At 62.4% G+C, this 56,914-nt stretch carries 48 protein-coding genes (1 of these 48 only partly in view); 7 read left to right on the top strand and 41 right to left on the bottom strand.

What is annotated here, in order from left to right; all coding sequences use genetic code 11:
• Positions 1-780 precede the first annotated feature (780 nt).
• The 12 genes from MKZ91_RS25105 to MKZ91_RS25050 form a co-directional block, all read right to left on the bottom strand.
• Complete coding sequence (locus MKZ91_RS25105; RefSeq protein ID WP_336173744.1) at positions 781-1,083, bottom strand: DUF982 domain-containing protein; 303 nt, start codon at positions 1,081-1,083, stop codon at positions 781-783.
• Between the two features lie 521 nt (positions 1,084-1,604).
• Positions 1,605-1,937: a cupin domain-containing protein gene (locus MKZ91_RS25100; protein WP_336173743.1), complete on the bottom strand. Its 333-nt coding sequence runs from the start codon at positions 1,935-1,937 to the stop codon at positions 1,605-1,607.
• Positions 1,938-1,948: 11 nt separating this feature from the next.
• Positions 1,949-2,953 (bottom strand): quinone oxidoreductase family protein, encoded by a 1,005-nt coding sequence (locus MKZ91_RS25095; RefSeq protein ID WP_336173742.1) that lies wholly within the window; start codon positions 2,951-2,953, stop codon positions 1,949-1,951.
• 28 nt (positions 2,954-2,981) lie between these two features.
• Positions 2,982-3,860, bottom strand: coding sequence for a 3-keto-5-aminohexanoate cleavage protein (locus MKZ91_RS25090; RefSeq protein WP_336173741.1), 879 nt, complete (start codon positions 3,858-3,860; stop codon positions 2,982-2,984).
• Positions 3,860-4,621: an SDR family NAD(P)-dependent oxidoreductase gene (locus MKZ91_RS25085; RefSeq protein ID WP_336173740.1), complete on the bottom strand. Its 762-nt coding sequence runs from the start codon at positions 4,619-4,621 to the stop codon at positions 3,860-3,862. The genes MKZ91_RS25090 and MKZ91_RS25085 overlap by 1 nt, the downstream gene beginning before the upstream one ends.
• The gene (locus tag MKZ91_RS25080) at positions 4,618-5,544 is read right to left on the bottom strand and encodes a dioxygenase family protein (RefSeq protein ID WP_336173739.1); all 927 of its coding nucleotides are present in this window, start codon (positions 5,542-5,544) and stop codon (positions 4,618-4,620) included. Before MKZ91_RS25080 ends, MKZ91_RS25085 begins: the two co-directional genes overlap by 4 nt.
• 30 nt (positions 5,545-5,574) lie before the next feature.
• A complete protein-coding gene (locus tag MKZ91_RS25075; RefSeq protein WP_336173738.1) occupies positions 5,575-6,348 on the bottom strand; it encodes a glutathione S-transferase family protein in 774 nt (257 codons plus the stop codon).
• Positions 6,349-6,413: 65 nt separating this feature from the next.
• Positions 6,414-7,457, bottom strand: a complete 1,044-nt coding sequence (locus MKZ91_RS25070; protein ID WP_336173737.1) for a branched-chain amino acid ABC transporter permease — start codon at positions 7,455-7,457, stop codon at positions 6,414-6,416.
• Positions 7,457-8,335, bottom strand: a complete 879-nt coding sequence (locus MKZ91_RS25065) for a branched-chain amino acid ABC transporter permease (RefSeq protein ID WP_336173736.1) — start codon at positions 8,333-8,335, stop codon at positions 7,457-7,459. Before MKZ91_RS25065 ends, MKZ91_RS25070 begins: the two co-directional genes overlap by 1 nt.
• 10 nt (positions 8,336-8,345) lie before the next feature.
• A complete protein-coding gene (locus MKZ91_RS25060; protein ID WP_336173735.1) occupies positions 8,346-9,074 on the bottom strand; it encodes an ABC transporter ATP-binding protein in 729 nt (242 codons plus the stop codon).
• A complete protein-coding gene (locus MKZ91_RS25055; RefSeq protein WP_336173734.1) occupies positions 9,074-9,820 on the bottom strand; it encodes an ABC transporter ATP-binding protein in 747 nt (248 codons plus the stop codon). The genes MKZ91_RS25060 and MKZ91_RS25055 overlap by 1 nt, the downstream gene beginning before the upstream one ends.
• A gap of 75 nt (positions 9,821-9,895) precedes the next feature.
• Positions 9,896-11,173 carry an amino acid ABC transporter substrate-binding protein gene (locus tag MKZ91_RS25050; protein ID WP_336173733.1) on the bottom strand — a complete coding sequence of 426 codons (1,278 nt, stop codon included), beginning with the start codon at positions 11,171-11,173 and terminating at the stop codon, positions 9,896-9,898.
• Positions 11,174-11,483: 310 nt separating this feature from the next.
• Here MKZ91_RS25050 and MKZ91_RS25045 point away from each other — a divergent pair, with 310 nt between their 5' ends.
• Positions 11,484-12,515 carry a LacI family DNA-binding transcriptional regulator gene (locus MKZ91_RS25045; RefSeq protein ID WP_336173732.1) on the top strand — a complete coding sequence of 344 codons (1,032 nt, stop codon included), beginning with the start codon at positions 11,484-11,486 and terminating at the stop codon, positions 12,513-12,515.
• Between the two features lie 37 nt (positions 12,516-12,552).
• On the opposite strand, the gene MKZ91_RS25040 is transcribed toward MKZ91_RS25045, so the two are convergent.
• The 9 genes from MKZ91_RS25040 to MKZ91_RS25000 form a co-directional block, all read right to left on the bottom strand.
• The gene (locus MKZ91_RS25040) at positions 12,553-13,437 is read right to left on the bottom strand and encodes an intradiol ring-cleavage dioxygenase (RefSeq protein WP_336173731.1); all 885 of its coding nucleotides are present in this window, start codon (positions 13,435-13,437) and stop codon (positions 12,553-12,555) included.
• Between the two features lie 8 nt (positions 13,438-13,445).
• Positions 13,446-15,200: an FAD-dependent oxidoreductase gene (locus MKZ91_RS25035; RefSeq protein WP_336173730.1), complete on the bottom strand. Its 1,755-nt coding sequence runs from the start codon at positions 15,198-15,200 to the stop codon at positions 13,446-13,448.
• Positions 15,193-16,278, bottom strand: a complete 1,086-nt coding sequence (locus tag MKZ91_RS25030) for a branched-chain amino acid ABC transporter permease (protein ID WP_336173729.1) — start codon at positions 16,276-16,278, stop codon at positions 15,193-15,195. Before MKZ91_RS25030 ends, MKZ91_RS25035 begins: the two co-directional genes overlap by 8 nt.
• Before the next feature lie 10 nt (positions 16,279-16,288).
• The gene (locus tag MKZ91_RS25025; RefSeq protein WP_336173728.1) at positions 16,289-17,152 is read right to left on the bottom strand and encodes a branched-chain amino acid ABC transporter permease; all 864 of its coding nucleotides are present in this window, start codon (positions 17,150-17,152) and stop codon (positions 16,289-16,291) included.
• Complete coding sequence (locus MKZ91_RS25020) at positions 17,139-17,861, bottom strand: ABC transporter ATP-binding protein (protein WP_336173727.1); 723 nt, start codon at positions 17,859-17,861, stop codon at positions 17,139-17,141. Before MKZ91_RS25020 ends, MKZ91_RS25025 begins: the two co-directional genes overlap by 14 nt.
• On the bottom strand, positions 17,858-18,577 hold the full coding sequence (locus tag MKZ91_RS25015) for an ABC transporter ATP-binding protein (protein WP_336173726.1): 720 nt from the start codon (positions 18,575-18,577) through the stop codon (positions 17,858-17,860). The genes MKZ91_RS25020 and MKZ91_RS25015 overlap by 4 nt, the downstream gene beginning before the upstream one ends.
• Before the next feature lie 151 nt (positions 18,578-18,728).
• Entirely contained in the window at positions 18,729-20,009 is a 1,281-nt protein-coding gene (locus MKZ91_RS25010) for an ABC transporter substrate-binding protein (protein WP_336173725.1), read from the bottom strand.
• A gap of 39 nt (positions 20,010-20,048) precedes the next feature.
• A complete protein-coding gene (locus MKZ91_RS25005; RefSeq protein WP_336173724.1) occupies positions 20,049-21,110 on the bottom strand; it encodes a maleylacetate reductase in 1,062 nt (353 codons plus the stop codon).
• A complete protein-coding gene (locus tag MKZ91_RS25000; protein WP_336173723.1) occupies positions 21,107-21,979 on the bottom strand; it encodes a dioxygenase family protein in 873 nt (290 codons plus the stop codon). Before MKZ91_RS25000 ends, MKZ91_RS25005 begins: the two co-directional genes overlap by 4 nt.
• Positions 21,980-22,071: 92 nt before the next feature.
• Between MKZ91_RS25000 and MKZ91_RS24995 the strand changes: the two genes are divergently transcribed.
• Positions 22,072-23,022, top strand: coding sequence for a LysR family transcriptional regulator (locus MKZ91_RS24995; protein WP_336173722.1), 951 nt, complete (start codon positions 22,072-22,074; stop codon positions 23,020-23,022).
• 103 nt (positions 23,023-23,125) lie between these two features.
• The gene (locus tag MKZ91_RS24990) at positions 23,126-24,424 is read left to right on the top strand and encodes a S41 family peptidase (protein ID WP_336173721.1); all 1,299 of its coding nucleotides are present in this window, start codon (positions 23,126-23,128) and stop codon (positions 24,422-24,424) included.
• Between the two features lie 44 nt (positions 24,425-24,468).
• On the opposite strand, the gene MKZ91_RS24985 is transcribed toward MKZ91_RS24990, so the two are convergent.
• Both MKZ91_RS24985 and MKZ91_RS24980 read right to left on the bottom strand, forming a co-directional pair.
• Positions 24,469-25,941 carry a pyridoxal phosphate-dependent decarboxylase family protein gene (locus MKZ91_RS24985; protein WP_336173720.1) on the bottom strand — a complete coding sequence of 491 codons (1,473 nt, stop codon included), beginning with the start codon at positions 25,939-25,941 and terminating at the stop codon, positions 24,469-24,471.
• Between the two features lie 40 nt (positions 25,942-25,981).
• Positions 25,982-26,827, bottom strand: a complete 846-nt coding sequence (locus tag MKZ91_RS24980; protein WP_336173719.1) for a class I SAM-dependent methyltransferase — start codon at positions 26,825-26,827, stop codon at positions 25,982-25,984.
• 250 nt (positions 26,828-27,077) lie between these two features.
• Here MKZ91_RS24980 and MKZ91_RS24975 point away from each other — a divergent pair, with 250 nt between their 5' ends.
• Positions 27,078-28,886, top strand: a complete 1,809-nt coding sequence (locus MKZ91_RS24975; RefSeq protein ID WP_336173718.1) for an ABC transporter ATP-binding protein/permease — start codon at positions 27,078-27,080, stop codon at positions 28,884-28,886.
• Positions 28,887-29,010: 124 nt separating this feature from the next.
• Here the strand turns inward: MKZ91_RS24975 and MKZ91_RS24970 are convergent, their stop codons facing one another.
• A complete protein-coding gene (locus MKZ91_RS24970; RefSeq protein ID WP_336173717.1) occupies positions 29,011-29,838 on the bottom strand; it encodes a bifunctional allantoicase/(S)-ureidoglycine aminohydrolase in 828 nt (275 codons plus the stop codon).
• A gap of 72 nt (positions 29,839-29,910) precedes the next feature.
• On the bottom strand, positions 29,911-30,597 hold the full coding sequence (locus tag MKZ91_RS24965; RefSeq protein WP_336173716.1) for a GntR family transcriptional regulator: 687 nt from the start codon (positions 30,595-30,597) through the stop codon (positions 29,911-29,913).
• Between the two features lie 188 nt (positions 30,598-30,785).
• On the opposite strand from MKZ91_RS24965, the gene MKZ91_RS24960 reads away from it, so the two are divergent.
• Entirely contained in the window at positions 30,786-30,956 is a 171-nt protein-coding gene (locus tag MKZ91_RS24960) for a hypothetical protein (RefSeq protein WP_336173715.1), read from the top strand.
• Positions 30,957-30,959: 3 nt separating this feature from the next.
• Positions 30,960-31,694 carry an aspartate/glutamate racemase family protein gene (locus tag MKZ91_RS24955; RefSeq protein WP_336173714.1) on the top strand — a complete coding sequence of 245 codons (735 nt, stop codon included), beginning with the start codon at positions 30,960-30,962 and terminating at the stop codon, positions 31,692-31,694.
• Positions 31,695-31,764: 70 nt separating this feature from the next.
• Here MKZ91_RS24955 and MKZ91_RS24950 read toward each other — a convergent pair whose 3' ends face one another.
• The 11 genes from MKZ91_RS24950 to MKZ91_RS24900 form a co-directional block, all read right to left on the bottom strand.
• The gene (locus MKZ91_RS24950) at positions 31,765-32,412 is read right to left on the bottom strand and encodes a YceH family protein (RefSeq protein ID WP_336173713.1); all 648 of its coding nucleotides are present in this window, start codon (positions 32,410-32,412) and stop codon (positions 31,765-31,767) included.
• Between the two features lie 574 nt (positions 32,413-32,986).
• Complete coding sequence (locus MKZ91_RS24945; RefSeq protein ID WP_336173712.1) at positions 32,987-33,970, bottom strand: ABC transporter ATP-binding protein; 984 nt, start codon at positions 33,968-33,970, stop codon at positions 32,987-32,989.
• A complete protein-coding gene (locus tag MKZ91_RS24940) occupies positions 33,967-34,953 on the bottom strand; it encodes an ABC transporter ATP-binding protein (RefSeq protein ID WP_336173711.1) in 987 nt (328 codons plus the stop codon). The genes MKZ91_RS24945 and MKZ91_RS24940 overlap by 4 nt, the downstream gene beginning before the upstream one ends.
• Positions 34,950-36,434, bottom strand: a complete 1,485-nt coding sequence (locus MKZ91_RS24935) for an amidohydrolase family protein (protein ID WP_336173710.1) — start codon at positions 36,432-36,434, stop codon at positions 34,950-34,952. The genes MKZ91_RS24940 and MKZ91_RS24935 overlap by 4 nt, the downstream gene beginning before the upstream one ends.
• The gene (locus MKZ91_RS24930) at positions 36,431-37,624 is read right to left on the bottom strand and encodes an amidohydrolase family protein (protein ID WP_336173709.1); all 1,194 of its coding nucleotides are present in this window, start codon (positions 37,622-37,624) and stop codon (positions 36,431-36,433) included. Before MKZ91_RS24930 ends, MKZ91_RS24935 begins: the two co-directional genes overlap by 4 nt.
• 3 nt (positions 37,625-37,627) lie before the next feature.
• Positions 37,628-38,578 carry an ABC transporter permease gene (locus MKZ91_RS24925; protein ID WP_336173708.1) on the bottom strand — a complete coding sequence of 317 codons (951 nt, stop codon included), beginning with the start codon at positions 38,576-38,578 and terminating at the stop codon, positions 37,628-37,630.
• A gap of 10 nt (positions 38,579-38,588) precedes the next feature.
• Entirely contained in the window at positions 38,589-39,560 is a 972-nt protein-coding gene (locus MKZ91_RS24920; protein ID WP_336173707.1) for an ABC transporter permease, read from the bottom strand.
• Positions 39,561-39,618: 58 nt separating this feature from the next.
• Entirely contained in the window at positions 39,619-41,181 is a 1,563-nt protein-coding gene (locus tag MKZ91_RS24915; RefSeq protein ID WP_336173706.1) for an ABC transporter substrate-binding protein, read from the bottom strand.
• 329 nt (positions 41,182-41,510) lie between these two features.
• Positions 41,511-42,815 carry an HlyD family type I secretion periplasmic adaptor subunit gene (locus MKZ91_RS24910; protein WP_336173749.1) on the bottom strand — a complete coding sequence of 435 codons (1,305 nt, stop codon included), beginning with the start codon at positions 42,813-42,815 and terminating at the stop codon, positions 41,511-41,513.
• 5 nt (positions 42,816-42,820) lie between these two features.
• A complete protein-coding gene (locus MKZ91_RS24905; RefSeq protein ID WP_336173705.1) occupies positions 42,821-44,512 on the bottom strand; it encodes a type I secretion system permease/ATPase in 1,692 nt (563 codons plus the stop codon).
• Between the two features lie 156 nt (positions 44,513-44,668).
• Complete coding sequence (locus MKZ91_RS24900; protein ID WP_336173704.1) at positions 44,669-50,608, bottom strand: Ig-like domain-containing protein; 5,940 nt, start codon at positions 50,606-50,608, stop codon at positions 44,669-44,671.
• Positions 50,609-50,865: 257 nt separating this feature from the next.
• Here MKZ91_RS24900 and MKZ91_RS24895 point away from each other — a divergent pair, with 257 nt between their 5' ends.
• Positions 50,866-51,819, top strand: coding sequence for a LysR substrate-binding domain-containing protein (locus tag MKZ91_RS24895; RefSeq protein ID WP_336173703.1), 954 nt, complete (start codon positions 50,866-50,868; stop codon positions 51,817-51,819).
• Positions 51,820-51,885: 66 nt separating this feature from the next.
• Here the strand turns inward: MKZ91_RS24895 and MKZ91_RS24890 are convergent, their stop codons facing one another.
• The 5 genes in view from MKZ91_RS24890 to MKZ91_RS24870 are tightly spaced (at most 55 nt apart) and all read right to left on the bottom strand, a layout consistent with a single transcriptional unit that may run on beyond the window.
• Positions 51,886-52,911 (bottom strand): histone deacetylase family protein, encoded by a 1,026-nt coding sequence (locus tag MKZ91_RS24890; protein WP_336173702.1) that lies wholly within the window; start codon positions 52,909-52,911, stop codon positions 51,886-51,888.
• 30 nt (positions 52,912-52,941) lie between these two features.
• Entirely contained in the window at positions 52,942-53,451 is a 510-nt protein-coding gene (locus tag MKZ91_RS24885) for a GNAT family N-acetyltransferase (RefSeq protein WP_336173701.1), read from the bottom strand.
• A gap of 55 nt (positions 53,452-53,506) precedes the next feature.
• Positions 53,507-54,451, bottom strand: coding sequence for a 3-keto-5-aminohexanoate cleavage protein (locus tag MKZ91_RS24880; RefSeq protein WP_336173700.1), 945 nt, complete (start codon positions 54,449-54,451; stop codon positions 53,507-53,509).
• A 10-nt stretch (positions 54,452-54,461) separates the two neighbouring features.
• Positions 54,462-55,829 (bottom strand): aminotransferase family protein, encoded by a 1,368-nt coding sequence (locus MKZ91_RS24875; protein ID WP_336173699.1) that lies wholly within the window; start codon positions 55,827-55,829, stop codon positions 54,462-54,464.
• Positions 55,830-55,841: 12 nt separating this feature from the next.
• Positions 55,842-56,914 carry the 3' portion of a N,N-dimethylformamidase beta subunit family domain-containing protein gene (locus tag MKZ91_RS24870; RefSeq protein ID WP_336173698.1) on the bottom strand. 562 nt of this gene lie beyond the right edge of the window, so the window shows 1,073 of its 1,635 coding nt (coding positions 563-1,635); the start codon falls outside the window, past its right edge — the gene reads right to left on this strand; its stop codon occupies positions 55,842-55,844.

The raw sequence follows: 56,914 nt of genomic DNA, 5'->3' as shown, positions 1-56,914 counted from the left end.
CCGCTGATATCCCTCCGGCCCTTGTCGGAAAGCACGGCAATCAGCCGTCAGCTACACCACTCCCATGGACACGATCCAATTATCTGCGTGGGCTGCGGCAACCACGACGTAGACGATTGTGATCGACTGCCTCGACAGATCGACGATCTTCGCGTTGGCGAGCAGTGGCAAAATACACTTTGGAGGAAAGTCTGCGACGAAAATGGGACATCTGGTGCCAATCCGCCGACGAAGTAGGAGATTTTCTGCGTGCTATCGGATCGCGGCAAAACGAGCCTGCCTCCGAATCCGCTTTCCTCCCGTGGAGGCCATCGATAGCGCAGGGCACCAACCAGCAACGCGAAGACCGGTGATGCCGGACGACGGCTCGCATGGGGCGATATCCAGGAAACAAGGGAGACCTTGCGCTAGCCCCCTGGATGAAACCGTCCTCTCTTCACGCGCGGCCCAGGTGGTCGCGCGGCAGCCAGCTAAGGTCGCGCCCTTCGAGTGCGGCGTCACAACGACATTGTTTTGCGGAAACGAACCGTCAAGAACCCGATTGTCTCCGTGATGGCGCATCCAGGCATGAATGACAAGAACTACGCCCCGCACCTTCCGCCCGCACGGTAGCCCAGGCGCCGTAAAAGCGAACATGGACCTGACATGATCAACCCAAATGCCCGGACAAAGCGTGTGGCGGCTCCATCACAACGCTTAAGGGTGATGACGAATTGCCCCGGTGCGCGGGAGCGAATGCTCGAAAGCCCGGGGCACCAAGAAGTGCCCCGGCCAACCCTTCTAGGCAAGCGAGCGTTGACCGCCGGTACCTGTCTTTGCCCCGGGCGGCCTATCCGCGCCTGTCGACATGCCCGCGTCTCGACACGCGTCAATAAACGCTTCGCGCGCGATGGCGACTGGCGTTACTCGGTTTAGAGCACGGCGGCACGTCTGAACCGCCCGATTGTATTGTCTGCCGCGATAGATGGCCCAATCGCCTTCCAGGAAATCGAGCGCGTCGTTGACAGAAGCGAAGACCTGGCACGCCCCGTCCTTCATGTGAACGGTGACGGGCGTCATCCAAACCAACTCCGGGTTGAGCATGATGTCCTCCTTTCGCATTCAAGCCGGATGAAAAAGAAGTGAAGAAGATATCGGCGCAGGCAGAGCGGATTTCAAGGCTTCCAACCCGCTATATGTTCGATGTCGATTGTCGATCCGAGCGAACAGATCGCCGTCTGATCCCATCGACACACCGGGTTCACGGCGTCGGCGCGAGGTATCCTTTCCACCGCCTTGACAGCCGTACCGCAGCAATCCAGCCAGGTGGACTGGGCGCGAACGCAGGGAGGGCTCAAGATCTCAGATTTTTTAAGCGTTTGCCCTTCCTGCTGCAATACAACGAGATTGCCCCAAGGTGTCATCTCGCCCCAACCGGAGCGGCCCCCTATGAAGCGCGCGAAGGTCGCCACAGCACTGTGCGCTGCTGCATGTGCCGCAGCACCGTATCGAGCTGAAACGCGGCAGAACCCGGCGCAAGACAGTATCACCTGTCAGCGGGCAGCTGGGAGTGCGCTCTCCCAGTGCAAGAACAAGCGGTAAGCCCGCCATCCCTTGCCCCCCGGTCACGTCGGCATCGCAAGCAGGATCGACGCCGGCGCGTTCGTCCGGTTGATCAGCGCGCGTGCCTCCCCCGGCGCCAAGCGGCAACTGTCGAGCGGTCCGAGCGTCACGTTTTCATGAGGCGTTTCGATCGTCACCTCGCCGGCCACGACAATGTAAATCTTTTCGACCTCGGCAGCCTTGAGCGACGTCCTGCCGCCGGGCAGGAGGTGCGACAGGCCGATCCAGATCCGATCGGTATTTGTCGCCTCCTTGCCCTGCAGCCGCAGGCATCGCATGTCATAGTGCTCCGGCGCCTCGTAGGCTTTCGCAGCATCGTAGCGCGTAACCTGCATTCGCTCCTCCCTTAGGGCTTCAGCAGCACGCGATCCGACGTACCGCGCAGGACCGATGCATAGGCCTTGGCGGCATCGGCGAGGCCGTAGCAGGTCGCCGGATTGATCGGGAACGGCTTCAGCTTGCCTTCTTCGAACTTGGGCTTGAGCTTGTCGAAGATGCGCGCGCCCTCGACCGACGAAAGCGCCAGCGTGTCGATGCCGATATATTTGTGGCGGCCACGGAAGAAGTTGAAGATGTCGAACGGCACGGCGCGATCGAAGGTGGAGATGAAGATTTGGCGTGCCTGCTTCGCCATGGCCATGTTGGCAATCTCGAAATAGGGGCTGCCGACCGTATTGAAGACGATGTCGGCGCCGTGGCCGCCAGTCTTTTCCCTGACGATCGCGGCAACGTCGTCCTTGGCGCTGTTGAGCATCTCGACAGGGGCATTGGTGTGGGCAAGCAGCGACTGCTCGCTGTACTCGACTGCAAAGACACGCGCCCCCGCAAGCGTGGCGAGTTGAATTGCCGCCTGGCCGACCTTGCCGTTGCCGCCACAGACAAGCACGACGTCGGTCGGCTGCACCCCGCCAGCCTCGCGCAGCCCTTCATAGGCCGTGATGAACGGAACCCCGATCGAACCGGCTTCCTCCATGGTGAAATTGGAGGGCTTGGCGCGCACGGCCTTCTGATCCAGCACCATCCATTTGGCGTGGCTGCCATCCTGGGTGATGCCGAGTTCGCCGCCGCCGCCCCAGATCTCCATGCCGATCATCGAGGTCGGTCCCTCGCGCACGATGCCGCCGAAATCGCGCCCCGGCGTGCGCGGCCAGATGGCGTGCGGCATGTGGCCGAGTGACGCCTTGACGTCGCTGGGGTTGACCCCGGCGGCAACGATCTCGACGAGCACCTGGCCGGGACCGGGCCGCGGAATGGCAACATCGGCCAAACCGATCTTCAGGTTGTCGAGGTCAGGCGACTTCTCGCTGACGCGCAGCGCCTTGCCCACTTTGGTATCGACCTGAATGTTCATGTCTCATCTCCCTGGATTAATTGAAAAATCAAGCTCGCAGCCCGAGCATTTCGCGCGCACGAGACGGCTCGGCGATCTTGCCGCCGAGCTTCTCGATGAGGTCGCGCACACGTTCGACCAGTTCGCCATTGCCTTTGGCGAGCACGCCCTTGGCGATGTAGGAATTGTCTTCGAGGCCGACCCTCACGTGGCCGCCAAGCAGATAGGCCTGCATGGCCATCGGAAACGACATGCGGCCGACACCGAAGCCAGTCCAGACGGCATCGCTTGGCAGCATGCGTGCAGCCGTTGCCATCACGTCCGTCGTCGATGGAAAGCCGTATTTGACGCCAGTGACGATGGTGAACAGCGCTGGCGACTTCAGCACGCCGGCCTTGAGAAGATCCTGTGCCAGCTGAATGTGACCGGTATCGAAGACTTCGAGCTCGGGCTTCGAGCCTGAGCCATGGATGATTTCCGCCATGACTTTGACGCTGTCGGGCGTGTTGATCACCACCTCCGAGCCGAAGGTCATGGTATTGAGGTCGAGCGTGGCAATGTCGGGCTTCAACGCGACGATGTGTTCGACCCGCCGTTCCGGCCGCATCAGCGTGGTTCTTGGTCCGGCGATTGCCGGGTTGTCATCGCTTGGATGGTAGCGCCCGCCTGGACCGGTGGTGACGTTGAGGATCAAGGCGTTGTTCTTCGCCCGGATGCGCTCGACCACTTCCTGGTAGTATTTGAGCTCCATCGACGGCTTGCCGGTCTCCGGATCACGCACATGGATATGGGCGACTGCTGCGCCAGCTTCGGCTGCTTCCAGGCAGGCATTGGCGATTTCTTCCGGCGTGACCGGGAGGCCTGGGTGGTTCTCGCGTGTTGTCAGATTTCCGGTGACTGCGCAGGTGATGATGACGTTCTGCTGCATCACAAATGCCTCCCGCCGTCGACGACGATCCGGTCGCCGGTCGAAAATTTCAGATGTGTCGCGCAGGCAAGGATCGCCTCGGCCACGTCGACCGGCGAGGTGATGCGCCTGAGCGGCGTTGTCGCTGCGACCTTGTCATTGAATTCCTTGCCGCGGCCGGGCACGAACTGCGTGTCGACGGCACCCGGCGATACCGAGAGAACGCGCACGGCAGGCGCCATCGCCCTTGCGAGCGATTTCGTCATGATGTCCAGCCCGGCCTTGGCGCCGCAATAGGCGACGTTGGAGCCGACGCCGGTAAATCCGGCGATCGAGGAAACGTTGACGACAAGCCCCTCGCCCCGTTCCCTCAACGCCGGAGCGAAAGCGCGAATGGTCGCAAAGACGCCGCGCCAGTTGTTGATGAAGATCTCGTCGATCAGTTCGTCGGTCAGCGCCTCGAGATCACCGTGCGGGATCGCCTTGGTGATACCGGCACTGTTGACCAGAATGTCGGCGCCCCCCATCTCGGCAAGCACACGATCACGGAAGGCCGCAATGCTACCGCTGTCTTCGATCGCAACCGCGCCGGTCATGTGTCCCTCTCCCGCAAGGCTCTCTTTCAGCAGCCGCGCCAGCTCGGCGGATGAGCGATAACCGATCGCAACCCGCGCCCCGGCTTCGGCCAGGAGACGGCAGGCCTCGCGGCCGATGCCTCCGGACCCGCCGGTGACGACGGCGACCTTGCCGGCAAGAGGGAGATGCTCGTTCATCACAGTCATGACTTGGTTCCTGAGATTGGCGGGACTGGAAAGCACGGCTCACCTTCGGTCAGGCGGAACTGGTACTCGCAGGTGTAGAAAGGGAGCAGGACGTCGGGATGATCCGGATGAGGCTCGCGGTGCTCGACGAAATCGCCGACGATCTGCTGCTTTGCGCCGAACACGACATCGTCGGCGAGCGCCTCTGGCGTATCGGAAAAGATCTGTGTGATCAGGGTCTTGTGTCCGGGAGCAGAGACGATGAAGTGGATATGGGCCGGGCGCATCGGGCGGCGCCGCTGGGCGGCGAGCAGTTCGCCGACCGGGCCATCCGTCGGGACGGGATAGCCGGCGGGTTTCACGGAAACGAAGTGGAACGCGCCATCGGTGTCCGTGTGGAAGACCCCACGCAGGTTGAAGTCTTCCTGATCGGGGTCCTGATTCTCGTAAAGGCCAACGGGCGAAGCCTGCCAGACATCGAGCTTGGCACCGGCAACGGGCGCGCCATCGACACCCGTCACCTTGCCTCTGAAGAACAGTTTCGGCCCGGGCGTGTCGGACCGGGCGATGCAATCGCCGTGATCACATTTGGGTGCCTTTCCGCGGTAGAACGGGCCGAGCAGCGCCGACATCGTTTCTCCCTGCATGCCATCATTGTTGATGAGGTCGATCAGGGTCGAGGCGCCGAGAACGTCGGCGGCAAGCACGACCTCGTTGTTGGTCTCGTTGGTGTGGTGGCCGAGGGCCGCAATCCATTGCAGCGCCTTTTCGAATTCCGCCTCGGTCGGACGCGTTTCGATGACGAAGGCGTGCAGGTGTCGTGTCGCGGCCTCCATCAGTGTCCGCAAACGGAGATCGGGTGTCGCCGCCATCGCGGTGACGACGGCAGGCGTTACGTCTTCGAGGGTGGATATCAGCTTCGGTGCGACAGTTACGTGTTGCATGTCATGTCTCCTGGCTCTCGCAAGCTCGCCTCAGGCCGCTGTTGTCTTCAGGGTTTGCAGGTGTGGGTATTTTTCCGTCAGCAGCGAGCCGTGGTAATAGGTCTGCTGGAATGCGTCGGTGTTGCGGATGAGGTCGAGCCACCGGCCGACAGCGGATGCCGAGGCCCACATGTGGCCGAGATTGATATCGTCCATCCGCACGATGACGGGCATGATGGCGATGTCGGCGAGCGACAGCGCGTGTCCAAGGACGAAGGGGCCACCGCTTTCCTCAAGCCAGCGCGCGAACCGGTCGACACCGCGTTGCAGGCGGCCGAGCGCTTCGTCCATCTCCGTCTTGGGGAAACCGGTTCGACCCATCTTCAAGAGGAACTCGCGGCGAAGCGGCTTGCTTTCGCAGACCGCCAGGAACTCCTCCTCGGTCATGGCCTGATAGTGCGGCAGGAAGGCGAGATTGTAGGACGGGACCCGCACGGCCGGGGTCGGCACCTCGTCGATGTAGCGCATCATTGCGCGCATCGCGGCGACCTTCAGCGGATCGGACGGACGAAGCGGCGCCACATCCGGACGGATATCCTCGAGATATTCCATAATGACCGAGGAATCGAGCACGGATGCACCGTCGTGGACGAGTGCCGGCACCAGCCCGTTGGGATTGACCGCCAGATACTCCGGCTTCAATTGGTCGCCCCGGAAGAGATCGAGCTTATGCTCTTCAAAGGGGAGCCCCTTGGTATGGAGCGTGTAGCGAACCCTTTGGCTGCAGGTCGATTGCGGGGCGTTGTAAAGGACGTATTCAGACATGCCTTCCTCCTCCTGCCGGATATGCAGGCCAGTCATGCTTCGGTTGGATCATTGGAGACTGGAGATCAGTCCCAGTTCAGAACGCGCGGCAGCCTGCCGCGTCGTGCAAGCGTTCCCACCAGGCCGAGCGGGAAGAAGATCAGCCCGACCGCCATCACCAGCCCGGTGCCAAGGATGTTGAGCTCCGAGGCGCCCATGGTGGCGACGAAGAGTTCGTTGAGGATCACGATCAGCACGGCACCGATCACGGGCCCCGCGACCGTGCCCTTGCCCCCGAGGATCGACATCAGCACCAGGTTGACGGCGATCGGCATGATCAGGAAAATGTTGGGACGCAGATAGGTGAGGTACTCGCCCCAGACAGCGCCAGCCATGCCGACGAAGAAGGCCGAGAGCGTGAAGGCCATGACCTTGTAGAAGCGCGTATCGATGCCGGCACTTTCCGCCTTGATCTCGTCCTTGGAAATCGCCCTGAGGCCAAGGCCGAACTTCGAATGCTTGATGCGGTAGCTGGCCCAGACGCTGAAGGCGGCGATCGCCAACATCGCGTAGTAGTAGGGAACCTTGGCCCAGAGCACCGGCAGGCTGGTGACCGGCAGCGTGACACCATTGGCGCCGCCGACGAATTCCCAGTTGTCGAACAGGATGCGGGCGATCATCAACAGCGCGATCGACGAGATGATGAAGCTCGGCCCACGGACCTTCAGCGTGATCATGCCGATCACATAGCCGACGGCGGCGGCAACAAGGCCGGCGAGCGGCGCGGTGATGATCGTCGAGATGCCGAGACGAGCAAGGATCATGCCGGAGAAATAACCACCGATCGCGAAGAACACTGCATGGCCGAGCGAGATGTAGCCAGCAAAACCGCCGAGAATGTTCCAGCCCGACGCCATCGCCACGTAGCTCGCGGTAAACAGCACCATATGCAGCACGTAGTTGTAGTTGCCCGTAAACTGCAGCAGCGGCAGTGCAACGAGGACCGCCATCAAGGCGAGCGGGAACCAGGTGGCCCGGGTCTGGTCGGCCTTGCGGGCAAGCTTTTCGTTGTGGGCACGACGCGCGTCCAATACGGCGCTGGTGGTGGATTGCTGAAGCGTGACGGTCATCATGCCATCTCCGGTTTTTCGCCGAACAGCCCTTGCGGCCGGACGAGCAGTATGAGGAAAAGGGCGACGAAGAAGGTGAGCGTCGACCAGGTGGCGCCGACCCAGGCACCGACGAAGGCGGCAACGACCGACAGGAACAACGCAGCCACGACCGTGCCGAGAATGCTGCCCATGCCACCGAGCACGACGACCGACATCAGCATCGCGATCCACTCCCCGTGCTTGGCCGGAAAGAAGCTGAACACGAAGCTGACGAGCGAGCCGGCTGCACCCGCAAGACCGATGCCGATCGCAAAAGCAAGCACGCTGATGAAGTTGACGTTGACGCCGAGGAGTTCGGCCGCCTCGCGGTTCTGCGTCGTCGCGCGGATGGCATAGCCGAGGCGCGAGTACTTGAGAAACAGGGTCAGGCCGCCGATGATCACCAGGGAGACGATGCCAGCGTAGAGCTGCCCCTTGGGAATGAAGACATCGCCGATGAAAAAGGCATCCGTCGCATAGTCCGGCGAGACGATACGTTGCGTGTTGCTGAACAGGCCACCGAGCGCGCCTTCGACGATCATCGCGAGCGAAAAGGTCAAGAGCACGGTCATCTCGGAGTATTTGGCGCTCTTGGTCTCCTTCTCCAGCATCAGCCGGTAGAGCAGCACACCGATCGCCGCCATGATGACGGAGGCGACGGGCAGCATGACGATCGGATCGACACCGAGAAGCTTGAAGGCCCAGTAGGTGATGTAGGCACCGGCAATGATCAGCGAGGGGTGCGCGAGATTGACGATGCGCATGACGCCGAACACCAGCGACAGGCCGGAGCCCATGAGCGCGATAACGCCGCCGAGCGCCAGGCCCAGGATCAGGATTTGTAGTACTTCTGCCATCATAGCTCCTTCAGGCGGCCTTCTTGCCGCCGAGATAGAGTTCCTGGATGCGCGGATCGGCGAGGATGGTTTCAGCTGGTCCCTCAAACAGCGTGCGGCCGAGATCGAGCACCACGCCCCAATCGGAGTTCTTCAGGCCCATCAATGCGTTCTGTTCGACGAGCAGAACCGTGACGCCTTCAGCCGACATCATCTTCATGATGTCGAACATCTCCTGGATGACCTTCGGTGCGAGACCGAGCGACGGCTCGTCGAGCATGACGATTGCAGGCTTGATGATCAGCGTGCGTGCCATGGCAAGCGTCTGCTGCTGGCCGCCGGACATGGTGCCGGCGTGCTGGTCAGCGCGCTCGCGCAGGATCGGAAAGCGTTCGAGAATGCCGTCGATCCGACGCTCGAGCTCCTTCTGGTCATTGAGGATGAAGCCGCCCATGCGCAGGTTTTCGCGAACGGTCATCTTCGGGAAGAGCGCGCGCTCCTGAGGAACGAAACAGATGCCTTCGCGCAGGATCTGGTCCGGGCGCATGCCGTTCAGGCGCTTGCCCCTAAAGACCACGTCGCCCTTGCGGATCGACAGCATGCCGCAAATGGCTTTCATCAGCGTCGATTTGCCGGCGCCGTTCGGACCGATGATGCAATGAACCTTGCCGGGCGCGACTGTCAGATGCGCGCCATCGAGGATCGCCGGTCCGTCACCGTAGCCGGCGGTGATGTTGGTGACTTGCAGAAGTTCGCTCATCACGCCGCCTCCGCTTCCAGAACGCCGCCGAGATAGGCTTCGAGCACCTGCGGATCACGGCGAACGACATCCGGAGTACCCGAACAGATGACGCGCCCCTGCGCCATCACCACGACCTTGTGCGAAAGCCGCATGATCAGGTCCATGTTATGCTCGACGATGAGCACGGTCAGGCCCTTCTCGTTGAGAGCGCGGATGTGGCCGATGATCTCTTCGAGCAGCGAAGGATTGACGCCGCCTGCCGGCTCGTCGAGCAGGATGATCTTGGGATCCGACATCAGCAAAGCCGCCAGGTCCATCAGCTTCTTCTGGCCGTAGGAGAGATTGTGGCCGTCCTCATAGGCGATGCGGGTGATGCCCAGGAACTCCAGGATCGACATCGCCTTGTCTTTCTCCTCGGCGCTCATGGCGGGCCGGAACAACCCGGACCAGCCTTCGACGCGCGACTGCACGATGACGTTTTCGATGACGGTCATGTCGGCGAGATTGCGCGAGATCTGAAACGTTCGGCTCAAGCCGCGGGCGGTCACCTTGTGCGGCCGGAGCTGATCGATGCGTTCGCCATCCAGCCGGATCTCACCGGATGTCGGCGTCACGGTGCGGCTGATGCAGTTGAATGCCGTGGTTTTTCCCGCGCCGTTCGGGCCGATCAATGCGGTGATCGATCCCTTCTCGACAGTGAAGCTTGCGCCATCGACGGCTTTGATGCCGCCATAGTGCTTGCATAGGTTGCTGACTTCGAGCATGCGCTCGACCTCCGTTCCTTGACTTCTGCAGAATGTGTCAGGCGGCGTTGGCCGCCTGTACCGTGGCATGTCTGCTCAGAAACCGGCCTTGGGGTAGCTGAAGGGAACAACGCCCTCGAATTCGCCCTTCGGATAGACGAACTTGAGCTTGCCATCCTGCCACTGCGTCATGATGTGGGATTTGTCCTGCGCGAGACCGCGTTCATCCCAGGTGAAGCGGCCAAGGACCGTGCGCACCGGCGCGTCCTTGGTGCGCGCATGCAGCCATTCGCCCATCTTGGCATTGTCGGTCGAACCGGCGCCGGTGATCGCCTGTTCTATGCCCTGGCAGACGGCAAACGGAATGGCGCTGTCTTCGTCAGGCTCGACACCATAGGCGGCGGTGAACGCCTTGACGAAATCGCTGTTGTTGAACGGCTTGCCGGCGAGCGTGCTTTCGAAGGGCACGTCCTTGTGCCAGGTGGTGTGGATCATCACGCCGTTGGCTGCGTCGTTGCCGACGCCTTCGATGAACTCGGTCTGTGCACCCTGGCTCAGATAGACGAGCTTCGGCGTCGCACCGACGGTCTTCAGCGCGCGGGTGAGCTGCACGGCCTCTTCGGCAGACGCCGTCAGGCCGACGACCATTTCCGCGCCGGAGCGCTTGATCGAGTTGGCAAGGTTCAGCCAATCGTTGAAACCCTCTTCCGGCCATTTCTCCTGCATCAAGACCTTGATGCCGGCATTGGCAAGATAGCCCGGAGCAAGATCGGCGATCTCCTTGTCGGTCGCCGGATCCTTGACCTTTTCACCGAGCAGACCGGCGGCAATCGCATTGGCGAAGAAGTCGTCGGCAGACACGATTGCCGCGGTCTTCGGCGCGTCGCCAGCCGGGATCAGATCGTGCATCACCGCGGTGACATCCTTGCCGGTGTATTCGGCGGCGCTCACCTGGAAATAGAACAGGTTGCGATAGCCCTGTTCATAGATGCGCAGCGCTCCGCCGGAGGGAACTGCGTGCACCATGTTGTATTTCGACAGAATGGCGGCGACCGGGAAGGTCAGGCGACTGGAAAACGTGCCATATACGGCGTCGACCTTGTCGACATTGATGAAGCGTTCGTACTGGTTGATTGCGGTGGCGGGGTCCGAGCGATTGTCGCTGACGATCAGGTCGACCTGGCGGCCAAGGATGCCGCCCGCCTCATTGATCAGTTTCGTGCAGAGCTCGTAGCCGCGCTTGTGTTTTTCGCCACTGACCGACAGGCCGCCGGTGATCGGCAACGAAGCGCCGATGCGGATGTTTTCCGCGTGCGCGGCAGAGGCCGTAAACACCATCGCCGTCGTCGCCGCCAGAATCCTTGCTAGTGTCATTGATGTTCCTCCCATCAAATCGCCCATCCAGTTGGCCCTCATGCCGCACTGGTTTGCACTCCATTCTGTGCAATCGATTGCATAAATCGACGCAAAGCACGTCGATAAAGCGTTGCAGTCCGCTGATGATCTCCTCCACCATCAGCTTGGACAGCGACCCAACGGGGCCGCCTCGCGTCGGCCCCGTCACTTCTGCAATCGATTGCGTAATCCTTGTAGCATGGCTAATATACCCCGTCAAGGTCGCACTGCAATCGATTGCGTCAGCCACATAACGCAGTAAAATGGGATTCGACGACGGGGAGGATGCATGAAGAAAAAAAGAGTTACGCTCAAAGACATAGCACAGGAAACCGGTGTGCATGTCTCGACCGTTTCGCGGGCGCTTGATCCGGTCGAAAGGAGGTCGATTACCGAGGATGTCGCAAAGCGCATCCAGGCTGCCGCCGAGAAACTCGGGTACCGGCCGAATCGTATCGCCGCCGGCCTGCGCACCAACAGGACGATGACCGTCGGCGTGATGATCCCCGACATCACCAACCTCGTCTTCCCGCCGATCCTGCGCGGCATCGAAAGCGTGCTCGAACCGCTCGGCTATGCGTCGATCATCGTGAACACCGACAGTGAGCGCGACCGCGAGGTGCGCTTGCTCGACGTGCTGCGTGACCGTGGGGTCGACGGCATCATTCATGCCGCCGTCCTTCGCAGCGACCCGTCGATCGCGCGTGCCGCCCAGGACGGGCTGCCGGTCGTGACCCTCAATCGAAAGGTTGAGCAATCCGCTATTCCCAGCGTGGTCAACGATGAAGACGCCGGCATCTGTGAAATGCTGCGGCATCTGAGAGCACTCGGTCACACACGGATCGCCCATATCGCCGGCCCACAGGAACTTTCGACCGGGCAGCTGCGCCTCTCGGCATTCCGCAAGGCAGCCGAAGACCAGGCAATCCCGGTCGACGAAGGGTTGATCCGCATGGCGACCCGGTTCAACGAAGAAGATGGGGCGCGCTGCCTGATCGAGTTGCTCGATGGCGGGCACCCCTTCACGGCGGTGCTCTGCGCCAACGACCGCCTGGCCCTCGGCGCGATCGAAGCGCTGAGGGCCCGCGGCATCGATTGTCCCCGGCAGATCTCGGTGACCGGCTTCAACGATATGCCGCTGCTCGACCTCATCCGTCCGAAATTGACGACGGTTCGTATCCAGCAGTACGAAGCTGGAAGGACGGCGGCCAAACTGCTGATGCAACTGATCAATTCTTCAGACGACGAGGCAGTGCCGGTTGAAACGGTTCTGCCCGTCGAACTCGTCGTCAGGGAGAGCACGGCGCCGGCTGTCGCCTGACACCCTCTGAAATCGGAGCGCCCTCCCCGCAGACGCATTACTGTTTCGGCCGCGCCAGGACGAAGTCGTGGTTCACTTCCCAAAAACGACCGGCAAAACCATAGTCCTTTGAGCGCGCTGGATCTTCGACCCGATGGAAGTCTGCAAGCAGACTCTGCTTCACCCCGAAAACCGCGTCCGAGTGGATATAGGGGTCATCCGGATCGAAGATGTGGGTGATCAGCGTCTCATAGCCTTCCGCCTTGATGATGTAGTGCAGATGCGCCGGCCGGTAGGGATGCCGCCCGAGATCGGCAAGCAGCTTGCCGACCGGGCCGTCATGCGGGATCGGGTAGTATTTCGGCTTGACCGCGCGGAACCAGTAGTGTCCGTCCGCACCGGTGCGAAAGACGCCGCGCAGGTTGAAATCCGGCTGGATGCCCTTTTGCTGAACGTCATAGAAACCCTCGTCATTCGCCTGCCAGACATCGATCACCGCGTTTACGATCGGCCGGCCCTCGGTATCGAGAATGCGGCCGCCAACCACCATGTCCTCTCCCTTGTGGTCGAGGCAGATGTTGGCGCCCATCTCCAGTTCCGGCGCATCCTGGACGTGAAACGGCCCAAGCACCGTACTTTCCGAGGCGCCCGAAGGCTTGCGGTTGTTGATGGCATCGACCAGCATCGAGACGCCGAGTGTGTCGGAGAGCAGGATGAACTCCTGCCGCCACTCGTTGCACATCTGGCCAGTGCGCGTGAGGAACAGGATCGCTTCCATCCATTCCTCCTGCGTCGGCTCGATCTCCCGCACCGCCTCGTGCAGCTTGCGCGTGACCACTTCCATGATCTGCTTCAGCCGTTCATCCCTGGCGTTCCTGTTGCGGCCCGTAACCACCTCGATCGAGTTTTCCTCGGTGAAGAAACCTTTCTCATGCGCTTCCATGGATCGCCTCACCTTCCAAGCACTGATGTCATCACGCGGCGGAGATCCGCGACAGGGTCCGCCGAGAGCGTTTCGCTCCGCCAGCAGACATGATGATCGGGACGCACGAGTACGATACCGCTGTCGCGCACCTCGCTGAGATTGGCCCAGTCACCGGTAAAATCGTTCCAGCGCTGCCGCGCCCCGATCGCGACGGCGGCGATATCTATGCCGAGCTCCCGGCCAACAACCTTTGCCGCCTCGATCCAACCCTGCCCACCGATGCCGGTCAGGACGGTGAAGCGGCCGTGACCGGTCAGGTCGAGCGTCGAAACTTTTCGCCCGTCGTCGGAATAGAGCCAGGCATGTGGCAGGCGAGCACCAGGCCAGGTCGTCTGCTGGAAATGCAGCTCCGGGTCCTTGGTGAAGGGCGGTTCCGGCGCGTCGTCCGTAACCACGGCATGCGAGCGATAGCGTTGGTTCATTTCAACGCCGTGGGCGTCGAACTCGTAGACCTTGGCCGCAATCGCCTTGCGGATGGCGGAGCGCTGTTCTTCCGCTGCCGGCGTGTCACGGCAGCGCCCGTCCATGTTCTGCTGCATCTTCACAGGATCGATCGAATCGAGCAGTCCGAGCGCCTTGAAGATCGGACCGAATTCCTCGATCGACCTGTTGGCGCGGGTGACGATCTGCTTGGCGACAGGAGCGCGCTCGGCCGTGTAGGTGTCGAGCAGTTTTTCGCCGGCCTGGCCCTTCAGCACGAGGGTCAGTTTCCAGGCGAGATTGAAGGCATCCTGGATCGAGGTGTTCGAGCCAAGGCCATTCGACGGCGGATGGCGGTGCGTGGCGTCGCCCATGCAGTAGACGCGCCCGTTCGACATCGTCGTCGCGTACATGTTGTTGACCGTCCAGGTCGAGACCTGCTTGATCGTGACGTCCAGATCCTGCACGCCGACGAGATCACGCACGACCTTTTTCGCATGGGCTTCGTCGACTGATGGCGCCGGCTGGTTGATGTCATAGCCCCAGACGATCAGCCATTCGTTCCAGGGGCGCACCATGCGCACGAGGCCCATGCCGATGCCGCCGACGTCTGCCCCCGGTTGCAGCACCCAATAGAGCACCGAGGGGCGATGGGCGACATAGCGCGACAGGTCCGCCTCGAACAGGATATTCATCGAGCCGGCAACGCCCATTCGGCCCTCGAAGGTGAGGCCGGCATGCTCGGCGACCTTCGAATTGCCGCCATCGGCACCGATCAGATATTTCGAGCGGACGGTGAACTCCTTGCCGGTCAGCCGGTCGAGGCAGGTCGTGGTGACGCCCTCTGCGTCCTGAACGTGGCTAAGGTATTCCGTCGACATGCGCGCCTGGGTGCCGCGCGCGCAGGCCGTCTTGAACAACAGCGGCTCCATGAAGGTCTGCGGCAGATCGTTCATCAGGCTTGGCGATGAAAGCTGGTGCTCGGCACGCGAGACCGGATGCTTGCCCCAGCTCTTCATCCGCCCGATCTCCTCGCCGGCAAGCGAGGTGCAAAAGACGTTCTCGCCCATCAGATCCTGCTCGGCTGCATACATATAGGCCTCGGCCTCGACGTCCTGGCCGAGATCGCGCAGGACCTCCATCGTGCGCTGGTTGGTGATATGCGCGCGCGGGGTGTTCGCCAGCCAGCGGTAGCGGTTGATCACCATGTTTTCGACGCCGTAGCTCGAAAGCAAAGCGGCGGTGGCAGACCCTGCCGGTCCCGTGCCGATGATGAGTACGTCGGTTGTGATATCAGCCATGTGGTCCTCCCTTGGGCGACTGGGCGAGCGGGCCGCCGATCAACTTGCGACGGACCGGAAAGAGCTGGATGCCGGTGCGATCCGAGGACAGGCCCCAGAGACCGCGTGGCGAAAACAGCATGACGAGGATGCCGATGAGCCCGAGGACCAGGAGGTACCAGGAGCCATAGTCGGCAAAGAGTTTCTGCAGCAGGAAAAACAGCACGACGCCGACGATCGGCCCTTCGATCGTGCCGATGCCGCCGATGACGACGATGAAGATGACGTAGGCGGTCCAATCGGTGACCGAAAAGGCCGCATCCGGTGAAATGCGCGCCTTCTGCACGTAGATCAACGCGCCGGCCATGCCGGTAACGAATGCCGTTGCAACATAGACAAGCGCCTTCATGCGGCGGGCGTCGACGCCGACGGCACGCGCCGCTTGCTCGTTGTCGCGTACGGCCGCCAGGCCGAGCCCGCGCTTGCTGCGCAGCAGGCGGTAGATGAAGCCGATCGTGGCGATCGAAAGCGCGAGGGCGATCCAGTAAGTGAGTGCATCACTCGCCGCAGCCGCCTTCAGGCCGAAGAGGTCGCGTACGATTTCGACGCCCGCCATGTCCCGTGTGACCTCGCGCGGCAGCGACGTGCCGGTGCCCCCGCCAAGCGCCTTCCATTGGGCGAGCAGCAACCGCACCACCTCGGCCACCACCCAGGTGCCAATGGCGAAATAGGGGCCTTGAAGCCTGAAGGTGAAGAAGGCGGTGGGTATGGCAAGAAGAGCCGCGAGCACGCCGGCGACCAGGATCGCGGCCAGCGGATCGACACCCAACAGGATGACCGCGCCGAACATCGCATAGGCACCGAAACCGACAAAAACCTGCTGACCGACCGAAATCAGCCCGGCATAGCCCGCAAGCAGGTTCCAGTTCTGGGCAAGCACGAGCATGGTCAGGATGAAGAAGAGATCCTGCACGATGCCGCGTGAGACGAGGAACGGCGCGCCGAGCGCGAGGACTATGCCGGCAGCGAGCGCCAGAATGACAAGCGACGACGTTCCGCTGCGGGTTTCGACCTTGTAGGACGGAATGGCGATGGACATCGGCTTGACCTCAATCGACGGCGCGGGGGAACAGCCCGCGCGGCTTGATGACGAGAACGACCAGAAAGGCGAGATGGCCGGCGAGGATCTGCCATTCCGGGTTGACGGCTGCCCCAAGCGTCTGGGCAACCCCGAGGATGACGCCGCCGGCAAGCGTGCCCCAGAGCGAGCCGAGCCCACCGATGATCACCGCCTCGAATGCATAGATGAGCCGCGACGGACCGGACGTCGGATCGAAATTGGCACGCGTGCCGAGATAAAGGGCGGCAATGGTCACGACGACCATGGCGAGACCCGTTGCCATGGCGAAGACGCGTTGGGGGCGGATTCCCATGAGGCCCGCGGTCACGACGTCGTCGGAAGTGGCGCGGAAGGCGCGGCCAAGTGCCGTGCGGTAGATCAACTGGTTCAGGCCAAAGATGACGGCAACCGCAGACAGGAACGTCAAAAGCGGCATCAGCCCGATGTTCAGCGCCCCGAGACCGATCGATGCGCTCTCCAGCGCTCCAATCGAGACGCGGCGACTGTCGGCGGTGAACGTTTCCAACAGTCCATTCTGCAGGACGATCGAGATTCCGAAGGTGACAAGCAGCGGCGGCAGCACGTCCTTTCCGAGCGTGCGGTTGAGCACGAGATATTGCAGCGCCCAACCGGCGGCAAACATCAGCGGCGCAGCGACAAGCACGGCAAGAAATGGATGCAGCCCGAATGCGGACGTCAAAAGCAGGATCAGGAACGCAGCGAGCACGATCAGGTCGCCATGGGCCAGATTGACCAGCCGCATGATGCCGAAGACCAGGCTGAGGCCAGCGGCAAACAGTGCATAGAGCCCGCCGAGAAGCACGCCCTGCACGAGTGTGTCAATGAAGCTCATGGTGCGACGCTCCGAAATAGGCTTGATGGATCTGCTCGCGCGTCAGTGCCTCCGGGTGTCCCGATAGCGTCACCCGGCCTTCCATCATGCAATAGACCCGGTTTGCGATCTTCAGCGCCTGGGCGATGTCCTGCTCGACGACGACGATCGAGGCGCCGGTTTCCCGGATACGCGGGAAAGCCGCATAGATGTCGCGAACGACCACCGGCGCGAGGCCAAGGCTGATCTCGTCACAAAGCAGCAGGTCTGGGTTCGACATCAGCGCCCGGCCGATCGCCACCATCTGCTGCTGGCCACCCGAAAGAGCGGTGGCCGGATTGAAGCGGCGTTCGCGCAGGACCGGAAAGAGCTCGTAGATGCTCTCGAGCGTCCACGGGCCAACGCTCTTTAGTCCGTAGGCGCCGATCAGCAGGTTCTCCTCGACCGAAAGCGACGGAAACAGCCGGCGCCCCTCCGGCACCATGGCGATGCCGCGCGCCACGACGTCGGGTGCCGGCAGGGCACCGATCGGTTCGTCGCGATAGACGACCATCTCTGGCCTACTCGCAAGCACACCGGAGATCGCGCGCATCAGGCTGGTCTTGCCGGCGCCGTTGGCGCCGATAATGGCGATGGTTTCGCCCTTATCAACTTTGACATCAACACCGAACAGTGCCTGGAAGTCGCCGTAGAAGGCCGTCAGCCCCCTGGTCTCGAGGAGCGCGGTCATAGCTCGATCCCCAGATAGATCTCCTGGACGGCGCGAGAGGCCATGAGCTCGTCCGGCTTGCCCATGCCGATCACCTTGCCGAAATTAAGCACCAGCAGCCGCTCGACAACCGAGGTCAGCGCGTGCAGCACGTGTTCGATCCAGATGACGGCCACGCCTTTCTGTTGGATGGCGCGAATGGTCCCAACCAACTGAAGACACTCGGGTTCGGTGAGACCCCCGGCGATCTCGTCAAGCAGCAGCAGCCGCGGCTCGGTCGCAAGCGCGCGCGCCAGTTCGAGGCGCTTGCGTTGCAAGAGTGTGAGCCCTCCTGCCAGGGTGTTTGCCTTGTCGAACAGACCCGTATCGACGAGGATCTGGGCGCAGCGATCGCAGGCCTCAGCCTCCCGCCGCCGGGCGCCGAAACTGCCGGCGACCAGCAGGTTTTCAAAGACGGTCAGTTTTTCGAAGGGTTGCGGGATCTGGAAGGTCCGCCCCATGCCCGACAGGCACCGCGCCATCGGCGGGCTGCGGGTGACGTCAATGCCGCCAAAGCGGATCCTGCCGCTGTCGGCGGCAATGTTGCCGGTGATCAGGTTGAACAACGTCGATTTGCCAGCGCCGTTCGGACCGATGATGCCCAAAGCCTCGCCCTCGCCGACGGAAAAGCTGATCCCCTCGGCAACGGTCAGGGCGCCGAACCGTTTCGAGACCTGCTCTAGTTCCAACAGAGACATGCCTGACCCTCCCCGGTCACGCTACTGCGTTATCCATTTGGAAGAGCGGAATGGTCAAAATGGTTGCGGTCTTTCGCAACACCCCGCTCTAACGCATTCAAATCGATCGCGTTTATGGATTTGGACCGATCAGGCCCAGTCCACCCGTGCTCTAGGCGATCGCTTCCATCTTCCCGCCCGCGGGGATGTTCGGTGCCGTCTGGTTGTCGGTGATGACGAGATCGTAACCGCCGCTGTCCTTTAATCGCCACTGGCCACCGACGAGCGGCGTCTTGGCGACGTTGCGGGCGGCAAAAGGTGGAAGGCCCTTGCCGTCCCAGGCAACCGGACCAACAAGCGTGTCGAGCTTGGTTGCGGCAATCGCCTGGGCCAGCGCATCACCATCGGTCGGGTCCTCGGTCCGCGACACGGCATCGATCGCCAGTTCGAACAGGGCGTGGGCAAAGCCGATCGGCTGGGTCCAGGGACGGCCTGTCGCCTTGGTGAAGGCTTCGGCGACCTGGGCGGAAGTCTCTCCCGTCAGCGACGAGGCAAACGGATGGCTCGGTGACCACCAGACCTCGGACGAGAGATTGTGCCCGGCCTTGCCCAGCGCCTCGACCGCCTGCGGGAAGAGCAGTGCCTTGCCGATCGAGGCGACCTTCGGCACGAAGCCCTGCTGTTTCGCCTGGTTCCAGAAGGTGGTGAAGTCGGGCGGGATCACCACGCCCGTAACGATCTCGCATCCAGCCGACTTGAACGCATTGATCTGGGCCGAAAAATCGTCCGTCATGTTCTGGTAGCGGCCGGGATCGGTGAGACCATATCCGAGCTTTTCGAGCACCGGCGGAAAACCCACGGTTCCATCGCCCCAGGCATTGCCGTCGCCATCGTTGGGAAAGAGGCCGCCGACCTTGTGGTTCGTTTCCACCTGGGCCCACATGTTGGTGAAGACTGCGATCACATCTTCGAGACCCCAGAAGAAGTGATAGGCATAGTCGAACGGCTTCCATGAGGCGGGATCGCCGGGATTGCCTTGCTGGCCGATGAACCAGGGCTGCCACGGCGCGACCGTCGAAATGCACGGCATCTGCTCGGCCTCGCAGGTCGTTGCGACCGGGTTGGTCGTCTCCGGCGTCGAGGCAACGAGGACGAGGTTAACCTCGTCGTCGACAATCAGCTGCTTGGCGACTTCCGCTGCGCGGTTCGGGTTCGACTGACTGTCCTTGACCACAACCTCGAAGGACTGGCCCTTGGCTTTGGTCGCTGCCAGAAAGGCGTCGATCACGAATTTGTCGGCCTCGCCGAAGGCGGCGAGCGGCCCGGTTTGCGGGCTCACATAGCCGAGTTTGATCGCCCTGTTTTGGGCGATTGCCGGCATCGAAAGTCCCGATGCAAGAACGGCTGCGCTGCCGGCTGCAGTCGTCTTCAATAGGTCGCGTCTCGTCAGCATGGTTCCTCCTCCCAATGCCCCTCCTCCCGAAGGGCGTGATCAGTCCGTTGGCCGGTTGCCCTCCCAGGCATCCTGCAGCAGTGCGCGAATGGCTGGCCGGTCGATCGGCCGCGGGTTCCAGTAGGGGTTTTCGGTTGCAATCGCGGCCGCTCGGTCCAGATCGGTTTCGGAGAGGCCGAGATCTCTCAGGGCGAGCGGCGCAGCGAGGGACTTCGCAAAATCCCACAACCCGCCGCCGACCGAACCCCCGAAGATCTCGGCGGCCGGCGCAAGCGCTGCGCGCGCAGCGACGGCGTTGAAGGCGGCGGTATGCGGCAGCACGATCGCATGCGTATCTGCGTGCGGCGTATCGAACGTCCCGCCAAGCGTGTGGCAGATCTTGTGGTGCAGCGCCATGCCGACCGTGCCGAGAACGGTTCCTGAGAGCCAGGCGCCGTAAAGCGCATCGGCTCGCGCCTGAAGATCGCGTGGCGTCTCAACGATATGCGGCAGGCTTGCTTTAAATGCGCGCAAACCTTCCGTCGCCATCAGCGAGGAGATCGGATTGCGATCCTGCGCATAGAGCGCCTCGACCGCATGGGCCATCGCATTGAGCGCACTTGTCACGCTCATTCCGACCGGTAGTCCGAGCGTCAGCTCCGGGTCGTAGATCACGACTTCCGGCAGGATCGAAGCATGACGAACTGTCGTCTTGAGTCCCTTCTCCGTCTGTCCGAGGATCGGGGTGACTTCGGAACCGGCATAGGTCGTGGGTATGACGACCTGCGGTAGATCGGTGCGATAGGCAATCGCCTTGCCAAGACCGGTCGTTGATCCACCACCAAGCGATACGACGCAATTGGCGCCGCTTTGTCGCACGACTGCCATCGCTTCCTCAGTGACCTCGACTGGCGTGTGCATCACGGCCCCGGCAAAGACGCCGACTGCCTGAGGTCCGAGGCGGGCGGCAAGTGCTTCAGCGTCGGCGCGCTGATGCGGTGTCGAAAGCACCAGCGTCCGGCTGCATCCGAGCTTCTGCACCCAGTCTCCAACCTCGAGGCTCCGGCCGGCGCCGAAGACGATGTGGGCCGCGCTGCCCTGGTAGGTAAATGTATTGCTCATGACACGGCTCCTTCCCTTGCGCGCGCCATCAGGAACTTAAAGTCCAGCCGCCATCCCGGCTTGCCGTCGATGTCTGTGCGTTCGAACGCATGAACGAGCTCCGGTTTGACGCCGAAGATCGCATCCTCGTCGATATGCGGATCGCTGCCGTCGTAGATATGGGTCGTGATCGTCTGGAACCCCGGCGCGGTCACGATGAAATGCAGATGCGCCGGACGTCGCAACGGACAGCCTGCCTGACCAAGAAGCTTGCCAACCGGCCCGTCGTCGGGAACCCGATACCCCGCCGGCCGTACCGTGAGATAATGAAAGCGCCCACCGCGATCGGTCTTAAAGACCCCGCGCAGGTTGAACTCCGGCTGAAGGTCCGGCTGCTGGTTTTCGTAAAATCCGGCCGAATTGGCCTGCCAGGTCATAACCTCCGCACCTTCGACCGGGTCGCCGTCGAGATCGAGCAGTTGCCCGAACACCGCCAGTCGCTCGCCGACCCCGTCAAGCGAGATGTCACTGCCACCAGTGCATTTGGGCGTATCGGCTCGGAAGAACGGGCCGCGTACGGTGTTGGGCGTGGCCTGTTTCGGTCGACGCGAATTGATTTCGTCCACCAGGGCCGAGGCGCCGAGCAAATCGAACAGCAACCCCCATTCCTGCCGCCGCTCATCCGAGGTGTGTCCGACCTCGGTCAGGAACTCGATCATCTTGCGCCAGTCCGCCGACGTCGGCCGCAGCTCGCGGATGAGCCCGTGGAGATGGGGCACGATCGTGCGCAGGACATGCGGCAAGGTTCCGTCGTCCGCCTTGGGCAAGCGTCGGACGAAGGCCTCGGCAAAGGCTGTCTCGCTCAGATTTGGTACCATCGAGCCCTGCATTGCTCTCCTCCAGGCACTTGTCTGAGATGAACGCTAGCATGGGTGTTCGCGGCGATTGATGATTTTACTCTCAGTTAATATAATCAATTGCTATGAAGATAGACGAACGCCATCTCGTTCAGCTTGCCGCGGTCGTGAAGGCCGGTGGCGTCACCGAGGGTGCCGCGCTGCTTGGCCTCACCCAGCCGGCTGTCTCGCGCACGATCGCCATGCTCGAAAAGCGCCTTGGCGAACCATTGTTCGTCAAGGGCCGGCGCCCACTGCAGCCAACGCCACTTGGACGTGCGCTCGCCGATCATGGCCAAGTCATGCTCTCGGCCTCGCGCAAGGCTTCAGACACGATCGAGAGCTTCCGCCTCGGTCAAAGCGGTCTTGTGCGTGTGGGCGGAACGCCGTTCTTCATGGACGCGCTGATTGCACCGATGATCGCCGAGTTCCAGAGCCACAACCCGGACGTTCGCGTCGACCAGAGCTACGGCTACATGTCCGACCTGCGCGCCGCGCTCAAGGGTGACCAGATCGATCTGGCTATCTGCCCGCTCGACATTCTCGAGGAAGGATCGGGCCTGGCTTTTCAAAAGGTATTGCCGGGACGAAACGTCGTCGCCTGTCGGGTCACCCACCCGCTCCTCATGAAGCGGCGGCCGCAACCGTCGCAACTGCTCGAATACCCGTGGGTAGCGCCACCGCCGGGAAGCCCGTTGCTTGCGGACCTCCATAGCCTGCTGCTCTCCTTCGGAGCGACCGAGATCAAGATCCGTTACACCGGCGGTTCGCTGATGAGCCTCGTCAACTATCTAAAGGGCGTCGATGCGCTGACCGTGCTCCCCCACAGCGTGGTCTTCGCGTTGCGCAACGAAAAATCGATCACGGCGCTGCCGGTTCCCGTTCCGCATCCGGAGCGGGCTCTCGGCCTCCTGCGCCGCACGGCTGCGGCACCTACTCCGGCCATCGAGAAGTTCGCGCAACATGTCAGCCACAGCTTCGATCGGCTGCAGCATCTCATCCACCGGCACGAGCAGTCGGTCGTGTGGGGCGTCTAAGGCACCGGCGATCACCTTGCGATCACGCGATTTTGCGGGCTGTCTGCCTCGCAAGCCGCGGCATTCCGTCGATAATCTCTCCATCCAAACCGGAGAGCCCAAGATGCGGCGAGGAATGCGCGGCGCGCTGCTGAGCTTATCGTTCATGCTGTCCTTGGCGGCTGCGGCGGGGGCGGCGGAACCGCTGCGCTCGGGACAGCCCGTATTCGACCGCGTCATCGAGCTGGTGGACGCCAACTTCTATGACGCCAAGGCAATCGAACGCTTCAAACAGGCGGCGCAATCGCAAATCGCCGATGGGCAATCGCCGATTTCCGCAACAAGTCCGGCCGGTCAAGTGGACGCGGCGATCACCGCGATCCTCGCCAGTCTTGAGGTGTCGCACACTGGCCGTTTCAAACGCGACATGATCGACTATTTCGAGCTTGCCGACATCTTTCGTTTTGCCATCAGGAGCGACATACGACGCCTGTTTCCGCCCGACGGCGAAGTCCGCTACCCCGGTATCGGCATGGTGACGGCCGTCGAAGACGGGCATCGCTTCGTCACCGACGCCTATGACGGTTCGTCTGCCAGGCGCGCTGGGCTGCTCGTCGGCGACGAGATCCTGTCGGTCGATGGCATGCCCTATCACGAGATCGGCTCATTCGACGGAAAAGTGGGACGAAGCATCGAGATCCGTTTGCGCCGGGCGCGCAATGCCGAACCGCTTGCCGTCAAGGTGCAAGTGGAAAGCCTGCGGCCACTGCCAATGTTCGAACGCGCCATCGAGCAGAGCATCGCGCTGGTTGAGCGCGAGGGCCACGCGTTCGGCTACGTACGGATGTGGACGCTTTCCACCCGCGACGGGCTCGACATTGTCGCCCGGGCCCTATCGAGCGGCGCCCTCAGAAATGCGGAAGGCCTCATCGTCGATCTGCGTGGGCGCTGGGGCGGGGGCGCGGCGGATGCCGCAGAACTCTTCGTCGGCGATACCCCGTCGTTCCGACTGGTGCCACGCCGGGGCGAAACGACGCTCGCGAATTTCCGGTGGCGTCGGCCGGTGGTTGCCGTGATTGACGAAGGCACCCGAAGCGGCCTTGAACTCTTTGCCTATACGCTCAGGCAGAACGCGATCCCGCTAGTGGGTCGTCGCACGGCCGGCGCGCTGCTTGCAGGCCGCGCCTATGTTCTGCCGGACGATAGCCTGCTCGAACTGGCGGTCTCCGACGCGATCATCAACGACGATCTGCGACTGGAAGGCATTGGTATCGAGCCGGACATCGCGGTGGAGTCTCCGCTTGCCTACGCCGCGGGACGAGATCCACAGCGCGAGGCGGCAGAACGCGAGATGCTGCGGCTCCTGGTAAGCGCGTCGAGTGGCCCTGTCTCGCCTTTGAAGGCACCTGCTTTGACACGCTGAAACGATAGAGGGAGCCGCACCGACTGTCATCTTCGCCAGCGATCTCACGCGCGCGCGATCGCGCACCCCAGCCGGACGACCTCCTCGACGAATAGTTTCAGGTCCTCGCGCCGGGTGCGATGATTGTTGACCGCAACGCGCAGGCAATGCTCTCCGTGTACTGTGGTGTCTGAGATCATTGCAGTGCCCTCGTCCTGGAGCTGCAGCATGATCTCTATGTTGATTGCCTTGAGTTCGTCAGTCTCGACGCCCTTCGGACGGAAACGGAAACAGACGATGTTGATGTTGGTCGGTGCGACCAGCTCGAGCAAAGGCTCTGCCTCGATCAAGTCGCTGAGATAGTGCCCCTGGGCTATGTTCTGATCGATGAGGCGACCGAATTTCTCGACGCCATGTTCCATCAGCGCCATCCAGATCTTCAGTGCCCGAAAGCCACGCGAGGTCTGCAACCCATAGTCAAAGAGCCAGGGCGCCGAGGCAAGACCGCGGGTGCTCGATTCGAGATACTCTGGCGTTACGGCGAAAGTACCTCGGTGGGTTGCGGCATCGCGCACGAGGACGCAGCCGGCTTCGAACGGCGCGTGCAGCCATTTGTGCGGATCGAGCGCGATCGAATCCGCCTTCTCGATGCCGGCGACTCGCCAGCGGTTTTCGGGTGCGAGCTTGAGCAGCGCACCGATGCAGCCGTCGACGTGGAGCCAAAGGTGCTGTTCTGCCGCAAGGTCGGCAAGCGCCTGGAGGTCGTCGATTGCCCCTGTGTTCACTGTGCCCGCATTGGCAATGATGCAGACAGGGAGCCGTCCGGAGGCCCGATCGTCTTCGATGGCGCGACGCAAGGCGGCAACGTCGATGCGTAATTCAGAATCCGTCGATATGCGCCGCAGTGCTTCATTGCCAAGGCCCAGCACTTCCACGCCCTTGCGGTGGCAACTGTGGATCTGGTCGGAGCCGTAAAAGCAGAGCGGTTGCTTCAGTGCCGCGACGCCTCGCTCTCGCAGGTCGACACCGGCTTTCGCATTGCGCGCGACAGTGAGACCAAGGATATTTGCGACCGAGCCGCCGCTGACGAGCGAGCCGCTCGCCGAGGCGGGAAAACCCAGCATCTCCTTGCACCAGTTGACGACCTGCTGATCCATGAGGGCCGCGGCATGATTGCCGCCACCGACGTTCGAGCCCTGTACCGCGGCAAGAAACTCACCCAAGGCTCCGGTGAAATTTCCGGCCCCCATGTACCAGGCCCAGAACCGGGGATGAATGTTGCCCATGGGGTAGCCGAGCACGTTTTCGACCACCGATGCGTAGATCTCTGCCAATGGCTTTCCGGTTTTCGGTAGCGGCGCTACGAGGGTCTCTCGTACCGCCGCGGGCATGTTGCGCCACACCGGCCGCTCGCGCACGCCGCTGACGTAATCGATGGCCTCGTCCACAATGCGGTGCGATAATGCCCGCAGCTCATCCCAATCCTGCGGGTCGAGCGTTTCTTCTACCGCGTCAGGTTTTTCCGGCAACGTGTGCATGAAGGCTCCCCTCCGGCTGAACCGTTCAGGTCCTGGGCGGCTAACGCGTGCCGACGACAAGCGTCGCCGTCGAACGCAATTCGACCTTACCGGCGCGGATCGACTGGCGCGCCAGGTCCAGGACCTCGTTTCGGATGCGCTCGTGCGTGGTCGCGTCGACCTGTGCCAGTCCGGCAACTACGGGTGCGGCGATCTCGGTCATGAAGGTCCAGTAATCCTCGGGCGTATCATGAGCCATCGTGGTCGTGACTTCCTCTTCGCGGACATCGCGCAGGCCCGCGTCGGCGAACACGGCGGCCATCATCCCTGCAGGTGCGCAGCGAAAGAGGCCAGGCGCGCCGGCCGGTGGCTTTGGCATTTCGACGTGCCGGGCAATCGTCGCCATGATCGTCGTTGCCCAGCTGTTCTTGTCAGGCGCCCCCCAGACGGCCGCGCAGACATGCGCCCCCGGTCTTGCCACGCGTACCATTTCTCTCGCCGCAGCAGCGACGTCGGGGAAGAACATGAAACCGAACCGGCAAAGGACCGCATCGAAGGTTCGGTCGGAAAATGGCAGTGCGCCGGCGTCGCAGGCGCGTGTCTCAAAGTTCGAAAGGCCGCGGTGTTTGGCGTTTTCCGTTGCGACTTCGAGCATGCGCTCCGAAAGGTCCGTGACCGTGACCCGGCCATTTGGAATTGATGCCGCAACGGTCAATCCCGGTTCTCCCGTTCCAGCGGCAACATCAAGTACCTGGGCGCCATCCCTGATCGCCGCCTGGCGGATCATCGCTGCGCCGAAGGGCGCCAACCAGGCAAGAACGAGCCTGTCCCATCTTTTCCAGCCGGCCGAGAACCGATCCCAGGTCTCGCGTTGCTGGTCGCGGATTTGATCGAGATGAGCGGACATTCACGATCCTCCCTTGGTACGCCCCTTTCGGCCTCGTCTGCCGAAACTATGAGCCCGATGCCAAAGGTTACAAAATCAAATTCACGTCGCAGCGTGGCGGCGTTCCGCCTGGCTATCAGCGGTCCTGACAACGCGCGCTCTGGGTGTTGTGCCCCCGGTTACATGTGACTGAAGACAATCCGCGCTAGGGAGAGAGGGCAAGGCAGGCTATATTCTTACTGAGGAGACCGGGAAGGAGAGATTCGCACCGATGTCGAACCGGACGAACGGCAGGCTCAGCGGCCGTACAGAAACCAGCGACGAACAACCCCTCGGTGATCAATTGCGGATGATGCATCGAGCCTTCATGGCCTCGCCGCTGCGCAACAAGATCATCTGGCTCAGTATAAGCATCATCGTTGTCATCGTTGTGACAGCCTTCGGCCAGATTATCCTCAACCGATGGTACAAGCCTTTCTACGACACGCTCGAGCGACGAGACCTTCCGGCCTTTCTTCATCAACTCGTCGTCTTTGCCCAAATCGCTGGCGTCCTCCTCATCCTCAACGTTTTGCAGACCTGGCTCGGACAGGTGATCAAGCTGCGCCTGCGCGAAGGCCTGACAGAAGACCTGATCAATGAATGGATGCGACCGACACGCGCGTTCCGGCTGGCGAATGCGGGTGCCATCGGCATCAACCCGGACCAGCGCATCCATGAGGATGCGCGCCACCTTACCGATCTGTCCGCCGGACTGTCGATCGGCCTATTCCAGTCCGGCATTCTCCTGGTGAGCTTCATCGGGGTGCTGTGGTCGCTGTCGGATGGCTTTGTCTTCCACGTCGCGGGTTACGCCTTTGCCATTCCCGGCTACATGGTCTGGGCCGCCATTCTCTACGCCGGCACGGCCTCGTGGCTCAGTTGGCTGGTCGGCCGTCCGCTTGTGGCCTTGAACGGCGAGCACTACGCCCGGGAGGCGGCACTGCGCTTTTCGCTGATGCGCGTCAACGAGCACATCGAGGCCGTGTCGCTTTCGTCCGGAGAGGCGAGTGAGAAGAAGCGCCTGCAGCGCGACCTCGCCTCGGTGCTCGAGATCAGCTACGGCCTTTTGCGCGCCGTGACCCGGCTGACCTGGGTGACCGGCGGCTATGGCTGGATCACCGTCGTCGCACCGATCGTCATTGCAGCGCCTGTTTATTTTGCCGGCGACCTGAGCTTCGGCGGGCTGATGATGGCGGTCGGCGCCTTCAATCAGGTTCATGCGTCGCTTCGCTGGTTCGTCGACAACATCGGCGCGATTGCCGACTGGCGCGCGACGCTGTTGCGCGTAGCGGCCTTCCGTTCCGCGCTGCTGATGACCGATGAGCGTCACGAGGGCGACCGTCGCATCGACTTCAAGACCGCCGACACCCAACAATTGATCTTCGACAATATCGAGATCGTCTCGCCAACCGGCTGCATCAAGCTCAGGGAGCCGCACATCGCCATCGATCCCGGCGAGCGCGTGCTTGTGACCGGCGCCCCGGAAGTCGAAAAGGCGCCGTTCTTCCGCGCGATTGCCGGGCTATGGCCATGGGGCTACGGACGCATAGCGCTGCCGGTCGATGACGGCCTCACCTTCATACCGAAATCACCCTATTTCCCGCCCGGCACCCTCGGCGAGGTGCTTGCCTATCCGAGCGCGCCCGACAGCTATCGTAAGGGCGAGCTCGCAGCGGTTCTCTCCAAGATCGGGCTGGGTCGCCTGTCCGGACGTCTTGACCAGGACTCGCGAAAGCAGATGAACCTCAGCGAAGCCGAGCAGCGTCTGCTTGCCATCGCCAGGCTCAGTCTGCACAAGCCACGCTGGCTGATCATCGACGAGGCGCTGGACACGCTTGAAGACGATGCCTACCAGCGCGTCCTGACATTCCTTGATGAAGAGCTCCAGGGTACGGCCATTGTCAATATCGGGCGCACCGAACGCGGCAATGACTTCTTCACCCGCGTGCTGCACCTCGACAAGAACCCGGCCGGCAACACACTCAGGCGCCTGCAGCCAAAGAGCCTGCAGCCGGCTGACCCGCAATTGGTGGATTGAAAGCGACCGTTTTGATTGCACACGGACAAGCGTGCGGACGGCGTGGCCTGTCGAAAAGAGGGCAACATGAAACCGCGCATTCGGTCGAATGCGCGGTTGATAGTCTGCCTGGCGTCAGCGCTTTTTAGCGTGCGCGCAGCTTCATGTGACGGTTGACGTCCTTATAGAGCAGATAGCGGAACTTGCCCGGACCGCCGGCATAGCAAGCCTGAGGGCAGAAGGCACGCAGCCACATGTAGTCGCCGGCCTCGACCTCGACCCAATCCTGATTGAGGCGGTAGACCGCCTTGCCTTCAAGCACATAAAGGCCGTGTTCCATCACATGAGTTTCGGCGAACGGGATGATCGCACCGGGCTCGAAGGTGACGATGGTCATGTGCATGTCGTGACGCAGATCCGACGGATCGACGAAACGGGTCGTCGCCCACTTGCCTTCGGTGCCGGGCATTGGTGATGGCGTGATCTCGGCCTCGTTGGTGAAGAAAGCCTCCGGCGCCGGCAGGCCGTCGACGTATTCATAGGCCTTGCGCACCCAATGGAACCGAACGGGCGCTTCGCTTCCGTTGCGAACGGTCCAGTTGCTTGCGGGCGGGATGAAGGCGAAGCCGCCAGGCTGCATCTTGTGCGCCTTGCCGTCGAGCGTGACGGTCAATTCGCCCTCGACGACGAAGATCGCGCCCTCGGCGCCCTCGTCCAGTTCGGGCCGGTCGCTGCCGCCGCCGGGGGCGATTTCCATGATATATTGTGAAAATGTTTCAGCAAAACCGGAGAGCGGCCGGGACAATATCCACAGTCGTGTGTTGTCCCAGAACGGCAGATAGCTGGTGACGATATCCATCATCGTCCCCTTCGGAATCACCGCATAGGCTTCGGTGAAGACGGCGCGATCCGAAAGGAGTTGCGTTTGCGGCGGGTTGCCGCCGTGCGGGGCATAATAGCTACGGTTGGTCATGTCTTCCTTCAGTCCGGGTAGAGGCACCGCCTCCTCTTGAAATGCGGTGCAATTGGGTTGGCGCCTTGATCCTCAAAGCAGCGCTGTGCGCAGGTCACGCGGCAGATCCTTCTCCTCATCCAGATCCAGTTCCGCCTCGACATGATGCAGATGTTCGGCCATCTCGCGGATCGCGCTTGCTGCGTCGCGTGCGGCAATGAATTCGACCACGGCCAGGTGCTCGTCCGGTCCGCAATTGTGCAGATGGTTGGAGCGGTACATTGCCGTAATGAGCGACGTGCGAGAGACCAGGTCGCGCAGGATGCCAAAAAGGAAGGCCGAGCCCGAAAGCTCCGCAAGCAGCAGATGAAAACCACCGGAAAGGCGAACGATATCAGAGAGATTGCCCGATCGCCCGGCAATGCGTTCTTCCTCGATATGGCCGCGCAGCCGCACGATATCCTTGGGGTTTGCGCGTTCACACAGACGCTCGACGACGCGCTGCTCGATCGCGCGGCGCGCCACGAAGACATCGCGCGCCTCGTCGACCGAGGGCTCGGAAACGAAGGCGCCCCGGTTCGGCATGATGGTGACGAGTCCGTCGCGCTCCAGCGCGGTCAATGCCTGGCGGATACGAGCCCTGCTGACCGAGAAGATTTCGGCAAGTTGCTCTTCCTTCAGCCGCGTTCCCGGTCGCAGACGCCGTTCGGCAATCGCAAGCCAGATCTTCTCGCAAATGATCGCCGTCGGCGCGCCGGCGGCCTCGTCCGCGTTATACATGAAATCTCCCTTAGCCGTTCGCTTACTCTCGCCGTGCGGCGTTCAAAGTCAATTCCATCAGCCACAGTTAGATATTGACTACAAAATTGTAGACAATATTGTGTACTTTAACTTGATGTGCAATGGCAACTGCTTAAATACGACCGCGCAACCGGCATGAACCGGCCGCGGCGCCACCTGAGGCTCCGATGAACTTCGATTTCACTGACCTTCCGGCCCTTGAGCCGAACCGTCGCCCGAGCGCATTCATCGCTCCACAGCCAATTACGCCCGCTTCGCAGGTCTCGGCCAGCCGACCGGCCGAGGCCGTGCCGGTGGGCAACTTCGACGTCTTGTCTCATCACCGGAAGGCGAACTGATCGATGCGTATCCTGCTTATCAATCCGAATTCGACGCGCTCCATGACGGAACAGGCACACCGCAGCGCCGAGCGCGTTGCAGCACCTGAAACCCGTATTGAGGCGGTCAATCCGACGTCGAGCCCGGCAAGCATCGAAGGACACGCTGACGAGGCAATGGCGGTACCGGCGATGCTTGCCGAGATCCGCAAGGGCGAGGCCCGCGGCATCGACGCCTATGTCATCGCCTGTTTCGACGACCCCGGCCTCGGCGCTGCCCGCGAGCTCGCCCGCGGTCCCGTCGTCGGCATCTGTCAGGCGGCCGTGCAGGTGGCGATGACCGTCGCAACCCGGTTCACCATCATCACCACCCTGCCCCGCTCCGTGCCTATCATCGAAGATCTGGCAGAAACCTATGGTGCCGGCCATCGGTGCCGGAAGGTCCGCTCGGTCGACATGCCGGTGCTGGCGCTCGAAGAAGACCTAGCCCACACGGAAGAGATGCTGGTTCAGGAGATTCTCCGTGCCCGCCAGGAAGATGGCGCCGAAGCGATTATCCTGGGCTGTGCCGGCATGTCGGAGCTCTGCGACCGACTGAAGCTTCGCACCGGCATGCCGGTCATCGACGGCGTGACGGCAGCGGTAAAGCTCGCCGAAGCGCTCGTGGGCGGCGGCTACGCCACCTCGAAGGTTGGCGCCTACGACTATCCGCGTACCAAAGATGTCGCGTTGCCGCACGTGAGTGAAGCCATCGCCTAAGGACGCGTAAGGCTGCCGGACAAAAGCCCGGCAGTCGCGGAGTGCATCCCCGATCCGCTATTTGGCTTTATCAGCTGGTCAGGGCGTCGAGTTGTTCCTGCAGCATCGCCACCTTCTGCTCCAGCGCCTCCAGGCGCTGCTCCAAGGCAGACATTCCAAGGCTTGCTGCCGGGGATGACGACTGTGTGGCCACAAACGTCTGCTCGACTTCGCCGCAAAGCAGATGGGCGAACCGATCCTCGCGCTGTCCGGCGCCGCGGTTCAGCTGCAGGATCAGCGGCGGCCGGCGGCCGATCATCAGATCCAGATTGTCTTTCAGGTCCTCGACCGACGAGAACCGTGCCATGCGTTCGCTGCGCGCCCAGAGTTCATAGGCTGTCTGCGGCCCGCGAAGCAGGAGCAGGCCAAGCACGACGACTTGCGGCGACGTCAGCGAAAAGCGATTTGCGACCAGATGTTCATAGCGCTCGACCCGCGACGCAAAGGCCTGCCTGACCAGCCCTTTCTGCGCCAGGGACGAGAGCGCGCGATGGACCTCGACCTGTTCGACCGCCATCACCGGGTCACGCGCCGTCTTCTGGTTTGCCGCCGCATGCGCCGCGTTCAGCGTCAACGGATAGACGTCCGGCGTCGTTTCCTTCTTCTCGATCAGGCAGCCGAGTACGCGGGCTTCAACGGCGTTGAGAACAGGGAAATCGGTGTCGGCGGTGGTGTTCATGAGCGAGCCTTCAAATCGAGAAATACGATGCCGGCCGTTTCTCCAGCGTGCGCGGTGAGCCAGGCCGAGGAGCCCACCTTAGCGAGAGTATCGGAGCCCGTGAATGCTGCCGGGCAATTTTCGTTCTGCTTGTAACCAACATGCCATTGAAGCCGACAAGACAGGGGCTGGTCTCTGCGATATGCAATCGCAAAGACAACGCTTCACCTCGCCCAGGCAAGGCTCGATGTTGCGACGAATAGCGGTGAGAGATGGCCATGCATGATGATCTGTTCGAGCGGCTTTGGAGCGGTTCGGCCGAGATGGAAGAATGGACCACCGCGGTATCGAGTGGGACCATAACCAACGCTTCCGACAACATCATTACCGTTCACACGACCTGCTTCTGCGGCAGCGTCACGGCAATTCGAACGGGCGACGGGCTCGTGCTGATCGACACGGCCAATCGGGCCACCTCCGAAACGATCTCGACGACGTTCTCAAGGAGCGCCGTCCGGAGTCCGATGCCCCCAGGCGGCGCGCCTTATCGATCAAAGCCTTTGCCAAAGGCGCGATCCGGCTTCGGCCGGCCGCTTCAGCCCGCCTTCGCGAGTGCCTTCACCGTCTCCTCGATACGGTGGCAAGCAGCGCGTGAGCCGTCGGCGAAGCTGCGCATTTCCGGCCGCTCGCTCTTGCAACGGGCATCTGCGAAGGGACAACGCGGATGGAATGTGCAGCCCGAGGGCGGGTTCAGCGGGCTCGGCACTTCGCTCGCGGCGATGCTGCGCCCACGCTTCGGATGAGTGATGTCCGGGATGGTTTCCAGCAGAAGCTGCGTATAGGGGTGCCGCGGATTGGCAAAAAGCGTCTCCGTGTCCGCTTCTTCGACGATGCGGCCGAGATACATGACTGCAATCCGGTCCGACATGTGGCGCACCACGCTCATGTCGTGGCTGATGAAGAGATAGGTGAGCCCCATCTCGTCCTGCAGCTTGCGCATGAGATTGAGGATCTGCGCCTGCACCGACACGTCGAGCGCTGAAGTCGGCTCGTCACAGACGAGAAACTCCGGCTCGCCGGCAAGCGCGCGGGCAATCGAGATACGCTGGCGCTGGCCGCCCGAAAACTCATGCGGGAACTTGGCGCCATCGGAGGGCGCAAGGCCGACGATCGTCAGCAACTCGCCGACCCGTTCCATGATCTCGGCTTCGCTATCGCGCAGCTTCAGTTCGCGCAGCGGCTCGGCGATGATGTTGCGCACCCGCCAGCGCGGATTGAGGCTTGCATAGGGATCCTGGAAGATCATCTGCGCGGAAAGCGGCTCGCCGTTCTTGCCAGCTGCGAACCGCACCTCGCCTTCGCTCGCCCGGTAGAGACCGGTGACGAGCCTTGCCACCGTCGACTTGCCGCAGCCGGATTCGCCGACAAGGCTCAAGCACCCGCCCATCGGCACGGTGAAGCTGATATCGTCCACGGCGCGCACGAACTGCTTCTGCTTGCGCTCGATCACACGATTGAGCCAGGGGGCAGAAACGTCGAAATTGCAGGTCAGGTCGTTGACCGTCAGGGCATCACTCATAGAACTCCTCCTGCATTGAGCCAGCATGCGCTGACGCCCGCACCGACCGGGACGGGCTCTGGCCGGTCCTTGCGGCAGCGTGGCCCCGCCTGCGTACAACGGGGGTTGAAGGCACAGCCCGGCGGGATCGCATTCAGCCGCGGCATGGAACCGTCGATCTGGTTCAGCCGCTCGACGCGGCGGCCAAGCGCCGGAATCGACCCCATCAGACCTCGCGTATAGGGGTGGCGTGCATTCTTCAGCACCTCGGTAACCGGACCGATCTCGACCAGTCGCCCGGCATACATCACGGCGACGCGATCGGCCGTTTCGGCGATGACACCCATATCGTGGGTGACGAGCATGACGGCAGTGCCGTGGTCATCACACAGACGGCGCAGCAACGAGGTGATCTGCGCCTGGATAGAGACGTCGAGCGCTGTCGTCGGCTCGTCGGCAATAATCAGCTTCGGCTCGGCGGCAAGCGCCAAGGCGATGACGACGCGCTGGCGCATGCCGCCCGAGAATTGATGCGGATAGTGATCGTAGCGCGCCTCGGGCGCCGGGATGCCGACTTCCTTCAGAAGCTGGATCGCGCGCGCCTTGGCGTCGGCTTTGGAGAGCTTCAGGTGAAGCCGGATGGTTTCGATGAGCTGCGCGCCGATGGTGAAGAGCGGATTGAGCGAGGTCAACGGATCCTGGAAGATCGCCCCGATCTGCCGCCCCCTCACCTGCTGCATCGCCTTGTCATCGAGCTGGTCGATGCGGCGACCGCCAAGCCAGACCTCACCACCGGAGATGCGCCCTGGCGGCTCCAGGAGGCCCTGAACCGCCAGGCCCGTCATCGACTTGCCAGCGCCGGACTCGCCGACGACGCCGAGAATTTCGCCCGGGCGGATGCTGAGCGAGACGTCTGAGAGCGCCTGGACCGTGCCGTGGCGACCGGGGAACTCGACGCAGAGGCCGCGCACGTCAAGCACGGCCGTTGGGTGATGTTCGGTCATTTCGGCACCTCCAGCGGATAGCTCGGTGGGAAGATCTGGTTGACCGGCGGATGGCCAAAGCTTCGCTCCGGATATTTGGCGACAAGGCCGTCAAACTGCGCCTGCGCTCTCACGCGCGCCGCGTTCATGTCGAAGCCTGCGACTGCGCCGTCGCGCATCGACAGGCGGCCATCGACGAAGACGGCCTTGCTGACACGGCCCGATCCACCGACGACGAGCGTCGTGATCGGGTCGATCGCCGGCGCCATGTGATGGTCCATGAGATCGAAGATGGCGATATCGGCGCGCGCGCCCGCCTCCAGCCGACCAAGATCCGACCGGCCGAGTGCCTTGGCGCCGCCTAGCGTCGCTGCGTCGAAGAGATCGGCGCAGCTGACAGCGGTCGCGTCGTTTTCGACAACGCGGCAGGTGATGAGGCCGACCAGCAGGTTCATCAGCATGTCCGGCGGTGTCGTATCGGTGCCCATGGCAATGTTGATGCCGCGCGCCCTGACCGAACGGAAGGAATTCAGCGTGCTTCCGCTACGGGCAGAAACCAGCGGACAATGCACGATGCTGACACCATTTTCCGCATAGAGACGCAGATCGTTGTCGGTCGCCTGCGTCGCATGCGGCGCGACGAGCCGATCGCTCAGGAACCCGAAGCTTGCCAGCCACTCAGGCGCCGTCTTGCCATGCAGGCGGCGGACGGTTTCGACCTCCATGGTGCCCTGCGCCGCGTGCAGGCGGATCGGGCAGTCGAGGTCGCGGGCCGCGTCCGCCGTGCGGATGAGCAGTTTCTCGGTGCAGGTTTCGACCCGATCCGGCGCCAGCAGGCCCTTGACGAGGCCGCCATGACGACCCTCATGTTCGCGGATAAAGCCGATGGCGTCGTCGAGGCCCTTGATGCCTCTTGCTTCGTCGAAGATCGCCTCGAGCTGGCCAGGCGCGGTGACCATCATGCCGCCGGCGCGATAGGCTGGGCTCAGATAGACGCGAAGGCCGAGATCGCCAGCGGCATCCGAAGCGGCGGCGAACTCCGCAACCGTTTCGCCCCACTCGCGATAAAAGAGCGAGGCAATCGGCGCAGCCGTGGTGATGCCGTTCAGGAGGAGCTGCGCGAAGGCGAAGCGCTTCTGGAACGCCAGTTCCTCCTGGCTGTACATTTCATAGGGCCCACGCTCTATGTAGGAACGCGGCCAGACGCGACCCTTGGCCCAGCCGGGCTGATGATCGATCGAGAGCACTGTCGTGTCGAGATCGGATAGCGCGTCGAGGTCGATCAGGCCGGGGCTGATCAACGCCGCACCGAGATCGATCCGCCTTGCCACCTCTCCCTCGAAGCGGGTGCCCACATAAAGCAGCGTGCCGCCTTCGATGACGACCTCGCCGTTCGGGATCAACCGGTGCGAACCGTCACGGTGGCCGAGCACCCATTGCGCGGTCAAAAGCGTGCGCCCCTCGGGACGACGACCGAGTGTCAGATCCTTGATGCTGTTCATGGGATAGTGACCTCCGAAACGCCGTTGCGGGCAATCACACGACCACGCTTGACGACCAGCGGCCGTGGGGCCACGTCGACGACGGCATGGGCAAGTGTCTCGCCGGTGAGAAGGGTGAAATCGGCGTCGCAGCCGACTTCGAGGCCATAGCCCCTGATGTCCATGACCTCGGCGCCGCCCTTGGAGCAGACATGCAGCGCATGTTCGAGATCGACATCGCGGCGCAGGCCATTCTTCATGCCGAGGATGCGAACACGGTCCATCATGTCGGGCTGCCCCCAGGGGCCCCAGGTGTCGCGGATGCCATCACAGCCGGCAGCAACCTTTACGCCGGCTTCCTTCAGCCGAAGGATCGAAGGGACGGTGGACGAAGGCGAACCCGTCGTGATGATGCGTATGTCGAGTTCGGCGATCTCATCGATCAGGCTTCCGACGCGCAGATAGTCCGGTGCGCCAAGCGCAAAGGCGTGGCTGATCGCGACCTTGCCCTGCATGCCGAGCGCGCGGATGCGCTCGAACATCATCTCCATGCTGAAGGCACCGAGCTCACCCTGCTCGTGCAGGTGAATGTCGATCGGTTTCCCGTGCTTGTCCGCCAGGCCGAAGATCGCGTCGAGGTGCCCCTTCGGGTCACGGTCGATGCCACAAGGATCAATGCCACCAAGAACTTCCGCGCCATTGCTCAGAGCCTGATCGAGCAGTTCGATCGTTCCCGGACGGGTAACGAGGCCGGACTGCGGGAAGGCGACGAGTTCGATGTCGATGACATCCTTGAGGGCCTTGCGGGTCTCGATGATGCCTTCCATCAGGCGCAAGCCGTGGGTCGTGTCAATGTCGACGTGGCTACGGATGTGGCTGGCACCGTTGGCGGCGAGCATGATCGCCTGGCGCATGGACTGGCGGTGCGGCTCGATACCGATCTCCAGCCGCTTCTCGCGCTCAAAATCGATGCGTTCGCGCAGCGTCGCCGACTTGGCGTTCACATGCCAGGGCATGCCCCAGACCGACTTGTCGAGATGGGTGTGGGCCTCGACAAGACCGGAGATCACGATGTGGCCGTTGCCGTCTTCGGTCGCAACGCCTTCGGCGGCAAGACCTTTGCCAAGGGCGGCGATCTTGCCGTCGCGAACGAGGATGTCGGTCGCGTCGCCGGCGTTTGGCCTGACGTTACGGATCAGGAGATTGGACATCATTCACCTCAATTTCGGATTGAGCGCATCGCGCAGCCAGTCACCGAGCAGGTTGACCGAGACCACGAGAAGGCAAAGCTGGACCACGGGGAAGAGCACGACCCACCAGACGCCCGAAAACAGGAACTGGTTGCCAAGACGGATCAGTGTGCCCAGGCTTGGCTGGCTCGGCGGCATACCGATGCCCAGGAACGAGAGCGTCGCCTCCGTGAGGATCGCCATGCCGAAATTCAAGGTGGCGGCGACCATGATCGGCGTCAGGGTGTTCGGCAGGATATGCTTCAGCATGATGCGCCGGGCCGGCGTCTTCAGCAGCCGCGCTGCCTGCACGTATTCCTTGCCACGCTCGACGATCGTCTGGGCGCGCACGGTGCGGGCATATTGCACCCAGGCGCTGAGCGTGATCGCCAGCACCAGGACGGCGGCGGAGCCGACGTCCCTCAGTTCCGGCGGCAGCATCTGGCGGGCGACCGCGCTGACGAGAATGGCGATCAGGATCGTCGGGATCGACAACAGCACGTCGCCGATACGCATCAGCAGGTTGTCGATGAACTTGCCGAAATAGCCGGCGACGAGCCCAAGGCTCAAGCCGACTGCCAGCGACAGCACGACCGAGGCGACGCCGATCAGGATCGAGATGCGCGAGCCGTAGAGGATCGCCGAGAGCATGTCGCGGCCTTGCGTGTCGGTGCCGAGCACATAGGGCCACTGTCCATCCGCCTCCCAGATCGGCGGCAGCTCGGAGTTCCAGAGTTCGAGTTGCGCCGGATCGAACGGGTTCTGCGGTGCAATCAGCGGTGCCGCAAAGGCGGTGACGATCAGGAAGGTGAGGATAACCGCCCCTATGATCGCCGAGGGCTTGTGGGTGAAGGACCACCAGAGGTCGCTCTGGCGAAAGCGGGCAAGCCTGGAAGGTCGGCGTGGCGGTGTGGTTTGCTGGACGTGATCTGTCATGGCAGCGACCTCAGCGAGTGGCGTCGCGCAGCCGCGGGTCGATCACCGCATAGGCGATATCGACGAGCGTGTTGAGCGTGACGAAGATGAAGGAGACGATGCAGAGATACCCCGCCATCACAGGCATATCGAGGAAGGTCACCGCCTGAATGAACAGCATGCCCATGCCCGGCCACTGGAAAACCGTTTCGGTGATCAGGGCGAAGGCGATCAGCGAACCGAAATTCATCGCCGTCATGGTGACGACCGGCATCAGACAGTTCCTGAGCGCGTGGCGGAAATAGATGCGCCAGCGCGGCACGCCACGGGCACGTGCAAACTTGACGAAGTCGGACCGCAGCACTTCCATCATCTCGGCGCGCACGAGCCGCATGACCAGGGTGATCTGGTAGAGCGCGAGCGCAAGCGCGGGCAGGAGCAGAGATGCCCGTCCGGACGCTGTCAGCAGGCCGGTGCTCCACCAGCCGAGCTGCACGACATCACCACGACCGAAGGCCGGAACGAGGCCGAAGGTGACGGCAAAGACAAGGATCAAGAGGATGCCGACAACGAAGCTCGGCAAGGAGACGCCGATGATGCTGACGAACTGTAGCCCTTCGGAATACCATCGCCCTCGGTTGATCGCAGTGATGACGCCAAGCGGTATACCGATCAAGAGCGACAGCACGGTTGCGACCAGCGCCAGCTCCATCGTTGCCGGGAAGCGCTCGGCAATGAGCTTCATCACGTCCTGGCCGTTGCGGTAGCTGATGCCGAAATCGCCCTGTGCGGCGTTGACGACGAAACGACTGAACTGGGTCAGGAATGAATCGTTGAGCCCGAGTTTTTCGCGCAGCTCGATCCGGTCGGCTTGCGACATCTGCTCGTTGGCCATCAGCTCGACCGGATCGCCGGCAAAGCGGAAGATCAGGAAGGCGAGCAATGCTACGGCGAGCATGACCAGCACGGCATTGGCCAGCCGCTTGATGAGAAAGACAATCATTGGGTTTCTCGCAGAATGAGGAGCCCCGGCGAAGCGCACTTCGCCGAGGCAAGGAAACTCAATCGCCGATACGCGTCAGCCAATGGCGCGGCTTGTTGTCGGCGCGGATGGTCACATCCGTGACGGTCTTCGACATCGCCCAGGCCATCGGCTGCTGGTGCAACGGGATCATGATGACCTCGTCCTTGGCGAACTTCAGCGCTTCGGTTTCGATCGCGAGACGCTTGTCCTGATCCATCTCGAGCGCCGCTTTCTTCACCATGGCGTCGAGTTCCGGGTAAGACCAGCCGCCATAGTTGGCGACGCCGGCCGCACCTTCGCGGGTCGAGAGAACCTGGACCAGGATCGAATAGGCATCGAGCGTCGGCTCGTTGGCCCAGCCGATCATGTAGGCGTCCGACTTACCGCCGGCGCGCTTCGGCGCCTGGACGGCGCGCGGCCCAATGTCGAGGGTCGGCTTCAGGCCGACGCGCGACAGCATCGATACGAGCGCGCTGCAGACGTCTTCCTCGTTGACGCTCTCGTCGTTCATGCAAACGAGCGTGAACTCCTTGCCGACGGCGCCGGCTTCCTCGAGCAGCTTCTTGGAGAGCTCCGGGTCGTAAGTCGTCGGCACGTCGAGCTCGGCGCTGTAGCCGGGGATTTCCGGTGCAACCATGGTGCCGGCGACATGCGACTTGCCGCGCATCACCCGCTTGAAGATGAGCTGACGGTCGATCGCGTGGTCGATCGCCTGGCGCACCTTGATGTTGTTGAAGAAGTTCTCGCGCCCGTCAGCAAAGGTCTCGTGACGGTTGAAGACCATGTGGACCGTGCGCAAATCGGTGCGCTCGATGACCTTGATATCAGGCGAACTCTTGAGACGCTCGAGATCCTGCACGGGCGCGCCGTCGGTGAGGTCAATTTCACCGGAAAGCAGCGCTGCGACGCGGGTTGCGGCCGAGGTGATCGGCATGAATTCGATACGGTCTAGATTGTGCTTGGGCGTATCCCACCAACCGTCGTTCTTGATCAGAACCGTCTTGCTGTCCGGAACCCGGGACTCGACCTTGAACGGGCCGGTGCCATTGGTGTTGTAGGTGGCATAGCCTTCGACCTTGGCGCCAACGTCCGTCGGAAGTTCCGACTTGTTGTCGACCAGCCAGTCCTTGTCGAACATGAAGATGTTGGTCATGTCGTTGAGGAACAGCGGGTTCGGCGAATTGACTTCGATATCAACCGTGTAGTCGTCGACCTTGGTGGTCGAGACATAGGCCGGGATGTTGCCGCGCAGCGGCGAGGTCGGGTGGCTGACGCGGGCCATGGAGGCGACGACGTCGTCTGCGTTGAAATCGGCTCCGTTCTGGAACTTCACGCCCTTGCGCAGATGGAAGCGCCAGACCTTGTTCGAAACCATTTCCCAGCTGGTGGCGAGCGCCGGCTCGACCTTGAACTCCGGCGTGTAGCGGGTGAGGCCCTCATAGACATGGTTGAGGAAGGCCAGGTTCGAAGTGCTGCCATAGGAATACGGATCAAGCGAGAAGATATCCCGCGGGCTACCCCAACGCAGCGTTTCAGCGGATGCGGTGGATGCGAGTGCGGCAAATGCCAGCCCCGCCAGGAGATGCTTTCTCAGTTTCATGTCGTTCCCTCTGTTTTGTCGTCAGTCGCCCCTGAGCCGGCGTTCGCTCTTGAGCAGGCGGCCCTAGATTTGAAGCTGTCGGCGACAATGTCAACTATTTTGTCGACAATTTTGTATGCATGGTTGTCTAAAATCGAATGCGACACGCTTGGGCGCTGGCAAGTGACGGTGAAACCAACGGGAAAATCTGCCGCGCGGCCGCAACCTCCGGGCGACTGATGGCTGACACGCAGCGGGAGAAGGCCTGCAAGGCGGCACAGACACAAAGCCCGCCGGCATCCTGCGATGCGGCGGGCTTAAACCTTCTTCGCGGCGTTCCAGCTGCTTGCTCAGCTTTCCCGGAACGCCCGGTTGACCTGATCCATCAGCGGCTTGACGAAATAGGAGGCAACACTGCGCGCTCCGGTGGTAATGAACGTCTCAACCGGCATGCCAGGCATCAGGGACACATTGCCAAGACGCCGGATCTCCTCGGGCGATATCGCGATGCGTGCGACATAGTAGCTGGCACCGGTCCGTTGATCGACGGTGACGTCCGCCGAGACCCGCTCCACCGCGCCGTCGATTTCCGGCGTCGTTTTCTGGCTAAAGGCGGAGAAACGGAGAATGGCGCGCTGACCGGAATAGATCTGGTCGATATCCTGCGGCGCAACCTTGGCCTCGACCACCAGCTTGTCGATGTCGGGAACGATCATCATGATCTGCTCGCCAGGTGCCACGACACCGCCGACGGTATGAACGGCGAGCTGATGCACGATACCGTTCTGCGGTGCGACGATGTCGACCCGCTTCAACTGGTCTTCGGCTGCGACCTTGCGCTCGACATATTCGCCGATGCGGGCATCCATTTCGCGCAGGTCGCTGCCAACCTCTTCGGCCCATTGTTCGTCGACCTGGATGATCTGCAGCGACGTTTCGGCGATCTTCTCATGAACGCCGGCGATCCCCGCCGTCAATCGCCCGATCTCACCGTCGATATCGGTCGCCTGCCGCTCCAGCGTGCTGATCCGGCTTTTTTCGAGAAGCCCCATGTCATGCAGGAAGACATAGCGCTCCAGTTCGTCCTTGATGAGCACGCGTTCGCGCTGGCTTGCAGCCCGCTCCGCCTCCATTCCACGGATCTCATCATTCAGTTGTTCGACGCGCCGTTGCAGCTGCAGCTTCTTGCTGTCGCGAACCTCACGCCGGTTCTGATAGAGCTGTTCTTCCGCATGCATCATCGCGGCGATCGCCAACTCTTCTGCCCGCGCAACCAGCGTTTCTGGAAAAACGACGCGCGCGTTGCGGTCGCGCTCGCTTTCGAGCCTCGCCTTTCGCGCCTCGAACTGGTCAAGGCTCTTGAGGATGATCGCAAGGTTGGCCCTGGTCATCGTTGCGTCGAGCCGCATGACCACGTCACCGGCACGCACACGGTCACCGTCGCGCACCATGAGTTCACTGACGACGCCGCCCATCGGGTGCTGCACCTTCTTCAGGCTGCTTTCGACCACGACAGACCCTTGCGCGATCACGGCACCGACGATCTCCGTGCCGATTGCCCAGCCGCCGAAAAGCCCGATGAGCGTCGCAAAACCCAGGGCACCCACGATCAAATGCGTGCGGATCGAGCGCCGCAATACTTGCCAATCGTCCATGTCCGTCATGCCTTTGCTGCTTCTGCGCTCTGTACGACCTTAAGCGCGCCGGGATTGCCGGGCGCCTGTCTCAGAACTTTCGAGAGAACTTCGTCTTTCGCACCGAAGGCCTGCTGTTTGCCGGCGGCAAGCATGAGCACCTTGTCGACCGCAATCAGGGCGCTCGGGCGGTGCGCAATGACGATGGCAATGCCACCGCGCTCCCGAATGCCGAGGATCGCCGCCGTCAGCGCCTCCTCGCCTTCCGAATCGAGGTTGGAGTTCGGTTCGTCGAGGATCACCAGGAAGGGATCACGATAAAGGGCACGCGCCAGCGCGATGCGTTGTTTCTGCCCGGCCGAGAGCGCGCGGCCATTCTCGCCGACCTCTGTCGAATAGCCATCCGGCAAGCTGACGATCAGGTCGTGAACCCGCGCCGCGCGGGCCGCAGCAATCACGTCGTCGGCTTCCGCGTCCGGCTCGAATGAGGCGATGTTCTCGGCAATCGTGCCATCAAGCAATTCGATCGCCTGGGGCATATAGCCGACATGGCGGGCAAGCGCTGCCGCCGGCCATTGATCGGGTGTCGCGCCGTCGAGCCGGATGGCTCCACGAACCGGTTTCCAGATGCCGACCAGTATGCGCGCCAGCGAACTCTTGCCCGAACCGCTGGCGCCGATGACGCCGAGGCCGGTTCCGGCTTCGAGTGAGAACACGACATCCTGAAGAACCGACTCCTGCGTCTCCAGCGGAACCGCCGTGATCCGCTCGACCGACAGCATGTGCCTGGGCGCGGGCAGGTCCATGCGACCCTGCACCTCCGGGAGCAGCGAGAGCGTTTTCTGGAGACGGACGCGGCTCTGGCGGGCGGCAATGAACCCCTTCCAGTTGGCGATCGCCAGATCCACGGGCGCAAGTGCGCGGGCCGAAAGGATCGAGCCGGCGATGATGATGCCGGGCGTTGCCTGCTCGTTGATCACCAACCAGGCGCCGACGGCGAGAATGCCGGATTGCAGCATCATGCGCAGCACCTTGCTGAACACGCTGAAGCCAGAGGCAATGTCGCTGGCGCGCCGCTGCTCCCGCGTGAAGGCACGGTTTTCAGCCTCCCAGCGACGGCGCAGATGCGGACCCATGCCCAGAACCGAAATCACGTCGGCGTTGCGGCGCGCGCTCTCGGCCATGCGGCTGCGTTTGGAGGAGTGCCTGGCGGCTTCCTCGACCGGCCGCTTCGAGACCAGTTCCGTCAGAAGCGTGATGGCCGCAAGCACGATCGCTCCGCCAAGTGCGGTCACGCCGAGCCAGAAATGGAAGGCGAAGCAGATGGCGATGTAGAACGGCAGCCAGGGCAGATCGAAGAGCGCCGTGGGACCGCTGCCGGACAGGAAAGAACGGATGGTGTCGAGATCCCGCAGCGGCTGGGCATAACGGGCACTCATCGGCGCCTGAAGCTGCAGGCCAAGGATGGCGTCATAGACGCGCGGCGAGATTGCCAGATCGAGACGATCGGCGACGCGCACCAAAAGGCGCCCACGCAGGGCATCGAACAAGCCTTGAAAGGCGTAGAGCACGGCGACGATGGCAAGCAGGGCTGCGAGCGTCGGCAGGCTCCGGCTCGGCAACACCCGGTCATAGACCTCCATCATGAACAGCGAGCCCGTGAGGTAGAGGATGTTGACGACGGCACTGAGCAGGCCGATGCCAACGAAGGCGCTCATGCATCCGGCAAATACGCCTTTGAACTGATTGGCACTTATGGTCGAAGAAATATCGCGCATGGTCCGTGGTCCGTTGAGATCGCGGCGGTAGCAGTCAGCCATCACAGGGAAATGACAGGAGAGAGGGGCTAGCGATTTGCCCGCCCCTCGTTTTCATCAGGCGAAGCGGAAGTCGTCGATGACGAAGTTTTCCGACTTCACGCCGTTGAAGGTGATCGACGAGCCGTCGTTAAGCGCGATGTGTGCGCCGTTCTCGCCGTCGGTGACGGCGCCCGAGGACATCAGGGCCTGATAGTCGGCAAAGAGGTCCTTGGAGAGCACGACAACGTCGCCGCCTTGCGCACCTGCCTCGAAGTCGAGGATGACGTCAAGGCCATCGCCGGCGGCAAAGACGAAGGTGTCGTTGCCCGCACCGCCCGTCAGCACGTCGTTGCCGGTGCCGCCGTTCAGCGTGTCGTTACCGGTTCCGCCGTTCAGCTGGTCGTTGCCCGCGCCGCCATTCAGCGCATCGTTGCCGGCGCCGCCCATCAGCACGTCATTGCCAGCACCACCTTCGACGACGTCGTTACCATCACCGGCAACCACCCGGTCGTTGCCTGCGCCTGCGTCGACCATGTCGTTGCCGTCACCGGCAAGCACCGTGTCGTTGCCGTCGCCGGCCTCGATCATGTCCTTGCGGTCGGTTGCGACCAGCGTGTCGTTGCCATCGGTGCCTTCAACAACATTGTACTCGGTGTAGCCGTCGACCCGGACCGTTGCCGTGCCGGTCGAATCGCCACCTTGAGCGTCCCGCACCGTGTAGGTGACGGTGACCAGTCCGTTCTGCTCGTCCTCAAGGGCTGCGAAGGCGGAAGACGGGTCGGCAACGAGCTTGCCGTCGACGATCGAGAAGGCGCTGGCGGCTTGCGCGTTCGTCAAGGAGATACCGGCAACTGCCGTGACGGCGAAGCCGACGAGCGTCAGGCGGTCGCCCTCGATGTCGGTATCATTGGCAACGAGGTCGAAGCTCGCGGTCTCGTTTTCTGCGACCGTGCCCGTGTCGGCAATGGCAACCGGTGCGTCATTGACCGGCTTCACCGTGACGCTGACCGTCGCCTCCGTGCTTCCGCCCTTGCCATCGGACACGACGACCGTGAAGCTGTCGGAACCGTTGACATTGGCGTTCGGACGATAGGTCCAGGCACCGGTCGCAGCGTCGAGTTGAACGCTGCCATTGGCAGGCCCGGCGCCCGCCTTGACCGCATAGCCCAGCGCGTCGCCGTCAACGTCGCTGGCGACAATCTGGCCGGCAACCGGCATGTCCTCGTTGGTCTCGACCGAGACCGGCTGAGTGGTTGGCGCGTCGTTGACCGGCTTGACCGTGAAGGAGGCGCCCGCCTCGCTCGTACCGCCGCGACCATCAGAGATCTGGTAACGGAACGATGCCTCGCCGTTGAAGTTGCCGGCGGCCGTGAACCGGATGCCGCCCTCGACGAGGACAGCCGTGCCGCCGACGACGGACGTGACGCCGCTGACCGTCAGGTTGTCGAGATCAGCATCGGTGTCGTTGCCGATAAGGGCCGAGAACGGGATCACGAAGGAGGCCGCATCCTCATCGATTGCCGCCAGCGTGTCAGCCACGGCAACCGGGCCGCGATTGACAAGGCCGTTTACGATGGCCGCACGATTGAGCACCGTGCCGTCTGCAAAGGTGACGAGCTCGACACCGCCGCCCGCAAGCTGACCCTTCAAAGTCAGTTTCTCGCCATTGGCAAACTGAACCTCGACGGCTTCACCGTACTTGTGCAGAACCGCTTCACCGCGGGCGATGTCGTGCAGCACGACAACGTCGCGATCGCCCGATGTGGTTGCAGTCTCGACGATCTCGTCGGAGCCTTCACCACGGCCGTAAACATAGGTGTCGGAACCGTCGCCACCGATCAGCACGTCGTTGCCGGCACCACCTTCGATGACGTCGTCGCCGAGACCACCGGCGATCATGTCATTGCCCTCGTTGCCGAACAGTACGTCAACGCCCTTGCCACCGACGAGCGCATCACGCCCGGCGCCGCCGAGCAAGGTATCGTCACCGTCACCGCCGTCGAGACGATCATTGCCACCATTGCCGAGGATCGTGTCGTTGCCGCCGAGACCGTAGATCGTCTCGTCCGCCTCCGTACCGGCAAGCACATCGCGGGCATTGGTGCCGTTGATGATGTGGCCGCCCTCAAGGCCGGACTTCAGATCGACGACCGTGAGGTTGTCGAAGGTGAGACCCGCATTGCCCCAGGAATAAAGGCCAAAGGTGCCCGCATCGAGCCCACGGTCGCCGACCGGATAGGCAAACAACGCCTCATTGTTGAGGAAGGCGGTGATCTTGTCGCCGACGACTTCGACGCGCAGTTTCATCGCCTGGCCCGGCTCGTACTTGCCCGGAACCTGCGCGAGGATTTCCTCGACCCCGTTCTTCATGCGAATGAGGTTGAAGATGCTGCCGGCGCCGTTACCGGGGCTGCGGTCGAGAATGCCGTCGGCATCGAGCTCGAGCTTGTAGTAGTTCTTGTTGTCCTTGTAGCGGAACAGGAAGCCGAGACCGTCCTTGTCCGGCGTCTGGATCGTCGCCTCGACCGCATAGTCGGTCCAGGCAAGTGCTGCCGGATCCTTGAAGAGCGCGTAGGTGCCAAGACGCAGCACGTTGACGCCGTCGCCGAGCGGGCTCCACCCGCGCTTCCAGTAATCGGCAGCCGTCGCACCCGACCAGGTGAGCTCGCGGCTCTGCAGGTCGGTCGTCTGGGTGAGCTTGCCGTTGTTCACGAGCCATTCCGACGATTTGCCGTTCGGACCGATGCCGCCGAACTCGCCCTCGTCGATGATGGTGAAGCGCGAGAGGGAATTGGCGTTCGAGAAATCCTCGGAAACGAGGATCTTCGTGCGGTCGACGACAGTAATGTCGACGCGGTCGGTGGAGATCGAACCGTCAACGGCAGTCACCTTGAGCAGGAGCTTGTTGACGCCGGTGTCGAGGTTGACGTTGGCGGTCTTGCCGGTGGCAACAACATTGCCTGCAAGGTCCGTCCAGACATAATCGATGAGTTGCTTCGGGCCGAAGGAACCGGAAGCGTCGAGCGTGACGGAAGCCTTGCCGTCGCCGTCGATGTCATAGGTCCGCTGGTCGATGCCGGCCTTGGCGGTGGTGTCCGCCCTGGTGACGACGATGTCGTCGAAGACAGAAGTGCGCTGGCCGCTGGAATAGAGGCCGACGGTGCCGCCCTGCAGCGGCTGCGTCGCGTCGGTGATCGGACCGCCGAAGACGTTCTTGTCGCCGAGGAAGACGTTGATGACATTGCCGGTCACGGCAACGGTCAGCGGGATCTCCATGTTGTAGGGCGAGCCCTCGTTGACCGAGGCGATCACCGTTTCGACGCCGTTGGCAACCTTCACCAGCTGGCGGCGGTTGGTTTCACCATCGAGCGTGAAGCGGTAGTGGTTGTTGGCGTCCTTGTAGTAGAAGAGAACGCCGATCGTGTCGTTGTCGAGCTGCGTCAGCGACGCCTCGAAAACGTAGTCCTTCCAGTTGGCCGAGCCATCGCCGATGAAGACGAGCTTGTTGCGCGCCGCATCGCTCTGGTCGAAAAGCGCGGCCTCAGGAGCGGCAAGACCGCCGGTTTCCGTCGGACGTGAAAAGACGGTGCCCTTCAGGAGGAAGTTGCCGATGTTGCCATTGGCCGCGCCGATCTCGGTCGCCCAGCCATTGGCATTGCCGTCATTGAAGGTCTCGACAAGAAGCGTGCGATCGCCGCGAACAATGACGTCGACCGTGTCGCTGGTCTTCAAGCCATTGACGTCCGTGGTGGTCAGCGTCAGCTTGTGCTTGCCAAGCGCAAGTTCAGCCGAGGCCTGTTTGCCTTCAGCGACGACATCGCCGTTTTCGTTCGTCCAGACCCAGCTCTTGACGCTTGCAGGCAGCAGCGACTTGGCACCGGAGAGTGCGACATTGGCAGAGGATGCACCGCTTGCGGCATCGGCGATGATGTCGTCACCGGCTTCGGCCATGGCGCGCGCCTTGCCGCCGCTGACGTCGATGTTTTCAAAGACCTCCTGGTGGCCGCGATAGTAGCCGGTCAGGCCGTCGCGATCGAGTTCAGGCTTCAACCGGAAGCCGTCGAGATAGTCGTCGAAGCCGGTAAAATAGGTCTCGGTCGAGATGCGGTTGTTGTCCGGATCGATAGTGATCAGGCGAATGGCACCGTTGCCGCCATTGTTGCCCTTGGCTTCGTTGCCGTTGCCGGTGATCTCGCGCGACACGCCATTCTGGTAGTTGACCAGGAACTGGAAGACCGGCTCGCCGTACTGATTGTAGGTGATGTCGGTTTCAGCGCCATCGCCGAAGATATGACCGGAGAAGGTCATGACGATGTTCGGATAACGGGCGAGCAGTTCGCGCGAGACATACTCGCCGTCGTTGGCGCCGCGCTGGTCGGTGCGCATGCCGTAGTCATAGCCGGCACCTTCGTCGTAGAGCGGCAGAGCCAGATTGTCCTGGCGGCCGGCATAGCTCGTCAGCGAGTGGGTCGCCAGCATGACGCGATACTCGGGATGCGCCTCGATGACATCGCCGGCCCAACGGATCACGTCGTCACGCGGACCGAACTCGAGCGAGATCGACAGCCACTTGGTACCGTCGGGCGCGGTAAATGTGCTGTAGGTGTTGCGGGCGCTCATCAGTTCCTGGTCATAGGCGCCGCCGAAGGTGCCGGGATTGGTCGCCTTCTGCTTGTCCGGGGAAAAGCGCTGGTCGAGATAAATCGAGCTATGGTCGGCAGCGCTGCCGCCGTTTGCCTGGTCGTGGTTGCCGGGAAGCAGCGCGTAAGGGATCTTGCCGTCGAGCTTGCGAAGTGCGGCTTCAGCGATGTCCCACTGACCGACCAGGTTGTTCTGGGTGATGTCGCCGACATGCGTCATGAAGACGATGTTGTGGCTCTGGCGATTGTCGACCAGCCATTGGGTCATATCGCCGAAGAAGTGCTTCAGCCCGTCGTTCGAAGTGTAGTCCTGCGTGTCCGGGAAAACGGCGATCGTATAGGCGTTGGCGCCGGCGACGCGAACGCGGAAATCGTCGATGACAGAGTTGCCCGTGGCATCGGTCGCCGTGACGCGGATATCGGAATGGCCGAGGCTCGCGAAATCGAGCACCAGCTTGTTGCCGTCAACCAGAACGGCCTTCAGGATTTCGCCCTTGGTGTTCTGAACGGTATAGGTGAGGTTCTCACCCGAGAAGTGCTGCGACAGGTCGATCGTAACGTCGGCGGTATCCGGGGTGACCATCATGTCCTTGATGGCAAGCGTCTTGGTCACGCCGCCCGGGTTGGGCGTCGTGGTGTCCTGGCCGACCGCCGGGATGCCGGCCGTTGCAGGCGTCGTCGTCGAGACCGTCGTGCCCTTGCCGCTCAAGCTGCCCTGGCCGAAGGTCGGCGCGGTCGAGCCTTCGCCGAAGCGGAACTCGGTGCCGTTCGACAGAAGCGCATCCGGCTTCAGCGCGTCCGGGACGATGCCTTCGGGCTTTGCCTTGCCGAGAACAGAAAGCTCATCACCGGTCAGGACCTTCTCGATGAAGAGGAAACTGCTGAGATAGCCGGAGGAGGTTTCGCCGTCATCATCGGCGAAGATCAGGAAGCCCTTGGCCTTGTCGATGGTGAAACGGGCAGCAAGCGATCCCGTCATCTTCTGCTCGGCGATGAACTCGCCGTTGACGTACTTCTTCAGCGATACACCGCCGCTTGCGTCCTTGTCGATCGTGAGCCCGACGCGGTTCCAGGCATCGAGCTTGGCTGCACCGCGATAGTCGCTGTTGATGCCAAGGCCGAAACTGTCGCCGCCGACCTTGCCGAAGATGTCGCCGTCCGACGCGTTGGTAACGTCGGTCTGCAGGAAGGGGATCCAGCCGCTGGAGCCGGCGGACGGGAAGTAGACGTCATAGACGAGACTGTAGGACGAAACAGTGCCGGTACCACCTGGGGATACCAGCACGCCCTGCTGCTGCGACAGGCGCGGAATGTTCAAAAGCCAATCGGACGAGGACTGGATTGGCGTTGCGATCGAATTGGGGGAGGAAGTCATGTCGGCTTGCTCTCTAAGGTGAACGGGATCGGCTCTTGGCCGTGCGTCACCGTTAGCGAAGCCGCTTAGAGGCCAGATGACAGTTGCTTAACAAAGCGTGAAACGGCCATAGCGTTTTCCCATGCCCGCCATCGGTTTTGTCCGCACACCCATCTGTCTGACGGGCAAATTGCGCTGAATGTCATGCGACTGTCAGCATCGCCGACAATGATGCCCCGGCCGCCCTGCGGCATTCATTGGCAGCAGAACTGGATCCTATGTCGATCACCCAATTGAAAGCCTTTCATATCGTCGCCCAGTCCGGCGGGTTCTCTCAGGCCGCGCGCGACATGGCGATCAGCCAGTCGACCCTTTCCTCCCATGTCCGCGAACTCGAGGCTCATTGCGGTCTCAATCTCTTCGAGCGAAAGCCGCGCGGCGTCAGCTTGAGCGCCGATGGCGAGCGGCTGTTTGAAATTACGTCACGTCTGTTCACGGCGGAGAAGGAAGCGAACGCCTTCCTGCGGGGTGAAGCCGGTTCGAACGGCGGGCATTTGCGCGTTGCCGCCGACGGCCCGATCCTGGCGCTGCCGATCCTGTCGCGACTGAAAGTTGACCGGCCGAAGCTCACCTTCTCGCTCGCCGTCGACAATTCCGCCCGCGTCATCGACCAGGTCCTCGACTATCGTGCCGACGTCGCAATCACCGCGCAGACGCCGGATGATCCGCGCCTCTACGGCGTTCATTTCCTCAGCATGCGGATCGGGCTTTGCGTGCCGGTCGGCCATCCGCTCGCGGAGCGTGACGGTGTGAAGATGACGGAGCTTGAAGGCATGTCCTTCGTCATGCGCGAGCGAGGATCGCGCACGCGCGAAATCTTCGAAAAAAACCTCGCCGACCACGGCACGACGGTGCAGCAGATCGTCGAGATCTCGTCACGCGAAGGCGTGCGCGAGGCGATTGCCAACGGTGTCGGCTGTGGCGTGGTCGCCGATCTGGAGTTCGGCCACGACGGACGTCTCGCCTTCGTGCCGATCGATGACGCCCGTGAACTGATCGACGAGTATGCCATCTGCCTTGCCGAACGCCGGCATCTGCCGCTGATCCGCAGCTTCATTGAAGGCGCTAGCCATCTTCAGCCGGAAAACGGCGACGATGCCTTTGCGCATCCGCTCCCCGAATCGATCCGCGAAACCGGTGACCGGGAGCACACACCAGCGACCCGCCAATAACAGTCCGCGCACTTGCGCGACGCAGCTCCGAGCGGGAACCGCGTCACAATTTTCCTTGTTCGCACGCTAGGCCGCCACAGCAAATCCCGAAAGGAAGGCCGTCAGGTTGTCGGACAGCGCATCGCAGAGATAGCCGCCCTCCTGCACGATGGCCGTCGGAAGCCCGAGACCCGCGATCGCCTCGCCGATCCGCGAGAAACCTGGCGTGGAGACCGATAGACCACCGAACGGATCGCCTTCGAAGGCATCGAGGCCAAGAGCGACGACAAGTGCATCAGGCGCGTAGGCGCGGATGCGACGGAAGGCGGCATCGAGTGCCGCGAGGAACTCGGCGTCACCGGACTTGCGTTCGAGCGGCAGATTGAGATTGTAGCCGAGGCCGGCGCCCTCTCCGCGTTCGTCCGCATGCCCCCAAAAGAACGGATAAAAACGCACTGGGTCTGCATGGATCGAAATCGTGAGCACGTCAGCGCGCTGGTAGAAAATGCCTTGTGTGCCATTGCCATGATGCAGGTCGATGTCGAGGATCACGACGCGCGCCGCATCGCAGAGAAACCGTTGCGCCGCGACGGCGGAATTGTTGACGAAGCAGAAGCCACCGGCAACATCGGCAAAGGCATGATGCCCGGGCGGCCTGCAAAGCGCGTAGGCCGCGCGATCACCTGCCCTCACCGCATCCACGGCATCGACCGCGCTGCAGGCGCTCCAGCGCACACTTTCCCAGGTTTCACCCGATATCGGGCATGCTGTGTCCGCCATGTGATAACCCGCCTGCCCGACGGCCGAGGCCGGGTATCGGCCGCCCCGCGCCAGCGGATGGATGTTCGGGATCACTTCTTCAGACGCTTCGGCAATGCGCTGCCAGCGCGCGTGGATATGTTCGAGGAAATCGAGATATTCGGGCGTGTGGACGGCGGCAATCGGGCCAAGGCCATGATCTCGCGGGCGCAGGATTTCGCAGCCGGCGGCTCGGGCGCCGGCGAACAGACGCTCGACGCGTTCCGGCTGCTCCGGGTTGGGCTGCGGTGCGCCACTCGACAGAAACGCCTTCGGATTGTGGCGTTTCTGTTCGGCTGCGTAAAAGGCTTTCATGCTGTCTCCCGTTCCTGCTTCGTCAAACTTTCAGTCCGCGGCAAGAGCCCCGAACGCCTCGCCATAGGCGGCGTGAGCGCGATCTTTCGTCTGCCAGGTGATGCCGATACGCTCGTAAAGGCGTTGCGCCGGCAAGTTCTCCACGTCGACTTCCAGCCGCAGATAGTCGCCGCCCCGCACCTTCGACCATCTGGCCACTTCGCGAAGCAGGCGCTCGCCGATACCGAGGCCACGGAAACGATCATCGACATACAGATCCTGCACAAAGACGCCGGGCCTCCCGCGCCAGGTCGAGAAGATCGGAAAGAACAGGCAAAGGCCGGCGAACTCTCCATCCACCTCGGCAATCAAACTGCTGAAGGTGGCATCGGGGCCGAAACCAAACCGGCGGTAGTCATCGACCGTGCAAGTGACCTTATCAGCCATATCGAGCCCTTGGCCCATGGCCAGGATGGCGACGTGTATGGCGTCGGCGTCCTTTGGTTCACCTGCGCGAATTCGGATATCTGCGGTCATGCTCGGCGGCGTCGTCACTGTCATTCCTTTCGCTACTGCGGCGGAAGACCAGAGGCGAATCGAGCCCCTGGCTCCGGCGTCAGAACGCTACCTGATCTCCGCCTTTGAGGCCGAGAAGATTGCGCGCTTCGCTTGGAGTGGCGACCTCAAGCGATAGCGCATCCAATACCGTGCGGATGCGATGAACCTGGTCGGCATTGCTTGCCGCAAGCGTCCCGCGGCCGTTATAGAGACTGTCTTCTAGCCCGACACGCACATTGCCGCCCATGGCAGCCGCCATGGTGATCATCGGCATCTGGTGGCGGCCGGCGGCCAATACCGAGAAGCTGTAGTCGTCGCCGAAAAGCTTGTCGGCGATGCGCTTCATGTGCGTCAGGTTTTCAGGATCGGCACCGATGCCCCCGAGAATGCCGAAAACGAACTGAATGAAGAGGTGACCGGAGACCAGGCCGCGGTCGCGGAAATGCGCCAGCGAATAGAGGTGCCCGACGTCGTAACATTCGAACTCGAAGCGCGTACCGCAACCTTGACCGAGCCGGGTCAGGATGAATTCCATATCGGCGAAGGTGTTCTTGAAGATCGAGCTGCGCGTTGCCTCAAGCAGTTGCGGCTCCCATTCGTGCTTCCACTCCGTCGGTCGGTCGAGTGCCGGAAACAGGGCAAAGTTCATCGAACCCATGTTTAGCGAACACATTTCCGGTTCGGCGCGAAGGGAAGCGGCAAGCCGATCTTCGAGCGCCATCAGCGACGAGCCGCCAGTGGAGATGTTGATCACCGCGTCGGTCGCCTGCTTGATGCGCGGCAGGAACTGCATGAACAGTGCTGGGTCGGCCGACGGGCGGCCATCCTCAGGTTTGCGCGCATGCAGGTGCAGAATGGAGGCACCCGCCTCGGCCGCGGCAATCGCTTCGGAGGCGATCTGGTCAGGCGTAATCGGAAGGTAGGGCGACATGGTCGGCGTGTGCACCGATCCCGTCACCGCGCAGGTGATGATCACTTTGCGCGATGTCTTGGCTTTGGTCATGGTCGAGCCCTCAGCGGTTGACGGGGAGGTTCAGTTCTTCGGCGAGCACTTCGAGCACGTCGCCCAGGATGGTGACGATCTCGCCGATCTGCGCGCGGGTGATGATCATCGGCGGGCAGACGAGAAAATGATCCCCCTCGACGCCGCCGCGTGTGCGCCTCGAATAGATGATCAGGCCACGCTCATAGGCAAGGTCGACCATGCGCTGGTGGGCGTTGAGCTCCTTCGGCAAAGGCTTCATGGTCTCGCGATCCGAGACGAATTCGGCTGCCAGCAGCAGCCCCTTGCCGCGCACGTCGCCAATGAAGGGGAAGCGGTTGGAAAGCGCTACGAGTTCAGCCTTCAGCGCCTCGCCCATGGCCGCTGCATTGTCGATCAGGCCAAGACGATCGATCTCATCGAGGACGGCGAGACCTGCAGCGCAGGCAAGCGGGTTGCCGGCATAGGTGAAACCGTGCTGGAAACCGCCGGCCTCAAGCACCGGCTGGACGATCCGCGAAGGGGCTGCCATGGCGCCGAGCGGGCAATAGCCCGAGGCAAAGCCCTTCGACAGCGCGATGAGGTCCGGGCGGCAGTTCCAGTGATCGCCGCCAAGGAACTTTCCGGTGCGGCCGGCCCCGCTCATCACTTCGTCATGGATCAAGAGGATGCCATATTTGTCGCAGATTTCGCGAATACGCGGATAGTAGCTGTCAGGTGCGACCAGCGCCCCGGTGGAGGCGCCGCCGATCGGCTCCATGATGAAAGCGAGCACGCTTTCCGGGCCTTCGGCCTGGATCCTCTCTTCCAGCATGTCGGCATACTTGATGCCGCGCTGCTCCATCGTCAGGTTATCCCGGTCGAGATAGGCGGTCGGAGCCGGCACCTTCGGCATCTCGCGCATCATCGGCGAGAAGGGTTCGGAGAGTGCTGCGTAACCGGTCACCGCCAGCGCGCCGAGCGTGCCGCCATGATAGGAGGGAAAACGCGAAATCACCTTCCAGCGGTCCTTCTGGCCGGTGGCAACCGCCCATTGCCGTGCGAGCTTCAGGCAGGACTCGACTGCTTCCGAACCGCCGGAGACGAAGAAGATCTTGTCCATGCCTTCGGGCAGCTTTTCCGCCGCACGGCGCGCCAAGTCTTCGGCCGGCTCGTTTTCGAAATGCAGCCGGTAGGCGAAGGTAACGCGGTCCATCTGGCTCTTCATGGCATCGAGCACATTGCGGTTGCCATGGCCGATATTGACCACCATGGCACCACTCGAACCGTCGATCACTCGGCGTCCGTCCTGATCCCAGAGGTAGATGCCCTCGGCCCGGTCGACCAGCGGGCGGCGCAGGCGCGACTGATAGAACAGATGCGAGGCGGGCCGTTCGTTGGAATTATTTGTCTTCAGCATAGAAAATCTCTCTCAGCGATTGAGATAGTGATTGAGAACATTGGCGGTGACGCGCTCGACCATGGCGTCGCCGCGTTTCAAGGCCGCAACCCATTCGCAGCTGCCGGCGTGGAACACCTCACCTTTGCCGCGCGGGAAATTGACGATCATGCCACAGCCGCGTTTGACGCGCTCGACTGAGGTCGCGCCGCTGTCGCCGATCAGCGTCTCGGCGACGAACTTCGCGTCGGCGTCCGAGAGGAACTGGTCGTCCGCGGGAATGTCGGCGCTTTCTTCTTTCAGCGACGACATGCCGAGCGCGAGGATTTCGAGGCCATCCGGCGCGCCGCTGTCGTCGGTCGGCTCGGGCAGTCCGTTGCGGATGACGTAGTCGAGCCCATCGACCTCGTAACCAAAGGCGTGACCTTCGGCGCCGAGAATATCGCCGTAGTAGATGCCTGTCCCGGCAAAGGCCCAATGCTCGGGGCGATAGACGGGGAAGCCGCGGGCGCCGCGCGGCGCGCAACCACCCCAGCCGACGTAGAGGCCGCGCGTGGCATTGAGCCCAAAGGTTGCCGCTCCGGGGCGACCGATCTCTGCCGCTTCCCACGAACCGCTGGTGCGGGTCGGATCGGCCGAGCGATAGGCCGGATCCTCGGCGCGCGAGCGATATTTGTAGCAGACCTGCCGCTTGCCGCCGTCTTCAAGGCGCGTCTGCCACATGAAGTTGCCGGCAAAGCGCGCCGCCCGGCCGCCACGCGCGACGTAACTGTCGACCGCGTCGCGCATTTCCCAGGTCCAGTATTCGTCATGACCGACAAAAACCACGCAGTCATAGCCGTCGAGGATCTCCGGCGCGAAATGCAGTTCATGCTGGCTCATGAGATCGGCGGCATAGCCCTGCCGTTCCGCCCAGCGGAAAAAATGGCTGTCGTAGCTTGCCCATCCGGAAGAGGCGTATTTCTTGGAGTAGCCGTTCGCATAGGCCCATTCCATATGCGGATAGCGCGGGGCGACCGCCATTGGCGCGTGGATCTCCAGCGGCACCCGCGGCGCATCGGCAGGCAGCACGACGAAACCACGGCAGAACGGGCGCTCGATGCTGA

Origin of the sequence: Ensifer sp. MJa1, from assembly GCF_037026475.1 — a bacterium.
Taxonomy (GTDB): domain Bacteria; phylum Pseudomonadota; class Alphaproteobacteria; order Rhizobiales; family Rhizobiaceae; genus Ensifer.
The sequence above is the reverse complement of the archived record's forward strand: the minus strand, read 5'-3'. Positions and strand labels throughout refer to the sequence as shown.

Coding starts and splice junctions, on each gene's coding strand:
- MKZ91_RS25105 (WP_336173744.1), bottom strand. CDS start 1,083: ATGCTCAACCCGGAGTTGGTTTGGATGACGCCCGTCACCGTTCACATG.
- MKZ91_RS25100 (WP_336173743.1), bottom strand. CDS start 1,937: ATGCAGGTTACGCGCTACGATGCTGCGAAAGCCTACGAGGCGCCGGAG.
- MKZ91_RS25095 (WP_336173742.1), bottom strand. CDS start 2,953: ATGAACATTCAGGTCGATACCAAAGTGGGCAAGGCGCTGCGCGTCAGC.
- MKZ91_RS25090 (WP_336173741.1), bottom strand. CDS start 3,860: ATGCAGCAGAACGTCATCATCACCTGCGCAGTCACCGGAAATCTGACA.
- MKZ91_RS25085 (WP_336173740.1), bottom strand. CDS start 4,621: ATGACTGTGATGAACGAGCATCTCCCTCTTGCCGGCAAGGTCGCCGTC.
- MKZ91_RS25080 (WP_336173739.1), bottom strand. CDS start 5,544: ATGCAACACGTAACTGTCGCACCGAAGCTGATATCCACCCTCGAAGAC.
- MKZ91_RS25075 (WP_336173738.1), bottom strand. CDS start 6,348: ATGTCTGAATACGTCCTTTACAACGCCCCGCAATCGACCTGCAGCCAA.
- MKZ91_RS25070 (WP_336173737.1), bottom strand. CDS start 7,457: ATGACCGTCACGCTTCAGCAATCCACCACCAGCGCCGTATTGGACGCG.
- MKZ91_RS25065 (WP_336173736.1), bottom strand. CDS start 8,335: ATGGCAGAAGTACTACAAATCCTGATCCTGGGCCTGGCGCTCGGCGGC.
- MKZ91_RS25060 (WP_336173735.1), bottom strand. CDS start 9,074: ATGAGCGAACTTCTGCAAGTCACCAACATCACCGCCGGCTACGGTGAC.
- MKZ91_RS25055 (WP_336173734.1), bottom strand. CDS start 9,820: ATGCTCGAAGTCAGCAACCTATGCAAGCACTATGGCGGCATCAAAGCC.
- MKZ91_RS25050 (WP_336173733.1), bottom strand. CDS start 11,173: ATGACACTAGCAAGGATTCTGGCGGCGACGACGGCGATGGTGTTTACG.
- MKZ91_RS25045 (WP_336173732.1), top strand. CDS start 11,484: ATGAAGAAAAAAAGAGTTACGCTCAAAGACATAGCACAGGAAACCGGT.
- MKZ91_RS25040 (WP_336173731.1), bottom strand. CDS start 13,437: ATGGAAGCGCATGAGAAAGGTTTCTTCACCGAGGAAAACTCGATCGAG.
- MKZ91_RS25035 (WP_336173730.1), bottom strand. CDS start 15,200: ATGGCTGATATCACAACCGACGTACTCATCATCGGCACGGGACCGGCA.
- MKZ91_RS25030 (WP_336173729.1), bottom strand. CDS start 16,278: ATGTCCATCGCCATTCCGTCCTACAAGGTCGAAACCCGCAGCGGAACG.
- MKZ91_RS25025 (WP_336173728.1), bottom strand. CDS start 17,152: ATGAGCTTCATTGACACACTCGTGCAGGGCGTGCTTCTCGGCGGGCTC.
- MKZ91_RS25020 (WP_336173727.1), bottom strand. CDS start 17,861: ATGACCGCGCTCCTCGAGACCAGGGGGCTGACGGCCTTCTACGGCGAC.
- MKZ91_RS25015 (WP_336173726.1), bottom strand. CDS start 18,577: ATGTCTCTGTTGGAACTAGAGCAGGTCTCGAAACGGTTCGGCGCCCTG.
- MKZ91_RS25010 (WP_336173725.1), bottom strand. CDS start 20,009: ATGCTGACGAGACGCGACCTATTGAAGACGACTGCAGCCGGCAGCGCA.
- MKZ91_RS25005 (WP_336173724.1), bottom strand. CDS start 21,110: ATGAGCAATACATTTACCTACCAGGGCAGCGCGGCCCACATCGTCTTC.
- MKZ91_RS25000 (WP_336173723.1), bottom strand. CDS start 21,979: ATGCAGGGCTCGATGGTACCAAATCTGAGCGAGACAGCCTTTGCCGAG.
- MKZ91_RS24995 (WP_336173722.1), top strand. CDS start 22,072: ATGAAGATAGACGAACGCCATCTCGTTCAGCTTGCCGCGGTCGTGAAG.
- MKZ91_RS24990 (WP_336173721.1), top strand. CDS start 23,126: ATGCGGCGAGGAATGCGCGGCGCGCTGCTGAGCTTATCGTTCATGCTG.
- MKZ91_RS24985 (WP_336173720.1), bottom strand. CDS start 25,941: ATGCACACGTTGCCGGAAAAACCTGACGCGGTAGAAGAAACGCTCGAC.
- MKZ91_RS24980 (WP_336173719.1), bottom strand. CDS start 26,827: ATGTCCGCTCATCTCGATCAAATCCGCGACCAGCAACGCGAGACCTGG.
- MKZ91_RS24975 (WP_336173718.1), top strand. CDS start 27,078: ATGTCGAACCGGACGAACGGCAGGCTCAGCGGCCGTACAGAAACCAGC.
- MKZ91_RS24970 (WP_336173717.1), bottom strand. CDS start 29,838: ATGACCAACCGTAGCTATTATGCCCCGCACGGCGGCAACCCGCCGCAA.
- MKZ91_RS24965 (WP_336173716.1), bottom strand. CDS start 30,597: ATGTATAACGCGGACGAGGCCGCCGGCGCGCCGACGGCGATCATTTGC.
- MKZ91_RS24960 (WP_336173715.1), top strand. CDS start 30,786: ATGAACTTCGATTTCACTGACCTTCCGGCCCTTGAGCCGAACCGTCGC.
- MKZ91_RS24955 (WP_336173714.1), top strand. CDS start 30,960: ATGCGTATCCTGCTTATCAATCCGAATTCGACGCGCTCCATGACGGAA.
- MKZ91_RS24950 (WP_336173713.1), bottom strand. CDS start 32,412: ATGAACACCACCGCCGACACCGATTTCCCTGTTCTCAACGCCGTTGAA.
- MKZ91_RS24945 (WP_336173712.1), bottom strand. CDS start 33,970: ATGAGTGATGCCCTGACGGTCAACGACCTGACCTGCAATTTCGACGTT.
- MKZ91_RS24940 (WP_336173711.1), bottom strand. CDS start 34,953: ATGACCGAACATCACCCAACGGCCGTGCTTGACGTGCGCGGCCTCTGC.
- MKZ91_RS24935 (WP_336173710.1), bottom strand. CDS start 36,434: ATGAACAGCATCAAGGATCTGACACTCGGTCGTCGTCCCGAGGGGCGC.
- MKZ91_RS24930 (WP_336173709.1), bottom strand. CDS start 37,624: ATGTCCAATCTCCTGATCCGTAACGTCAGGCCAAACGCCGGCGACGCG.
- MKZ91_RS24925 (WP_336173708.1), bottom strand. CDS start 38,578: ATGACAGATCACGTCCAGCAAACCACACCGCCACGCCGACCTTCCAGG.
- MKZ91_RS24920 (WP_336173707.1), bottom strand. CDS start 39,560: ATGATTGTCTTTCTCATCAAGCGGCTGGCCAATGCCGTGCTGGTCATG.
- MKZ91_RS24915 (WP_336173706.1), bottom strand. CDS start 41,181: ATGAAACTGAGAAAGCATCTCCTGGCGGGGCTGGCATTTGCCGCACTC.
- MKZ91_RS24910 (WP_336173749.1), bottom strand. CDS start 42,815: ATGGACGATTGGCAAGTATTGCGGCGCTCGATCCGCACGCATTTGATC.
- MKZ91_RS24905 (WP_336173705.1), bottom strand. CDS start 44,512: ATGAGCGCCTTCGTTGGCATCGGCCTGCTCAGTGCCGTCGTCAACATC.
- MKZ91_RS24900 (WP_336173704.1), bottom strand. CDS start 50,608: ATGACTTCCTCCCCCAATTCGATCGCAACGCCAATCCAGTCCTCGTCC.
- MKZ91_RS24895 (WP_336173703.1), top strand. CDS start 50,866: ATGTCGATCACCCAATTGAAAGCCTTTCATATCGTCGCCCAGTCCGGC.
- MKZ91_RS24890 (WP_336173702.1), bottom strand. CDS start 52,911: ATGAAAGCCTTTTACGCAGCCGAACAGAAACGCCACAATCCGAAGGCG.
- MKZ91_RS24885 (WP_336173701.1), bottom strand. CDS start 53,451: ATGACAGTGACGACGCCGCCGAGCATGACCGCAGATATCCGAATTCGC.
- MKZ91_RS24880 (WP_336173700.1), bottom strand. CDS start 54,451: ATGACCAAAGCCAAGACATCGCGCAAAGTGATCATCACCTGCGCGGTG.
- MKZ91_RS24875 (WP_336173699.1), bottom strand. CDS start 55,829: ATGCTGAAGACAAATAATTCCAACGAACGGCCCGCCTCGCATCTGTTC.